The following is a 56,221-nucleotide window of genomic DNA, read 5'->3' as shown; positions in this document are numbered from 1 at the left end:
TGCCCGGGTCGTGATCGTCCCCGGTGAACACCAGATTGCCCAGTTCGGACGAAAGGCCCGGCTCGTCTTCGAAGAGTTCGGCATAGTGGTGCTGAACCTTGCGCAAGTGGTCGAGCAGCACGGCCTCGAAATCCGCCAGGCCGTCAAAGCCCATCAGCGCCGCAACCCGGGTCAGGCCTTCCCTGTCCTTGGGCAGGAGTTGGGTCTGTTCGTCGTTGAGCATCTGGATGCGGTGTTCGACGTCACGCAGGAACCGGTAGGCCGCGGCCATTTCGTCCCTTGTACGTGGCCGAATCCAGTCGGCATCGCAGAGCGCGTCGAGCATGTCGAGCGTGCGCCGGCCGCGCAGGACCGGATTGCGACCGCCCGCGATCAATTGCTGGGTCTGGACAAAGAACTCGACTTCCCGAATGCCGCCGCGGCCCAGTTTCACGTTGTGGCCGGCGACCGCGATGGTGCCGTGCCCCTTGTGCATGTGGATCTGCCGCTTGATCGACTGCACGTCGGAAATGGCCGCGAAATCCAGATATTTGCGCCAGATGAAGGGCACGATTTCGCGAAGGAAAGCTTCGCCTGCGGCAATATCACCGGCGCAAGGCCGCGCCTTGATCAGCGCCGCGCGTTCCCAATTCTGGCCGAGGGATTCGTAATAGACCAAAGCTGCGGGCACCGACATGGCAAGCGGCGTCGCGCCCGGGTCCGGCCGCAAACGCAGATCGGTGCGGAAGACATAGCCGTCCGCCGTCCGGTCCTGCATGATCTTGACCAGCCGCCGCGTCAGGCGGACGAATTCCACCGGCGCTTCCGCGCCGCCTGCCATCGGAGCGATCATCGGGTCGTAAAGGACGATCAGATCGATGTCGGACGAATAATTGAGTTCGTTGGCGCCGTGCTTGCCCATGGCCAGCACGATCAGGCCACTGTTTTCTTCCGGCTTTTCGGGATCAACAGGCGTGAACTTGTTCCGGCGGGCAAGGTCCGACAGGCAGAACCGGATCGCAGCCGTCAGGGCCGCATCGGCAAAGCCGGCCAGCGCATTGGTCACCCGGTTCAAGCCGATGGCACCGGAGATGTCCGCCAGACCCAGGGTCAGCGCCAGATCGTGTTTCAGAAGCCTGAGGGCCCGCATGATGCCGGCCTCGTCTTCGGCCCTCGCCTCGCGAGCTTCTTCCAGGATCCGCGCGAGCCTGGTCTCCGGGGCGTCCTGCAACAGGCTGAGAAGCCGCACCGGATCGGCCAGCATCAGCTCGCGCAGATAGGGCGAATTACCGATGATACCGGCCAGGAACCCTTCCAGGTCCGGCTTTTTCGCCAGCAACGTCTTCAGATCGCCGCCTGCCTCGGGATTGTCGAGAAGATCTTTTAGGAACAGGTTGGCTCGGTCCAGGTCCGGTGTGACAGGAACAACCGCGATCCGGTCGGCAAGACTGCCGGCACCGCCATCAGGACTGTTCTGGCTCTCCGGATGTGCCGCCTTCTTCATGCCCGCTCCTGTTATTGTCCGGTCCGACCGGTTTGAGATCGATGCGGGCACTAAGTCCCGGTGTCTCATTCTTGAAGCGCAAGTCTCCCCCATGCAAGCGGGCAACCGCCTTGACCAGGCTCAATCCAAGTCCTGTTCCAGGTTCCGTACGGCTTTCCTCGAGGCGCACGAAGCGTTCCTTGACCCGGTCCTGATCCTTTTCCGGAATGCCTTGTCCGTTGTCGGTGACCGTCAGAGAAACACGGCCGCCTTCTTCCCGGCCGGTCAGCCGGATCAACAGGCCACCTGCTTCAGGTCGGCCATATTTGAGCGCGTTTTCTATAAGATTGACCAGAACCTGGCTGATCAGGTCCCGATTGCAGTCGGCGCGCAGGCCTGCTGGCAAGTCGGTTTCCATCCGGCCGCCTTCATCCTCCACAAGCGGCTCGTAAAGCTCGGCCACTTCGGCGACCAGCTTGCTGAGATCCGTCGGTTCCATGACCGAGCCCGGCGCCATCGATTCGATCCGGGCGATGCGCAAAAGGGCGTTGAAGACGCGCAGCAGCTGGTCGGATTCCTCGAGCGTCGCCTCAAGTGCTGCCCGGTAGCCGTCCTCGCCCTTGGCCTCACGCAGGGCTATCTCGGTCCTTGTCTGAAGGCGAGTCAGCGGGGTTTTCAGATCATGGGCGATGTTGTCGGTGACATCCTTCATCGACTGCATCAGAAGTTCGATCCGGTCGAGCATGGCGTTCAGGTTGACCGCGAGCCGGTCGAATTCGTCGTCGGTGCCGACAACGGAAAGGCGTCCGGAAAGATCCCCTTGCATGATCGTACGGCTGGTGGCCGACATCTCGTCGATGCGCTTCATCACCCGCCGGCTGACGAAGAGCCAGGTGATCGCGGCCATGACCACCACGACGATCAACCACAGGCGCAGGGCGTTGCCGAGCAGGTTGGAAAAACGCAGCTGATCGCCGAGATCCCGGCCGACCAGCAGGCGAAAGCCGCCACGCAGCTCGAAGGTGCGCACCATGGCCTGGCGTTCGACATCTTCCGAGTCCTGACCGAGGCGCGTATAGCGGACCCGGCGCAGGCCACCATCGGCCTCTTCCAGAACCGTGGTCGGCAGGCGCGCGATGTTGCCGACCAGGGCGTTGCCGGCGAAGTCGGTCAAAAGATAGAGACTGGCATCGGGATGACGGGACCGCCGGTCGATGGTTTCGACCAGATCGCGGACCCCGCCGCGCACATAGACGTCGGCGAGACCCTTCAATTCGGAATCGACGGACTGGACCACCTGCTCGGACATCAGATGGTCGGTGTTTTCCGACACATAGACGAGCAGAAACCCGGACATCACCGTGAAGACGGCAATGTAGAGCAGCGACAGCTTGAAGGCTGTCGTTCGTGTGAACCTAGTGAGCCGTGTCACGGATAGTGTATCCGGCTCCCCGGATCGTATGCAGCAACGGGGTCTCGAAGCCCTTGTCGATCTTGCCGCGCAGCCTTGAGATGTGCACGTCGATCACGTTGGTCTGCGGGTCGAAATGATACTCCCAGACATTTTCCAGGAGCATGGTGCGGGTCACCACCTGACCGGCATTCTGCATCAGATATTCCAGCAGGCGGAATTCGCGCGGCTGCAAGGGAATGTCGATCTCGCCGCGGCGGCAGGAATGGGCCATGCGATCCAGGGTCAGATCGCCGACCGTGAAGGTGGTCTCGACCTGGTTGGCAGATTTCGGCCGCCGGGCAAGGGCCTCGATGCGGGCCTGCAGTTCGGTGAAGGCGTAAGGCTTGGGCAGATAGTCGTCGCCGCCGGCCTTCAGGCCCTTGACCCGGTCATCGACCTGACCGAGCGCGGACAGGATCAGCACCGGCGTGTGATTGCCTTCACGGCGCAGTTCCTGGATGACGGACAGACCGTCGCGCCTTGGCAGCATGCGGTCGACAATGAGGATGTCGTAGTTGCCGTCCAGCGCCATTTGCAGGCCGCTGTCGCCGTCGCCGGCCTGATCCGCGGTATGACCGAGTTCGCTCAGGCCCTTGACCAGGTATCTGGCCGCTTCCGGATCGTCTTCGATGACAAGAATCTTCAACATGTAACCCTTTTACCTTGAGTTGCGCTCGAGGGCCAATCGACATTCCTGCAAGACTGAGCCAAACGGGGCTCAAATTTCGATGCCTGGCGATCCAAAAAAATGGCTGGCGGCGGCGATGGATGTGGGACGCCGCCGCCAGTCTTTTAAGGGTTGGGGCATAACCCTTTGTCTGTCCTTCGTGGAAGGCGGACAGAACCTTGGCGATGACCGGCCCGTCGGGGTTTGGGGGCAGAGGGCAGGCCGGTCACGCCGCACAGGAGCCGGCTCGTTGGAACCGGTACCTGATCAGGCCAGGTTCATGGGCAGAGCGACGAACCGGGTGGTGTTGTTGGTCTCGACCCGGAAGAGCACTGCCTTGCGGCCGTCTTTCTCGGCTTTTTCGAGCGCCTTCAGGACATCAGCGGGGCTGTTCACTTCCATACCGGCGACTTCCAGGATGACGTCGCCCGTGTTGAGGCGCTTTTCGGCCGCCGGGCTGTCCGGATCGATCTCGGCGATGACAACGCCGTTGCCTTCCATGCCGGCTTCCGCCTTGGTGGTCAGCACAAGGCCGAGATCATCGAGACTGGTCGTTTCTTCCGCCTGCTCCGGCTGGAGGGACGCGACCTGCTCCTGCTCCTGCAGGCGTCCGAGCGTTACATCGATGTCCTGCTTCTTGCCGTCGCGCCAGACGGTGACATCGACCGTGGTATCGGGTTCGAAGGCGGCGATGATCTTGGAAAGTTCACGCGGGCCTTCCACTTCCGTGCCGTTCACGGCCAGGATGGTGTCGCCTGAGCGCAGGCCAGCCTTCTGAGCCGGGCTGTTTTCCTGCGCTTCCGCGACGATGGCGCCGCGGGCCTCCTCAAGGCCAAGGCTCTCCGCGATGTCACTGGTGACGTTCTGGATTTGAACGCCCAGCCACCCGCGGACGACCGTGCCGTCATCCTTCAGTTCCATGATGACGTCCTGGGCGGTCGAGGCCGGGATCGCGAAGGCAATGCCGACATTGCCGCCCGACGGCGAGAAGATCGCCGCGTTCACGCCAATGACCTCGCCGCGCATGTTGAAGGCCGGACCGCCGGAATTACCGCGGTTGACCGGAGCGTCGATCTGAATGAAGTCGTCGTACGGACCCGCGCCGATGTCACGGCCGCGCGCAGAGACGATGCCGGCGGTCACGGAACCGCCAAGACCGAACGGGTTGCCGATGGCGACGGTCCACTCGCCGACTTCCGGTGCTTCCTTGGCGAAGTCGACATACGTGAAGTCCTTGTCGCTTTCGACCTTGAGCAGCGCGAGGTCGGTGCGCTTGTCAGCGCCGATCAGCGTGGCCTGGTATTCGTCGCCCTTCTGGTCGATGACGGTGAATTCGGTGCCCTTGTCGATCACGTGGTGATTGGTGACCACATAACCGTCTTCGGAAATGAAGAAGCCGGAGCCTTGCGACATGCCATATTGGCGCGGCTGACGGCGCTGCTCCTGGCCGTTGTCACCGCGGCCGCCGAAATCCCGGAAGAATTTCTGGAAGGGATGGCCGTCGGGCAGACCCTTGAAGAACTCGTCAAAGCCGTCCTTGCCGCCGAAATTCATCATGCGGGGTTCGGCCGCCTGTTTCACCTGAACGCTGACAACAGCGGGGCTGACGGTGCGCACCACATCCGAAAAGTCGGTCGGCGCCGCGGTATCGACGCGAACGGCGTCGGCAAAAGCCAACTGGCTGGGCACAATTGTCTGGGCAGTCATAAGCCCGGCGGCGCCAAGCGCAACAACTCCTGCCAGCAATTTGGCGCGGCGGGACCGCAAAGGAGAGACAGAGCGACGGTTTTCCATTTTTTCTTCCTCTATCGACTTTCGAACTGAAGGCCATGGTCGGGAACGCACGAAGGGACTCGCGTTCCAGGTTCGAGGATGAATCTAGGTGAGCGTGCCTTACAGGCGCCTGTCGGACAGATTAAGGATTTGTAAGATTGGGATAACGGAGCATCGCCCCGACCAGTTGGAGCCTGCGCCTGTTCAAGGGAACAGGGTCTGTTCGTCTCCAGACTGCCACCTGGGCCATTTGGCCATCACCGCCTGAAACCGGTCCGAGGTTTCGAACGCGGCCAGCCACCCCTTCAACGCACTCCAGTCCTGGCGGTCGAACCAGTCCCGGTCGGCGTTGGCGAACTGGCGCACGAAAGGCAGGATTGCAAAATCGGCAAGGCAGGCGCGCGAACCGAACAGCCAGGGGTGTTCGGCCAGGCGGCCATTGATCAGCCACAGAAACTCCGAAGCCCTGCCCCGCTCCGTGTCCTTGTCGGCATCGGCATAACGCGTATCGTATTTGTAGCGATCGAGATGTCGCTTGAAGGGACCGTCGCAGGTCCCGATCAGGTCAAGCACCTCCGCAAGCGTCCCCGCCTCCGGGAGAAGCCAGGCGTCGGGGTCGGATTTCTTCAGCGCCCACAGCATGATGTCGAGGCTCTCGTCGAGGACACTGCCCCCGTCTTTCAGACAGGGAACCGTTGCAGACGGCGAAGTCTCCAGAAACTCCGGCGCCTTGTCGCGCAACACGATCTCGCGCAGTTCCACTCTTTGTCCGCTTGCGGTAATCGCGAGCCTTGCGCGGATGGCATAGGGGCAGCGTCGAAAGGAATAGAGAATGGGCCTGTCAATCATACCAATCCCATGACGGATCTTGGCCGAGAGGTCAACTCCGCGGAATTCCGCCGTTCTGTTCAAAAATCCTGTCGATTTTCACAGGTTATAAAGGAATGTTGGAGAAAATTTTCCCGATAGGGACTTTCGATGACCGACGCGCTTCTCAAGCTTGCCAAAGACAGTTCAAAGAAGAAAAAACACGAGCTCGCCGAGCACGTGACCGGACTTCTTGTGGCCCGCGCCGAGGACACCGGTTCGGAAGAAACCAATCTCCTGAACAGCATGCTTGAAGGCGTCTACGATTCGCTTGAACATGAAGCGAAGCGCAAAATGTCGGAGCAGCTTGCCGACGTCCAATCGATGTCCTCAAAGCTCGCCGCGGCCATGGCCAGCGACGACCTGCCTGTCGCGCAGGCCATCTTGGAGCGCTCAAAGGCCCTCACGGAGGCCGATCTCAAGAAGATCGCCGAGACCAAGGATCAGGGCTATCTGCTGGCGCTCGCGAAGCGCGATCACGTCAGCAAGGATCTCAGCAGCATCCTGATCAAGCGCGGCAGCAAAGAAGTCAAACATGCGGTTGCAGCGAACCTCGGTGCCGAGATCACCATGCCGGTGTTCGAGAGCCTGGTCAAAGACATGCCGAAGCAGATGGGCGACCGGATCCGGCACCTGCGCAAGTCCAACGAGGAACTGATCGAGGACCTGTTCCGGGACGACGGTGAAATCGCCGCAGGCTCCGAACTCGTGCCAAAGCCCTCCAAGATCAGCCCCAAGGCTTGGCTGATGGGGATCAAGCTGGGCAAGACAACCTTGAACAAGGCGATCTACCAGCTCTCGCACGAGCACAATCTGCTCGATGCCGTCGGATTGCTCTCGGCGTCCTCCGGACTGGAAATGAAATACGTCCACAACCTCATGGTTCGCTACGATTCTACGGGGATCGCAGCCGTTTGCCGCGCCTGCGGCATCGGCGCGATGGAATTCCAGGCCGTCTGCAAGGAACGCTGCAAGCACCTGAAGTTTCCGGAAAGCACCGGCAGCAAATGGCTGACCAACTATCACATGCTGGATGACACCGACGCCCGCCGTCTGCTGACGCTGATGAAGATCAAACTGAAAGCAGCCAAACACGAAGAAGCCGCCTGAACCGTCGGAATGGACACTCCCGAATGCACGAGGACGACGACCCGCCGGGAGATCCCGCCTGTCACGCGCACAAGATCATCGGCGGTCACCTCATCGACGAACAGACCTACCTTGATGTGCGCCAGTTCCGCAAATCCGAGCGCGAGCGGCTTTACCAGAAACGCAGGCAACAAGGCCAATCGGACAGACAGACGGCAACCTCCGCGTTGATCGCGCGGTTGCGCGAGGTTCTGACGGACCGGCAATTCGAGACTATCGCTGTCTATTGGCCCATTCGGGGTGAACCTGACCTCAGACCGCTTATGACGGAGCTGTACGGCGCCGGCAAGAAAGTGCTGTTGCCGGTTGTGCTCGAAAGGAAGGCTCCGCTGATCTTTCGACCCTGGTCGCCCGGTTGCGAGATGATCCGCGGCACATGGAATATCCTGGTTCCTGCAAACGGCCCGCCACAGCATCCCCAAATCGTGATCGCTCCCGTGGTTGGCATCGACAAAGACCTCTACCGTCTCGGCAATGGCGGGGGATATTACGACCGGACACTGGCGTCGATGAACGCCAAACCGCTTGTCGTCGGCGTCGGCTTTGCCTTCTCTCAGATCGAAACGATTTTCCCGATGGCCTGGGACCTTCCCATGGACATGGCAATCTTGGCCTAGGCCGCCGGAGAACGTCCTGTGCATATCCGATTTGTGTTCACCTGAACAAATTCAGGAACCAATCGAGAATTACTCAAGAATACGCAGCGCGAACTCAGAAACTACCCGAAGTGTCACGCCTGCCTTTCCACACCTGTTACTAATACGGATATTGCAAAAGATTAGTCTAATTTTTCAACTGCGCTTTAGACAGTTGTAAACTGTCTCCGGGGTAGGTCTATGCATACAAAAATGGACGGCCTCAAGATGATCAACGACCTTCTCAGTCTCGCGCAGGACAGCACCCCGGAAAAGCGTCATCAGCTGGTGGAACATGTCACCGAGCTTTTCGTCAGAGGAGCTGACAGCTACCAGACCGAAGAGATCACGCTGTTCAACACGGTGCTGGAAAGCATGCTCCCAACGATGGAGCCGGAGCAGAAGAAGGTGATTTCCGAACAGCTGGCGCCGATCGACGACACGTCCCACAAGATTGCCTACGAACTGGCCCGCGAAGAAATCGACATCGCCCGACCGATGCTGACGTCTTCCAATGCCCTCAAGACCGAGGACATTCTGCGGCTGGCAAAAACCATGGGTCAGGGTCACCTGCTGGCGATCTCCAAGCGCAAACACCTGGAAGCCAACGTCACCGACGTTCTGCTCGAACGCGGCGAAAGCCCGGTCAAACAGTCGGTGGCCGCCAATGACGGCGCACAGATTTCCGACTGGGGGTCGCGGCTGCTGATCAAGCTGGCCGAGCGCGATGAAAAGATCCGCGACGCCATGATGGAGCGGTCGGACGTCACGGAGACCGACTACGACAAGCTGATCAACCAGATGCCGGCGCAGCAACAGGCCAAGATCCGCCAGATGCGCAAGGACAACGAGGATCTGGTCAACGATCTGTTCCACAAGGCCAGCAAGGTCGTCGCCAGCTCCAAGCTGGAGCGCAAGGCGACACGGATCAATGCCAAGGCGACCTTGAAGGAAATCCGCGCCGGACAGCGGTCACTGGGCAAGGCCATCACCCAGCTGGCGCTGTCAAACAACCTGTTCGACATCTGCTTCCTGCTTGCCGAAATGGCAGGCCTTGAGCAGAAATACGTGACCAATGTCATGGTCCGTTATGACGCGACCGGCGTTGCCGTCCTGTGCCGTGCCATGGGCGTTGAAAACGCCGACTATTCGGCGCTTTGCAAGGCACGCGCCATGCACAACAAGCAGCCGGCTTCGACCGCGGGAAACTGGGCAACCGACTATCAGTCCCTGTCGGACCGGGATGCCCGCCGTCTGCTGTCCTTCATGAAAATCCGCCTACAGACCCTTGAAGGTCAGGCCGCCTGAGGCAGCTCCCCAAATTCTGACTTCGTCATCCCGGGCGCAGCGTAGCGAATACCCGGGATAGGTGAGCCGAGGTCCATCGATGAAAACGGTTTAGATGTCCGGGGGGTTACCACCCCTGTCCCGGCTATCGCGATCAATTCTGAACAGACTTTGACGGTCTGAGACACGCCGTGTCTTTAGTCAATAACCGGGTGATCCTCACGCGTGACCACCGCGGCGCCGGCTTCCAGCGTCCGATGCACCGGGCACTTGTCGGCGATTTTCCAGCATGCGCGCGCGCGTGTCGGCATCCAGATCGCCTTCCAGCATGATCAACCGCTCGAAGCGATCGATCCGGCTACCCTTTTCCCTGATCTCGTCGGAGCAGTCCTCGCAATCGGCGGCATGAACCTTGCCGTGCAGGACCCGCGTGCCGATCCGGTCGACCTTGAACCCCTTGCGGTCGGCATACATGCGCAGGGTCATGACGGTGCAAGCGCCGAGCGCCGCGGACAGAAAGCCGTAAGGCGACATGCCGCTGTCGAGGCCACCATAGTCCATGGGCTCATCGGCGATCAGCCTGTGCGAACCGCTTGCCACCATCGCCTGGAACTTGCCCTGCCCTGTCTCGACCACCTCGACCCCGTCCCTGGCCTCGTCGGCTGATTTGTCCGTCTCTGTGTCGAGATAACCGCTGGCCCAGCCTGCGATCACCCGCGCCGCATAGGCGGCCTCCTCGCTGCGCGACAGCAGATGATCGGCTTTGTCCAGGGAAACGAAACTCTTGGGGTGTTTTGCGGCGACGAAAATGTCCGTCGCATTGTCGATGCCGACCGTGTCATCGAGCGGCGCATGCATCACCAGAAGCGCCTTGCCGAGCCGGGAGACCCTGTCCCGGACGGACTGTTTTTCCAGGTCCTCCAGAAACTCCCTGCGGATGGTGAAGGTTCTGCCCGCCAGATCGACCTCGCCGACGCCGACCCTGCGAATGGTTTCCTCCGCGCCCTTGAAATTGTGGATCACGTGATCGGCGTCGGCTGGCGCGCCGATGGTCACCACGGCCCGTGCCTCAGGGATATCGGCGGCGACCGACAGGATGGCCGCTCCGCCCAAGGAATGGCCGATCAGAAGTTGGGGCGCTTCGTAAGTCTGCCGAAGAAAATCGGCAGCGCGTTTCAGATCCTCCACGTTGGAAGAAAAACCGGTGGAGGAGAAATCGCCGCCGCTGCCGCCAAGCCCGGTGAAGTCGAAGCGCAGCACCGCCATGCCTTCGGCGGCCAGCGCCCCGGCAATGTGCCGAGCCGCGGGAATGTCCTTGGAACAGGTGAAACAGTGGGCAAATAACGCGAAGGCCCGGATCCGTCCAGCCGGCAGATCCAGCCGCGCCGCCAGTCTGGCGCCGTTCGCGCCGTCGAATTCCAGTTTCAAGGGACGGTTGGTCATTGCATCGGCCTCCGGCTGTCACTCGCCCAGAGGTAAGCATGACGAAATGCCATGCAAGTCACGCCATGGTGTGAACGCTGTGAAACACCAAGCCGGGACCGGTGACGGGTTTCCAGCACGCGGCCGGTCGGCATAGAGGGCGTCCTCAGGATCTCAGGATCTTCTTGGTCGAATTCACAGCGTTGGCGATGCTGGTGTAGTGCACCTTCCGCTTCCTCGAATTACCTGCGGATCGAAGCAATTTCGTCCGGGTCTCCTGAATGGCCTGCGTGGCCAGACTGTTTGCCTTGCGCAGTGCCTCGCGTGTAACCGCCCGATAGGAATTCCTTCCAATCTTCGCCTTTTCTGCTTTCTGGTCCAAGTTCTGACGAACGATTCCATTCAACTGCCTGGCCAGACTACGCAGCGCGGAATTTGCACCCGAATAATCGCGCCGGTTCCCGGTTACACCGGCTGCCTGGGCGTAAACGCGGCGCAAACAATCGATCCGGTAGACAGGATCAAGCCGATTGCATTCCGCCGCACCACGTTGCAACTGCTTGACCACCGCGCCGGTGATACTGTCCTCGAATGCAAGCTGAAGGCGTGGCGCACTGGCTGCGGGTGGCGTTCCCAACCAGTCTTCCATCGGTAAGCCCAGAGTTTCCTGGGGCTCCGTTCCGTGAGGAGGAGGAATGTCACTGTTCCATGCCGCCAGGCAGGACCCGCAAAAGATGCTCGAGATGACCACCGCAATCAAAGATGAAAAAAGCTTACCGTCAACAGAAAAGAACATTGAATTTCGCCTCGCGACAATCAGGAATTTAGAATTAAAAGAAAATCGGCATCACCGGATAACGCAAATTCAGTTAACCATAGCTTGAGCGAGACTGTCTACCTATCAGTAGAAATCGGTTCAGATCTGCATGGGAACGAACAGAACCGCTTAGTCGGTATTCCCAAGAAGCGCCTTCAAACGACGTTCTTCTTCCTCTGACAGTTGGGACACGGCCTGCGCTTCGGCACTTCCCTCGCGTATCGGGCGTCGACGCAGCGCCGCTACAATGGCGATCAGCCCGGCCAGCAGCGCCACCGGCCCCGCTGCCCACAGCACCAGCGTGTGCCAGGCAAATCGGGGTTTCAGCAGAACGAACTCGCCATAGCGCGACACCAGATAATCGACCACTTGCTCATCGCTGTCACCGGCGACGAGCCGTTCACGCACCAGGATGCGCAGGTCCTTGGCGAGCGGCGCGTCGCTGTCGTCAATCGACTGGTTCTGACAGACCATGCAGCGCAATTCAGCCGAAAGCGCCCGGGCGCGACCTTCCAGGACCGGATCATCGAGAATCTCGTCGGGCGTGACCGCCAGCGCAGGGCTCACCACGAGGCTGAGGCACAGCAGCAGACTTGTCAGCAGGGGCCGTATCATATGCTCACTCCGCCGCGACCGGTGCCGATGGACGTTTGCGTGCCGGTTTCGGTGCCCCCACACGAAGCCGCCGGTCGGCCATCGAACAGGCGGCACCGAAGGCCATGATTACGCAGCCGATCCAGATCAAGGTGATGAACGGTTTGAAATAGACCCTGACATCCACCGCCCCGTCGCCGCGGCTTTCGCCGAGCGAGAGGTAAAGTTGGGAAAAGCCGACCGTGTGAATGGCCGCTTCCGTCGTCGGCATCTGGCGCGCGGTGTAAATCCGCTTGGAGGGATCCAGTTCCGTGACCATCGCACCACCCTGACGGATCGTGAAATGCCCGACTTCTTCGGTGTAATTCGGTCCCCTGCGTGGCGCCGCCCCATCGAAGGTAATCTCATAGCCGGAAAGATCGACGGTATCACCGGGGCGCATGGTGCGCACGTGTTCTTCCTGGAAGGCCGACGCGGTCACGATTCCGAGCACCGTGACACCGATACCGAAATGGGCGAAGGCAGTGCCCCATGCCGATCCCGGCAGGCCCACCAGGCGCGCAAAACCGCGTTTCGGACCGATCTCGAAGAACTTGACCCGGGTGACGATTTCAGACACCGACCCCGCCATCACCCAGACCGCCAGGCCGACGCCCAGTGGGGCCAGCACCATCTCCATGCCCCAGGCCCAGAAGGCGACCAGAGCCAGCACGAGGGCCAGACCGAAGGCAGCATAGAGCCGCTGACAGGCGGCAGCCAGGTCACCGCGTTTCCAGGACAGGACCGGCCCGAACGGCAGGGCCAAAAGCAGCGGCACCATCAGCGGGCCGAAAGTCAGGTTGAAGAACGGCGCTCCGACCGAAATCTTTTCGCCGGTGACCGCATCCAGGACAAGCGGATAGAGCGTGCCGACGAAAACCGCCGCGCAGGCGGCCGTCAGGAACAGGTTGTTCAGCACCAGGCCGCCTTCCCGGCTGATCGGTGCGAACAGGCCACCCTGTTTCAGGGTCGAGGCCCGCCAGGCATAGAGGGTCAGGGAGCCGCCGATGAAGAAACACAAAAGCCCCAGAATGAACACGCCACGCGCCGGATCGGTGGCAAAGGCATGCACCGAGGTCAGCACGCCGGAGCGGACCAGGAAGGTACCGAGCAGCGACAGCGAGAAGGTGAAGATCGCAAGCAGCACGGTCCAGACCTTCAGTGCTTCGCGCTTTTCCATGACGATCGCCGAATGCAGCAGCGCGGTGCCGGCCAGCCACGGCATGAAGCTGGCATTTTCGACCGGATCCCAGAACCACCAGCCGCCCCAGCCGAGCTCGTAATAGGCCCAATAGGACCCCATGGCGATGCCTAGTGTCAGGAAGCCCCAGGCCAGCAGCGTCCAGGGCCGAACCCAGCGGGCCCAGGCAGCGTCCGTCCGCCCGAGGATCAGAGCGGCGACGGCGAAGGAGAAGGTGATGGAAAAGCCGACATAGCCGACATAGAGCAGCGGCGGATGGATTGCGAGGCCGATGTCCTGCAGGATCGGGTTGAGATCGGCGCCCTCAAGCGGCGGATTGGCCACGCGCGTGAACGGATTGGAGGTTGCCAGCAGGAACAGGATGAAACCGGCTGAGACCCAGCCCTGAACCGAAAGCGTCACGGCGCGCAGATCCGCCGGCAGGTTCCTGCCGAACGCGCCGACCAGCGCACCGAAGAAAACCAGGATCAGCACCCAGAGCAACATAGAGCCTTCGTGATTGCCCCACACACCCGTGAATTTATAGAGCAGCGGCTTGGCCGAATGGGAGTTTTCCAGAACGTTCAGAACCGAGAAGTCGGAATTGAGATAGGCCCCCGTCAACGCCACAAAAGACAGCAGAACCAGCACGAACAGTGTCACGGAGACCGGCGGCGCCACCGCCATCAGGCGTTCGTCCTTGATCAGCGCACCCCAGATCGGCAGTACCGACTGGACCAGTGTCAGGGCAAAGGCCAGCACCAGCGCATAGTGTCCGAATTCAATGACCATATTCGTCCCTCAGTTCTCGTGTCAGCGGCCTCAATTGGCGGCGCTTTCGCCACCCTGCCAGTGTCCCTGATCCTTTAGCGCGTCCGCGACTTCCTTAGGAACGTAGTTCTCATCGTGCTTGGCCAGAACGCTGTCGGCCACAAACACGCCGCTCGGGTTTATGACACCCTCGGTGACGACACCCTGGCCTTCCCGGAACAGGTCGGGAAGGATGCCCTTGTAGGTCACGGCAACCGTGTTCTCCAGATCGGTCACGCGAAAGCTGACCTCTGCATTGTCGGAGCGGATGACCGAGCCTTCCTCGACCAGTCCGCCCAGCCGGATTCGCTGTCCGGGCGGAACGGATTGCGTGACGATGTCACTGGGGCTTTGGAAAAAGACAATCTGATCGTTCAGGGCAAACAGGATCAGGCCAAGAGCGACGGCCAAAACCGCGCCAGCCGATCCGATAAACATCAACCGTCTTTGTTTGCGTGTCATGTGCGTTCCGTCCGAAGTCTATCTTTTTGCACCTGGCGCCCCCTGCAGGTGCGGTGTGTGCCTAGGACCCGGATAGCCCGAGCTGTCTGGCCGCGTCCTTGATCCGGGACAAGTCGTTCTGATTTTCGGCAAAGGCGGCCTGCGCGGATGCCAGTGCCTTTTCCGCTTCCGCCTTGTCCCCCAGAACCATATAGGCGCGGATCAGGCGGTTCCATTCTTCGACGGAGCCGCCCTCGGTGGTCAGGCGCTCCGCGAGACCTGAGACCATGCCGCGGATCATGGCCTGCTGATCGTCACGGCTCATGTCCGCGGCAGCGGCTATGTCTTCCTGCGACGGCCCGCGCGGAGCCGTCATGTTCGGGGTCTCGCCTGTCAGACGCGCCAGTTCCTGCCGGGCGGCCCCAACCCAGGCGGCAGTCGGGTCCGCTCCATCCAGAAGCGCCTCCCAGGCCGCGATCGCATCGACCTTGCGGCCTTCCTGTCCGAGCGCAATAGCCAGAAAGAATCTCGGTTTCACGGCGGAGGGCTCAAGCGCCACGGCCTGCTCGAATGCCCGCTGCGCCTCGGCAGTCACCAGCCCCTGCTCGGCGATGGCGAGCGCCTCTCCCATATCGGTGAGCCATTCCTGCTTCGGTCCAAGGATGCGGATTGCATTAGCATAGGCCTTGGCCGAGGCGCGCGGCTGGCCAAGTGACAGATAGACCGGTGCGACCACCGCCCAGCCCTGACCATCTTCCGGATTGTCTGCCAGATGCCGTTCCACCCGCGCCACCAGGACGTCGACGGACTGACCTTCCGCCGGCGCGGTCAGACGCGCGTGCAGCGGTTGGTCGGGCAGATCCGGTGTCCCCAGCAGCAGATAGAGGCCAAAGGTAACCGCCGGGAGGGCCAGCACGGCAACGGCTTGCGCAAGCTTCAAGCCTGTCTTCGGACGGCTAGCGCCGGGCGCTGCCTTCACCCGTTCGTGGGCGGCCAAAAGCCGGCGCGCGATTTCCGTTCTGGCGGCCTCGGCCGTATCGGCATCGATCAGGCCCCGTTCCAGTTCGGTCTCGATTGCGTTCAACTGCTCGCGGTAAACCGCCTCGTCGGCCTGGGACGCGACGGTTTCGGGCAAGCGCCGCGTGCGCGACAATGGAACAAGCACCGACAGGGCGGCGACGGCCGTCAGGCCGGCAATCAGAATCCAGAATATCATGGCCGCACTATAGACCGTTCAATGCGGATAAAAGCAAGGTGGCAGTGCTGTGACCGGCGGTCGCGGCCACTAGAGCGTTTTTCGATCAGTTAGGGTCATTTGATGAAATTATCCGGTTCAGACGGCAAGGCGCGTTGCGAAGCGCGATGCGGTGCATCGGGCAAGTGGCGCAACGCCGCCGATGGGCCGGATAGTTTCACCCGCAAACGGACGGATGCATATGAAAAACAAATGAGAGTGGGCCGGACGGTTTGGCCCGCTTGCGTCGTTGGTTCACCCTTATGGTGGGAAACACCATCGCGGGTGACCCGCCTCGCCAGCGAGCCAAACCGTCTCAGTCAAATGACCCTAACTGATCGAAAAGCGCTCTAGATAATCAGGGAAAGTAGAGCCCTCGCAGGTCCCCGTCAGCGGCGTCCCAGGGCATTGGCCACAAGTTTGCGCTCCGGGTTCGGGCCAGCATCAGCCGCGCTCTTGTTGGCCTTGGACAGCGCCGATTGACGGCTGCGCCGCAATTGCGCCGCGTAGTCCTCGCCGAAATAGATTTCCGACAGCATGATCGCGACGTCGGCCGCCGCCATCTGGGCTTCCAGCTGCGGACCGCGCGTCTTGCCGATGTCGGTGATCAGCGATCTGGTCAAGATTTCAAGCGTCTGTTCCACCGCTTGCCGCGTGCGTTTGCCGATTTCGTTGACAGCGAAGGTCTCGGAGGCATTGCGCACCATGGTGACGACCTTGAGCGCCCGCACGGCGTCGTCAATGGCCGACTGGTCCTTTTGCAATTGACCGGAAGGATCGAATTTCGGCACCTGCAGGGCCCGGCGCACACTGCCATGCGCGCTGTTCAGTTCCCGCGTAACCACGGTGGAAATGCTGCGCTTGGTTTCCGCCAGCTGCTTGTGCCATTTGCCGGTGACCGAGAGATCCATGTCACGTTCGACGCCGCGCACCAGCGAATGATACTCGGACAGGGCCTGTGAAAAGGCGATCGGGTCCGGATTGTGGTTGCGATGTTCCAGCGCCAGGATCTGCAGGCGTTCCGCTTCGCTCATGACCACGTCGACAAAGGGAGCGAATTGCGAATTCGCAATGGCTTTCGGGTCACTGTTTCCTGTCAGGCGTCCCGCAAATGAGCACAGAGCGGAGGGCATTTCTGCCCGGTCCACAAGCGCCGCAGCAATGACCGGCAGGTGATCGGGAAAGCGCTCAGAGCACTTGTCGACAAGCCGGAGCACATCCGTGTCCTGCTTCAGCCTGTGTTCGTTGATCCGGTCGGGAATATTCTGGAGAAACGGCACCAGCCACCGCTCGGCCGCGAATATCTTCTGAATGTCCTTCAGCTCGGCGATGCCGCGGGCGCCACCAAGCTCGGCTGCCATGCGGCGGTGTTCCTTTTCGGAAATCTCCCCCCGATGCAGCTTTTCGCCGATGGCTTCGACCGCGCGCGAGCGCAGGGCCTGCACCAGCGCGTCAATCCGTTCGCCGCTGACGGTGGCGTTGCCGGCCTGTTCCAGCACCATGCGCACATCCGCGGCCATGACATCGCGGCCCAGCCACTTCCAGACGCGGTCGAGCATGCCGCGATAGATCCGGCCCTCCTGCCGATTCGGCAGCACCTCGTTGATGAGAAAGTCGTCCAGGGGCGAAAAGAACATGCGCTGGATCTGACCGCGCCGTTGTTCCCCACCGGGTATGTCCGGCGTGACCGGTTGCGGCTTGCGCAACAGGGCGACAGCCGCCGAGAGGATCAACTGGATATTCGGATCGGCGTCCTTTTGGACCTTCGCCCGTTCAAGATTACGGACCAGAGCCTCCACCGCTTTCGGACTCAGGCTGCTTAGATAAGTCTTCAGTTTGGTTTCAAGCTGGTCCGAATGGGTCATTCACAGCGTCAACATCGCGATTAAGGTCTCGGAAACAATACCGCGCGAACACTTAAACAAGTGTTGAGAAAAATTGTAGGTATTTGAAAGGCTTTCAGAATCACTCGGCGTGGGTCAGCCGATGACTTGCCAGTTGCCTAGTTCTGTTTCGCAGGCGGCTCCACGGGCCTGCAGCACCCGTCCGTTCAGGACCATCTCGTGGGTGAATTCCCGGCAGCTGGTCTCATTGACGAAATAGACCGGCCCCGGCCGGACCTGGCCGCTGCGCCCGGTGCGCTCGTTCTGCCAGGCAACAGATACGCCGACGCCGCGCGCGCGCAGCGCCCGGTTCTGGGCGTCTTCGGCCGCCTTCCGGTCGGACGGTTCAAGAGCATCGCCAAACTCGTTGTTCACGAGCACGGAAATCGCGGTGTTTGCCTCCGACCCGACCACATGCGCATTCGGATCGCCGAAAAAGGAGCCCCATCCGCCCTGGTTCTTGGACCCGGACGTCATTGAGCATCCGGCCAGAACCGTGGCAAGAGCAAGACATGTGGCACCGCGAAGACGCATGCTTTGAAGCTCCTAAGGGGTGTAAGGACCGGAGGAAACCGGTAAGTGAATCATTGATATTTTCAATTTGTGGCCGAACTTGGCCACAATAGCCTCATTGTTCCCGTGATTTGCGTCACAGTCTATCACAGTTGCGTTTCCCCGGGCTGACCGGTTCTTCGGCTGTCCCCGCTGCAACCACAACAACTCGCCCACACGGCCGAGTGTCAGACCCGGTTTAGGGCAGGCAGCAGAAGCCGTGCCTTCAAGCCGCCGAACCTGGACCCGTCCAGTTCGAAACTGCCCCCGTAAAGAGCGGCCAGATCGGCCACGATCGACAGGCCAAGACCTGTTCCCGGCACGGTTTCGTCCAGGCGCCGGCCGCGTTTGACGGCTTCGGCCCGCTCATCGGGCGTCAAGCCCGGACCGTCATCTTCCACCGTGATCGTAAACATGTCCCGGTTGGTTGCCGAATCGGTCAGGGGCGCGACCTGAACCACCACTTTGGAGGACGCCCACTTGCAGGCATTGTCGATGAGATTGCCGCTCATTTCCTCCAGATCCTGGCTTTCGCCGCGGAACCGGATCGCCCCGTGCTGGTCAAAGGAGACTTCCACGCCCTTGTCCCGATAGATCTTGCCCATGGCGCGAATCAGGCGGCCGAGTACCGGCTCGGTCTCGCAGGATACACCGATGACGCGGCGCTGCGCGGCCATGCGCGCCCGCTCCAGGTGATGCTGGATCTGTGTCGACATGATCGCCGTCTGTTCGGTGACCTTGTCCGCCAGGGGGCCTCCGGAAGCACGCGCTTCGTTCGCAATCACCGAAAGAGGTGTTTTCAGCCCGTGTGCGAGATTGCCGACATGGGTCCGGGCCCGTTCGACGATTTCCTTGTTGGAGACGATCAGCGCATTCAGCTCCACCGCCAGCGGCGCGATTTCCCTCGGCAGGGCTTCATCGATCCGCTCGGCATCGCCCTGACGGACGGCCGACAGGGACGCGCGCAGCCGCATCAGAGGTCTGAGGCCCACCCGGACCTGGAAGAAGATCGCCAGGATCAGACCAAGACCGACCAGGCACAGGGTAAGTGCGACCATGCGGGCAAATTCGGTGATATCCGCCCAGAATCCGGCGGTCGCGGCGCCCACGGCAATGACATAGGCGCTGTCTTCAATCGAGATCCGCTGCTGCAGCACCCGGATTTCGTCGCCGGTCGGTCCGACAATAAAGCCCGCGCTCTCATCCGACTGTCCGATCGGCGGCGTGTTGAGCGGGTCGCCGACAAGGGACGCGGACGCATACAGGATCGCCGGACTGTCGGCGCGGCGCACGGTCCAGTACCAGCCCGACAGGGGCAGCGAGAACCGCGGATCGCCGCGATAGGTCGGCGCCGTGACCTTTGTGGTCGCAACGCCTGTGGTCGCGGTGGCGTCGGTTTCCAGCATTTCGGCGATCAGCGCCTTGATATGCACCTCGAGCTGGGCATCGAACGCCCGCTCGCTGGAGCGCTGGTAGAGGGACACCAGGAAGATGCCGGCCAGGGCCAGCGCGATGGTCGACCAGACCGCGGCGACGATGACCAGACGGGCCGCAAGTGACCGTTGCCTGCCTTGAGCTTTGCCGCTGTTTGCTTCGGGCTCAGTCGTCACTCGCCGCTCCCAGGCGGTAGCCCAGACCTCGGATCGTCTCGATCAGGTCCGAGCCGATCTTCTTGCGCAAGCGTCCGACAAACACCTCGACCGTGTTGGAATCCCGATCGAAATCCTGGTCGTAGAGATGTTCCGTCAGTTCGGTTCGGGAAATCACCTTGCCCTGATGATGCAGGAGATAGGACAGGAGACGATATTCATGCGAGGTCAGTTTCACCGGGCTGCCGTCGACGGTGACCCGGCCGGCGCGCAGGTCGAGACGCACCGGACCGCAAGTCAGTTCGTTGGAGGCATGGCCGGCAGCGCGGCGCACCAGCGCCCGCACGCGGGCGAGCACCTCTTCCATGTGGAAGGGCTTGGCAACGTAATCGTCTGCCCCGGCATCGATGCCTGCCACCTTGTCCGACCAACGGTCGCGTGCTGTCAGGATCAGAACCGGCATGGTGCGCCCATCGCGGCGCCAGTTTTCCAGAACCGACAATCCGTCCAGGGTCGGCAGGCCCAGATCCAGAACCACGGCGTCATAGGGTTCGGTGTCGCCCAGAAAATGGCCGTCTTCGCCGTCCGTCGCGCTATCAACCACATATCCAGCCTCCTCGAGGGCGGTGACGAGCTGGCGGTTCAAATCGGTATCGTCTTCAACAACTAGGATGCGCATAAGGTCTGACTTTTCAAAAAAATCTCGGCGGGAATGTAAGGGGCGACCATCTTGGCTCGCCCCCAGGCTTCTGCAGGCTACCTGCCAGCGTTGACAGTGACGGTGGTCACCTTGCTGCCATTCTTGACCGACAGAACATAGACATAACCGCCGCCCTGTTGACAGAGCTGAGCCTTCAGGATCTCGCCCTTCACACGCCCCGCCACAGAGCCAAGGGAGGCCGCCTTGCCGCTGGCCACGACTTGCTGGGCCTGGCCTTGCGACAGGCAGGCGGCATGCGCCGGCCCGATGGCGGCGAGGGTCAGGATGAGAATGGCAACGATCTGTTTCACTTTGGTGATTCCGGTTCTGCTCACGAAGTCTTGGCCAAGGTGTAGTCAATTCTACCTGAACGCAAGCTGAACCGGTTGTTCGGTTTGGCAACAAAGGGGCCGAAGAGCCTGTTGCTACCCGAGCGCCAGATCCTCGGTTTTCAGATCGTCATAACGGCCCTTGAACTGATCGAAAACCTGCAGCGTCCGGCGGGCGATCCCGGTCCAGCCGAACACCCGGCGGGCGAAGCGCGCGCCTTCCACCGACAGGGTCTCGCGCATCCAGGCATATTGCATCGGCATGTTCAGCATGGCGGCGAATTCCTCCGGTCGCTTGGGGTCCGCGATCAGGGCATGCCGGCCGAACTCGATCTGCTCGAACAGGCCGCCGTGTATGGTCACCACAGTCGGGGTGCCGCAGGCCATCGCCTCGACCGCCGTCATGCCGAAGGGCTCATAGCGCGAGGGCAGCGCGAAAATGCCCGGGCCCCGGTAGAAATCGGCCAGATCCTCGTCGGCGACATAACCGCGCCAGCTGATCGCGTCGGAGACCCCCTTTTCGGCTGCCACCCGTTTCCACTGCTTCAGTAATTCCTTGTCGCTGTCGGAATTCGCCCCGGCAGCAAGCACAAGGCGGGCTTCCGGCTGCAGCTGCAACAGGCTCGGCAGGGCCTCGATGATCAGGTCATAACCTTTGTTTTCCGCAGCCCGGCCGACAACATAGATATCGGTCTCGCGGAAATCGTGTTTCTGGCGGGCCGCAGCGACCGTGTCGGGCGTTGCCGGCGTGAACCGGCCCTCATCGATCCCCGGCGGGATCATGGAAATGTGCTCGCGCGGCAGCTGATAATGCTCGACGATCAGATCGGTCTGCTGCTCGGTGGTGGCGATGATGTGATCGCAATTGCGATAGAGCACGAACTCCTTCTGGATGCGCTCGTCGAACCGGTAGCCCGCCATCTCCTCATCGCTCGCGCCGGCCATGTCATGCCGTTTCCACCAGCCGAGCGAATGGGGCGTGTGGATATGCGGGATCTGCAGTTCTTCCGCGATTTTCTGGCCCGCAACGCCGGCATCCCAGTAGTGGGAATTGATGACGTCATATTCCAGCTTGCGGTGCCGGATCATGGCGAGCGCGTTGGTGACGAAATCGCCGTACCAGTCGTGCATGTCCTCCTTGCGGATGAATTCCTCGCCACCAAAGGGGACGCGCACGACCTTAAGGTTTTCGTTGACGATGTCCTCGGCCGGCTGGCCTTCGAATTGCCGCGTCATCACGTCGACACGGTATCCGAGGCGGGCAAAGCGCTTTGCCAGTTCCAGCACGAAGACCACCTGGCCGCCCGTGTCCGGCTTGCCCAGCTCCGGCGAGCCGGCAACATAGCCGTGCAGCGAGATCATCAGCAGCGATCCTATGTTGTGCTTGGTCATGTAATCAAACCTCTTCCTGTGTGTTTTTCTCCGTCGTCCCAGGCTGTCTTCGGTTTCTTGTTTTGACGCCCGCCTTGTTCCGGCGGGCCCAGTGTCAGGCCGCGGCGTGGGGCAGCAGGCCAAATTCGATCAGGCCTTCCAGGACACCGGCCGCATGGGACGCCCGGGCGTGATAGGTCTTGGACCGCGGCATGGTGTTCAGCAGTTCCGCGCGCGCATTGCCGACGGCAATGGCGCGTCCGGCCGCCTCGAACAATGCCAGATCGTTGCCGGAATCTCCGGCGGCGACCGTTCGCTCCATGGGCAGGCCCAGATGGGCTGCCAGGTGCCGCATGGCGGCATCCTTGCCCGCCTGGGGTGCAAGGATGTCCAGATCGCTCGCCCCGGAATAGATCGACTTGAAGGCAAAGCCTTCCCGGCGGAGCCGCTCGAGAATCCGATCGGCATCGCCTTGCCCGGGAACGGCAAAGCTGGCCTTGCCTTCTGTCTGAAATATGTCGTCGTGGGCAGAATACCCCATGCTGGTGACCAGCCTGCGGACTTCCCTGTCCGGCCAATCGACGAATTGCCGCTGCCAGCTCCCCAGATAGGAACGCCCGAGACGGATTTCGGTTCCCAAACCGGTGACAATCGCCACCGGTTCGAAGCCTTCCGGGAAATAGTCTTCAAGTGTCTTGTCGACGCTTGCGGCCGGCCGGCTCGAATTAAGCGCGATGCGCACCTGGTCTTTTGCTTCCCGCAGCCGCTGCCAAAGATGGCCGAGGTCTTCGCGATTTCCGGTCAGGGTGTCGTCGATATCGCTGACAAGAAGCCAGGGTTCCGAGCTGTTTTCACGGCCGGTCACCGGCTTTCCACCTCCGTATCGGGAGCTCTTTGCGTGGCCGTATAGACCGGCTCTACCGCGTCCTCGGTTACCGGCCGGGTCAGGGTCTCGACATGAAGATCCTTCAGACAGACCGCCGCGCTTTCCGTATAGAAACCGATCCCGCCTTCGGAGAAACTGTCGTCCACAAGCGACAGGACAACCTTTCCGTCGATGGAAAACTCGAAATACATGCCGTGCACAACCACCTCAATCTGCCACGGACCGTGATCGCTGCCACGGAAATGGGCCTCCTGCAGCGGCTCGTAGCGGAAGGCATGTTCGAATTCCGGTGTCGGGTTCGCGCCCCAGGCGCGGATCTGCGCAATGCCGTTGACCAGGTCGAGAGACAGGTAATAACCGTCGCCCTCCTCGTTCATGCGCAGAACAAGGCCGGTCTTGCCCAGCCCTTCGAGCATCAGCATGGATCTCAGGCGAAAATCCTCATGCTGGCCCGGCAGGATGAAGGCCTCATAACCGCTCTTGCAGGAGAGATGCAGACCGTCCGGCCGGTCGACCGCGGAAGCATGCGGATTTTCATAAAGGAACCTGACTTGGTAGGTCGCGGTGACGATTTCGCGGCCGGTCACCAGCTTGTCGAAACCGGAATTGGATTTCAGCTTCAGCCGGCCGACCCTGTCCGTCACCAGTTCCTTGGGCGGCGGCAGCAGTTTCTTGACCACTTCGCGGCCATAGACATGTTCGGTCTTGGAAAAGAAATTGAACAGCAGCAGCCGGTCTTCGGCCCGGCAGATCCGTCCGGCATAATTGCCGGTCGGCAGGATGACATTGTCGAAGAAATTCTGGTACGGCCCCTCGATCCTGTCCGCGTACCAGTAATGGATCTTGGTGTCCTCGCGGATCGACCCCATCAGGTAATAGCGGCCATCGAGCTGAAAGAGGTTCGGCACCTCGACGTCGTCATAAAGACCGGGACGGTAGAGCGGCGCTTCGAAAACCCAATTGTCGGGCGTTTCCTCACGGGCAAGGCCAACACAACCGCGCCGGATCACCGGCCCGTCCTTGATTCGGGCTGAGCTGAGAAGCAACCTGTCCCCGGTCTCCTCGTCCTGAAAGAAGAACGGATCGCGGAAACTGACCCATTTCCGGCCCTCGTCAATCGAGCTCTCGTAGTGGGGTGCCGGGATCTGCAACGGATAATGGCCGTGGTTGCAGCGCTCCCAGTGGTAGAGATCCTTCGAGCGCGCCAGACCGACGCGCTGGACGCGGCCATATTCGGAGCGGGCCAAGCCGGTATAGAACATGCGCCACTCGCCGGGCCGGTCCGGGTCCGGGGTGACATGCATCGTCCAGAGCATGTCATCGTCCCATGCACCCGGCTCCCCCACAAACAAGGCGTTACGGACCCTGCGCCAGGTCATGCCGTCGGAACTGACGGCGTGGGCGATGAAATCGTGATTGGGCAGCACCAGATGAAACAAGTGATACAGGCCGTCGTGATAGACGACATCAACGTCGCCGATGTCTGACCGCAGGAACCCGTGAGATGCATACATGTCCTAACCCTGCCCCAGTTGTTTCAACCGGTTCAAGTGTTAGCTCGAAAAAAATTTGCAGTGCAGCATTTTCCGGCTCAGGACGACGACATACGTTGCCTGGTTAGGCCGCTCCGCTTCGCAATTGCCACGCGGGCGAAAGCCATTAAGATAATTCCATGCAAAGGCTCGGCTTCAGGTTTATTACAGGCGGTTTGCGCGCATGGCTCGGAAAAAAGGCCAGCCGGAGCAAGCTTGTGGTTGCTTTTCCAGCACTGTTGCTGACGGCCCAACCGATCCAGGCCTGCTCGCTGTCACTGGTGCTGGCGATGGATGGGTCCGCAAGTGTCGATGCCCGCGAACATGCACTCCAGCTCAACGGTCTTGCGGACGCCCTGCGCGACCCAGACGTGGTTCAGGCCATCGAGGCAGTCGGCGGCATCTGGGTGACCAGTTTTGAGTGGAGCGGCCGCTATCAGCAGCTGCAGCAACTCGGCTGGCGTCACCTAACCGACAGTGCCAGCGCGAGCGAGGCCGCGGAGACGCTCAGGCGGTCTCCCAGGGGCTATACGGAGTTTCCGACCGCCATTGGATATGCACTGGGTCACGCTGCTGTTCAGTTGCGAAAGGCGCCGGTACCGTGCGCCCGCAAAGTCGTCGATGTCGCTGGCGACGGTATCAACAATGACGGTTTCGGCCCGGCCAGCGCCTACAAAGCCTTCGATTTCGACGGGGTCACCGTCAACGGGCTGGTGATTTCAGGCCCCGACGACCCGCCTCTTCACTATTACCGCGCCAATGTCATCAGAGGTCCCGGCGCTTTTGTTGAGACCGCCAGAACCTATGACGATTATGCCGGGGCCATGAAACGCAAGCTGCTGCGCGAAATCTTCGGCAGCGGCTATGCGTCCCTGAGATAATATCAACCTCAAGCCCGGCGCCGCTCGGTCTGAGACGTCAACGCTTCCTCGAAGTGCTCTTTCGGCATTCTTTCCTTCAGGGCGCGCAGAAACAGCTGTTTTTGCGTTTCCGGGGCGAGGCCGCCGACAGGCGGATCCCTGTCGAGATTGGTCGGGAAGGAGTAGCCTTCCGCGCAGGCGGACACCGCGGCCTCTAGGGCCTTGCCGGTCATGGTGCCGGCGGCCGTTTTTTCCAACAGGACCGGATAGAGCACCCTGCACATGGCTTCGCGGTCGATGCTTTCCATGGCCCGGCCGAAGGCCGAGGACACCTGCAGCAGGTTCGCCATGCGCTGAATATCCGCACTTGTGTTGGCACCGGCGGCATGAAACAGCGCCGGATTGAAAAAGACCGCGTTTCCCTTGGCGAGCGGCAACTGCACGCAACGCTCCTCGAAGAGCTCCTTGAACGTGTCCAGACGGTAGGCGGCGTAGCCCGGCCGGTAAGCTTGCGAGAACGGCAACAGCTTGGTCGGACCGCTTTCCACCGGCATGTCCGTGTGCGCGACCGCGCCCTGAAGGGTCATGACTGGCGACAGATCATGGACATGGGCCGGGTAGCGTGCGCAGGTCTCTGCGGTCTGGAAGCCCAGATGATAGTCGCGATGCGCCTGCTGGGCCAGGCCGCCCGGACGCACCAGATTGACCTGCGCGGTCATCTGGTAGTTCGGCCCCAGCCAGGCTTCGCAGACAGCGTCGATGGCCGGATTGGCGAAATAGTCGGCAAAGACCTCCGGCGCCTCCAGGCAGAGCTTCTGCAGGGAATTCCAGACTCGGTCATTGGCGCCTGCTGTCGCAAAATGGTCCGCGCCGCCACTCGAACCCTCTTTTTCAGCCGCGATGATGCGTTCATAGACCTCGGTTGCCCGGTCGATCGGCGCCACGTCCTCATAGGCTCCCTCCAGAACCAGAACGCCGCACTGGTCCTTGAGCAGACCGGCCCATTCGCTCATCAGCGCGCGGCGGGTGGTGTCGCCCGCAAGGGCGGTTGCCAGATCCGCCATCCGGTAGATGGGCACATTTGAGACAACCCGATCCGCCTGGGGCGCAAGGCCGGGATCCAACGTCCGGCTGATCAGGTCCCTGAAAACATCGATGTCGCAGCTGTGCGCGTCGAAATAGGCATCTTGCCGGATGTGTTGGTCCATGAGTTCCTCCCGGTTTCTTCTGCGCAAAAGGTACCAAATCCGGGACTTGATCCCGCCGTCAAAAACCATCAAGAATCCATCAAATGACCCATCGTTTCCCCGTCAAGGAGATTGCTCTCCAGTCCGGCCTCAGCACGGCCACCGTCGACCGTGTCCTGAACCGGCGGGCTCATGTCAGTCCGCAAACGCACCGCCGCGTCCATGACGCGATCGAGGAGCTGGTGCGACAGGAGAACCAGCTCGCGGCCAGGGGCCGGCGGCTGTTCTTCGATATCGTGGTGGAAGCGCCAAACCGGTTCAGCCGGGAAATCCGCGCCGCGTCGGAAAGCCTTCTGGACGATTTCCGCCCCGCCGCCCTCAGGCCTCGCTTCGCTTTTTCAGAGTCCATGACGGAGGACCAATGTTGCCGGATTTTGGCGCAAATCGGCAGACGCGGCAGCCAGGGCGTTTGCCTGAAAGGGCGCGACACGGAAGCTGTGCGGCAGGCGGTGGCCAACCTGAAAGGCAAGAACATTCCGGTGGTGACGATTTTCACCGATCTTCCCGGTTCGGAACGGCTGGCCTATGCGGGCCTCGACAATGACAGTGCCGGCCGGACCGCCGCCTATTTCATGCATAAATTGCTGCCACGACAAGCGAGCGCGGTGTTGGCCACGCTCAGCCAGCACGCCTTTCAGGGGGAAGAACAGCGTCTTCAGGGGTTCCGCACGGAACTCCGGCGCGTCAGGCCGGGCCTGCAGATCGTTGACGCCAGCGGCGGCGGCGGCCTGACACCGCAGACCCAGCGCGAAGTGACGGACAGGGTCCGGTCAGGCCCGGCGATAGACGGGGTCTATTCCATGGGAGGCGGCAATCCGGCGGTGTTGCAGGCGTTGTCGGATGCGGGCCAATCGCCGAATGTGTTCATCGCCCACGATCTTGATGAAGACAATCTTGAGCTGCTGCGCGGTGGACGGCTGACTTTGGTGCTGCACCACGATCTGCGTGCGGATATGCGGAACGCTTTCCGCCACTTGCAGGCCTTTCACGGCATTGGTGTCGCCCCACAGGTCTCCCGGAGCGACATTCAGGTAGTCACGCCGATGAACCTGCCCAAACCGGTGTGAGTCTCAGTTCAAGGTCACCGAACGGCGGACAAATGCACGCAGGGTTTCAAGCATGCTGTCCATTTCCCCCGCGCTCTTGCCAACTGCGTTTAATCCGGAGCTTTCGACAAGGCTGACCACGAGTTCCGCGTCCAATGCTCCCAGGCCCGGTGACAGGCAGCTTTCCACGGCCTTGATCAAACGCAGGCGGGTTGCCTCGAAGGACTGCGCGATGTCGGGATTTCGGAACAGTTCGGCAACGATTTCCGCGCTCAAGGCGGCGTAAGCGGGCGTTGAGGTCAGTCCGAAATAGTCAGAGACAAACCTGTCAAGCAGATCCAGACCGGGTGCTTCCGCGTTTTCCAACGGCGTTAATATTGGTTCCAGCGACTCGGCCTCGACCTCCGCGATCGCAGCGATGATGTCTTCCTTGCCCTTGAAGTGATTATAGAGGTTGCCGAGACTGATGCCCGCGCGGCCGGCAATGTCGCGCATGCCGGTCTGATGAAATCCCTTTTCGATGAACAAGATTGCCGCCGTCTCGACTATGCGCGCGCGGCGTTCCGCGAGCCTTTCGTTTCGGGCGGGTTGTTTTGATTCATTTTCCGGCATGCGGGTCTTTCAAGCTTTCAGTCTGAGGCTTCGACCGGCTGTGCCGGTCGGGGCGGTGACGGGTATCGCGGATGCGCCAGCTTTCGTCATTTCAGGTTCGATCACATCTTGCAATTCCAAACCGTGCCACCAAATCAAGAACGAACGATCGTTCGTCAATTTTATGACCCATTATGACATTCCTCGCACCTAGCGGAGAACTCTCATGAAAATCAGTCTGCTGTTCGCCACGTTCTCCGGATATCTCGCCGCCTTTGGCATGATCGATCGGCCGCAGACACCGCAGGATCGTGACTATGTGGTCGAACGGGTCCGCATTCCCGGCGGCGACGACGGAGTGATCCTCGATGCGGAACTGACGTTCCCCAGAGGCCATGACAAGGTGCCGGCGATTGTGCTGATCACGGGTTCGGGACCTCAAAACAAGGACGAGGAACTGGCCGGTCACAAGCCCTTCCTGGTGCTGTCCGACTATCTGACGCGCCGGGGCTATGGTGTTCTCAGATATGACGACCGCGGCTACGGCGACAGCACCGGCGACTATGCGTCGGCCACGGCGTCGGACTTTGCCGCGGATGCGGCGGCAGCACTGGCCTATCTTCAATCTCATCCGCGTGTGAACGCGGAACGGACCGGTTATCTCGGCCATTCCGAAGGCGGTTATCTCGCACCACTGGCGCAACAGCACACCCCGGCGGGGTTTCAGGTGCACCTTGCCGGGCCGGCCTTGCCGCTTCTGCCGGACGTCATGACCACGCAGGTCGCCGACATTGCCCGGGCCGAAGGCGCCGATGACGAAACGATCCTCAAGGAGGTTCATCTGGTCACGGGATTGACCGAAATCCTCAAAGACGCGGGGTCACCCGAGGTTGTCCGCGACCGGCTGCCGAAACTCTTAAAAAAGGCCGGAGCCGATCCGTCGACAATCAAGGAGAACCTGAGCGTTTGGGCAACAAACTGGGCACTGGATTATTCCCGCTTCGACCCACGCCCCTTTCTGCAATCTCTGGACGTTCCGGTTCTCGCTCTTTACGGCGAATATGACCTGCAGGTCTCCGCGGTCCAGAACGCTCCCGCGATGGCAGAGCTTCTCTCGCATCCGCAATCCGAAACGATCACGCTGCCTGGCCTAAATCACCTGTTCCAGCCGACGGCGACAGGCCGTGTCGGCGAGTACATGCGCATCAAGACCACGATTGCGCCCGCCGCGCTGGAGGCGATCGGCAACTGGCTGGATCGGGTTACCGCGCCTGAATGACACTCCCCGCCGACAGCAGAAGATCGTACCGGACAAGCCATGGCTTCCTCGGCACGATCCGCTTTTCCTGCAACAGCCATGGAAACGGCGGCACCGTTACTCACAGCGATCGGTTTCATGGAAAGGGCTCAACCGCCCTGCCGCTGGGAACCGTCCTGTTCCATGGCTCGATAGAAGTCCTTGAGTGTCTTGCCGGGTTCAACGTCGAACCGGTCCCCCAGATCGCGCAGTTCGGATATCCGGTCGAGACGGAACATGCGGAAGTCCTGGCGCAATTCGCACCAGGCAACCAGCGTCCAGACCTTGCCCCAGAACCACAATCCGAGGGGACGGACCGTGCGATGGCTGGGCTCGCCCTTGCCGTCGCAATAAGCAATGGACAGCCGTTTTCTGGCGTCCGAGGCGGCTTCGAGGAAATCGATATGCGCGCGAACCTGCGGGGTCATTTCCGGCGCGAAGGCGTGGATCTCGACCTCGTTCTGCCGCACCCTCATCTTCTCGGGCATAACGGCGTCGATCTTGATCATAGCCTCTTCCGCGGCCCTGGCCATAGCGGCACCGCCCCAGGCCCGGATGAGGCGCGCTCCGGCCAGCAAGGCCACGATTTCGTCGCGCGTGAACATGAGTGGAGGCAGTTCGTAGCCATCGCGCATGATGTAGCCGACCCCGGCGGCGCCCTCGATCGGGACACCGGATGCCTGCAGGTCGGCGACATCGCGGTAGATGGTCCGTTCGGATACTTCCAGCCATTCGGACAATTGTCGTGCCCGGACGAGCCGGCCGCCGCGCAAATACTGCACGATCTGAAAGAGGCGGTCGGCGCGTCTCATGCTGTCTGCTCCTTACGAAGCAGGTATCCTAGCCCTGTCCCGTCAGGCTGCAAACATGCCGATGGAATTGCCGTCCGGATCAAGGCCGTAGGCAAAGCGGCCCGCCGGGATCGGCACAGGATCGGAAACGACTTCTCCACCTGCCTTGGCAAATCGCTCCATCGTTGCTTCCAGGCTGTCCGGGCAGGCCAGGTGGATGGTCGGTCCGGACCCTTTTGGCGCCGGTTTTCCGGGGTAAAGGTGGCCGGCAACGCCCCCCTGCTCCTTGGCAGGGAAGATCGCAATCTCATTTGGTCCCATGTCAGTGACACGTCTAAGCTCCGTTTTGAAAACGTCATTATAAAAGCTGACCGCCTTGTCCAGATCCGAGACCGGAATCTCCATCCAAACGTTGAAGTGATCGGGTGTAAAAGTCATGGAAAGTCTCCCTTGGCGCTGTGATGAGGATCACCATATCAAACCCCTGCTGACAGCCTTCTGTCAGGAGAGTGCGGGAAAACAGCCTTCCGCAAGGTCATGTAATTTTGGAGAAATTCGAGATGTTTTGCTTCTCGTGAGCGGGACTCATGACAGGATTGGCCCTTGCGTCGCTTCAGGCCGGCTCCATGCTGCGCTAGGCATTGGACAAGACCGGACGGCAAACGTTGTTTTATGCCCTTACGGGCACTCGCCGGTCTATCCGCGCGGATAATGCGGCCGACCTGTCCAGTGGGCTTGTTTGCGCAGTCAACCTCAATCAGGACAGGTTAAGCCGCGTTAATGCTACCGATTGACCTGTTCTTAATTTCCTGTGCGCTAACAAGATGCTGACCAACACGGCATCTACATGGCACTATCTGGAAGTACACTCCTAAACAGACCCTTGTTCGCAGGCGCCCTTGCCGGCCTGACGACCATTGCCGTGATGATGTTAATGGCCTGGGCCGGTGTGACGTTCGATGCCAGGCGGGATCTGGAAAAACAGACCGGTGCCCTGCTCGATGTCTGGCTCGCAAATATCGACCGCGGCAACCAGCTTTACGCGGACCTGGAGGCCTTGCCGCAGGACGATTGCGGCAGCGCGCACCTCAACAAGCTCAACACGCTGGTCTTTAAAGACAATCACATCACCAACATCTGGTTTTTCCCGGACGGTGGCTGGCGGGCCGCCTGTTCCTCGAGTTTCGGTCGGTTCGAGCCGGCCCATGATTTTGGCCCGCCGGAAAAGGCGAATCTGTTCAAGGACGGCCGCCAGACCTGGTACCGCGTGCCTTTTGACCGGGCTGAAGGCGTTGACAAGGTCACTGTGATCAAAAAGGGCCGCTACGGGGTGTCCTTCTTTCTGACCGGCAATCTTGCGACCGCCGCGGATGACCTCTTCTTTGTCTCCAACGTGAACGCGCCGTATGAGGAAATCTATCACGCCAACGGCAATTCCGAGCTTCTGGCACAGTTTAGCAGCAGTTTCGGACCGGTCTTCGGCCATGTCTACGCGCATGTCTGCGGACCAGGCGAGACCAGACTTTGTTATCTGACCATGATCCCGGCCAGCCGGGTGCTCGCGGAAAACGGCTTGCTGCTCGCTATTTTCGCGGCCTTCAGTCTGGTGACCGGCTTCCTTGTCTGCCAGCGGGTGCGCCGCGCCGTCCGCATGAACAACAGCCCGGCCGGCCGTGTCCGGCGCGCCATCCGGAACGGCGGCAAGGGCTTTGAACCCCATTTCCAGCCGATCGTGACTCTGGAAACGATGAAATGCGAAGGCTGCGAGGTGTTGGCCCGCTTCGAGGATGCCCAGGGCAAACTCTTCCCGGATGAATTCATCACCATCATCCAGGACCAGAACCTGACCTGGGAATTCACCGAAATCATCATCGCAAAAGCTCTGAAGCAACTGATCCCGCTGCTTGCCGGACGGCCGGGCTTCAAGGTCGGTGTCAATTTCTTCCAGGCGGATCTGGACGACGAGCAGATCCAGACCGTCATCCAGTCACCCGTTTTCCGCACCGCGACGGATGCGCAGATTTCGCTGAACTGCGAAATTCTTGAAACCGGAATTGGCACCGGCACCAGCATCGCCAAATCGCTGGAATATCTGCGCAGCATCGGCTGCCGGATCGCGATCGACGATTTCGGCACGGGCTATTCCAATCTTGCGCAGATCAAGGCGCTGAACCCGGATGTGGTCAAGATCGACAAGATGTTCATCGACGATCTCAGCACGACCCCGGACAGTGCCCGCGGCACATTCTTCAACGCGATCCTCGGCATTGCCGACGCGCATGCCATGAAAGTCTGCGCCGAAGGTGTCGAGACTTTCGAGCAACTGGCGTCCTTGAGAAACCGCGAGGTCGACTACGCGCAGGGCTATTATTTCGCCAAGCCAATGCCGATCAGGGACTTCTCGCTTTACCTGCTCGAGCAGACGCTCAAGGACAAGATGCCGACCAAGGGCCGGCTGCCGAAATTGTCTCCCGTGCCCAGCAACTGAGACGCTGCGCCAATTCCCTTCTCCCGGCAGGAGCGGAGCAAAATCTCTCCCCTGAATGCGCTTGCGATTGATCTGTCTCAAGGTGCAGCCCGCCGCTTGTCGGCACTTTGTGGGTCTCACAAGGAGGCAAGAATGAGCCACGTGCCACACGAACTTCACGAAGAATTCCCGGAAGCCGCAGACGCCCTGCACACTTTGAAGACCAACGACGCCCATTTCGCGCGCCTGGCCGACGAGTATCACACCATCAATCGCCAAGTGCACCGCGTCGAGACGGATGTGGAACCGGCATCCGACGAGGTTCTGGAAGACCTGAAAAAGAAACGGCTTCATCTGAAAGACCAGATTGCTGCCCTGCTGGCGGCTGCGGCTAACACCGCGTCCTGAGCCCCTCCTTTTCAGGCCGGTGTTAGAGCCCGCGCCGTCCCCGTCCGACGGCGCGGGCCACCACATGCCACTCCCCGAGACTTGCCCGTCCCTCCGGAGCGCCGTGGATCGCGTTTTTGAAGGCAGTACAGCCTGCCTGGTCACCGAAGAAACCTCAGCCTAACCACAATTCTTCCAAAAAAGAAGGCGCCGCAGCTTGCAAGAAGCCCGGCGCCAGTCTGGGGAGGAACGACCCTCATCGTTCGTTTGAAGATGTGGGATCGCCTGTCAAAGTTTACAAGGCAAGTGTGTGTGAGGCTTGCGTGACCGCGTCTCCAACGCGCTTGACGCCGGACAGTTCCGGCTGCTTAGTTCCGTGGCGTTATTCATTGGAACCGGTCATGTTCTTCTTCCGCTGTCTTCTGGTCCTGCTCTGGTTTGCTCCGTCTGCGGCGCTGGCTGCGGATCACTGCGTTGATGTTCAGTCGAAGAAGGGATGGCAACTGCTCTCCCTGCCCGGCGGCAAGATCCGCAGGGTCTCCTATTCCGGCGGCTGGAGCGTGATTTCGGGCATGTACAAGCCCGTTGGACCGCGAGGCTATTCGGGCAAGGATGCGCAGAAACTGGGCCCGCTCTACGGCTACAAGTTCGACCAGTCCTATGCCTTTGGCGAGATGCTGGTGCGCGACCGGGCCGGACGGATCGTGCCTTTTGCCGAATTCGCCGCCCTGGCTGTCAACGCGCCCGATCCATCCGGCGTCTATGCGTTCCGGATCAACGACAAGGATGTTGCCCTCTGGGACAATGCCGGCGCCATAAGGGTCTGTATTTCCATGCGCTGACCGGCTGACTTCACTGCCGTTCAAAATGCCCTCCCCCGATCAATTTACTCAACGGACAGACATGACATGACCCAGAAGACGGCACTCATCACGGGCGCGGCCCGCGGCATTGGCCTTGCCACCACCAAGCTTATGCTGGACCGGGGCTGGCAGGTAGCCATGCTCGATCGGGATGCCGAAGAGCTGGCCAGGGCATCGGACGGACTCGAGGGTGCCGCGCCCTTTGTCTTTGATGTCTCGATCCCTTCGGATGTCGACAAGGCCATACCCGCCATTCTCGAAAGATTCGGACGCCTGGACGCGGTGGTGAACAATGCCGGAGTGGCCGAATTCGGGCCGATCGAACAGACGGATTTCGCCATGTGGCGGCGGGTGATGGACACGAATCTCGATGGTGTCTTTCTGGTCTCGCAGGCCACCCTGCCCGCGCTGAAGGAGACGCGTGGCGCCATTGTCAACATCGCGTCCATCTCGGGATTGAGGGCCTCAACCCTGCGGGTGGCCTATGGCACCTCCAAGGCGGCGGTCATCCAGCTGACCAAGCAACAGGCGGCGGAACTTGGAGAATACGGTATCCGGTCCAATTGCGTCTGCCCCGGGCCTGTGCGGACCAAACTGGCCATGGCGGTGCACAGTCAGGAAATCATCGATGCCTATCACGACGCAATTCCGCTCAACCGCTATGGCAGCGAATTGGAAATCGCGGAAGTGATTGCTTTCCTCTGTTCCGAGCAAGCCAGTTACGTCACCGGACAGGTGATCGCGTCTGACGGTGGCTTCGAAAGCACGGGGGTCGGCCTGCCGGCACTCCGGAAGTGACCAAGACTGTAAGAGCGGCTCCCGCTCCTCCTTGGCTTAGTTCCGGAATGCGCCTTCCGGACGGTACTTGTCCATCACCGCATCGAGGCGGTCATTGGTGATCGCCGGATTGGCCTGTTGAAGACAGGGCAACAGGATCGCCTTGTTGGCGCGCTGCTGCGCTCCGGTCGGATATTTGCCGGGCTCCGGATTGACGGGTTTGAAACACTCGATGAACTGGACTTCCGTGATTTCCAGATCCGCGGCGATCTTGTCCGTCGGCCGGTTCGGGTCGTTGTCCGCGAGAGCGGGCTGGGCCACAATCAGCGCCGCGAGCAAAAAAAGGATCCGCATTCGAGTGTCTCCCCTGTCGATGGCCGCTCCGGCGGCCTTCAGTGTTGGATGGCTCTCTCAAGCATAATCCGGCCAGCGCCCCAAGGTGTGACAATCGTCACAAAAACTCCGAAATCACTTTTAAATTCAATGAATATTCGCGTTTCCAGAAACGAAGTCAGCTGAAAAAATGCGCGGCGACCTGGCGCCGATGCGGGTGGTTGCGGTGCTCGAACAGATAGATACCCTGCCAGGTGCCGAGGGCCATGCGGCCGGCCGAGACCGGAATGGACAGCGACACCGGCATCATCGCCGCCTTGATATGCGCCGGCATGTCGTCGGGACCTTCCAGTGTGTGCACGAGATAGGACATGGACGGGTCATCCGATGGTGGCACCAGACGGGAGAAAAAGGCATTCAGATCCCGCTGTACATCCGGGTCGGCATTTTCCTGGATGAGAAGCGAACAGGACGTGTGCCGCACAAACAGGGTCAGGAGGCCCTCGCCTGTGGTCTGGTTGCCGAGCCAGCGGGCCACATCGCCGGTGAATTCGTAAAGGCCTGCACCTCGGGTCGAAATCGAAAACGTCGTCTGCATATTTCTCTGGCCCGCCGTCCGGTTGATCCTCCACTCCGTTTAGCACCTCTTGCCAGAGAACGGGCAAGGATGTCCGCGAAGCTTTCGAAGATACGAAGGGAACACGGCTCGGAGTTGTGCGGGCGGCGTACCGTTGCCCGTACATTTTAAGGCTCTCCCCGGATCTCAGCGGTATTTGCCGTGAATGGCAGCGTATGTGCCGTCACGCCGCATCTCCGCCAGCGCCGCGTTGAAGGCAGCCATAAGCGCTTCCACCCCAGGATACGCCTTGGAAAAACAGAAATGAAAAGGCTGCCGATCGAGCGAAATGAATTCGAACGCGCCGGCAAAGCCATGCTTGCGGATCATGAATTCCGTCATCTCCCGCCCGCCATGCAGGTAGTCGAACCGGCGCGCCTGCAACATGTTCAAACCGTCGAGGGTGTTCGGGACTTCTATCGGGTCCGCGCCGATGTCCTGGAGTTCCTTGAGGCTTTCGTAGCCGGCCATCGAGGCAACCTTCTGACCGATCACATCTCGGATCTGGCGTATTTGCGGGCCGGCATGTCCCTTGCGTTTGAACAGGCCGTCCGTGAACGAGCTGATTGGATCTGAAAACAGCATATACCGGTCACGTTCAACGTTTTGCGCACAGGTCAGAACGCCGGCGGTTGTGCCGCTCTCGGTTTCCTTGAGCGCGCGTTTCCAGGGCAGAAAACGGATCGTCGGCACGTATCCCATACGCGTGAAGGCTTCCATTGCGACTTCGTAGTCGAAACCGCGCAAGCCGTTCACGGCCTCCTGCATTTCATAAGGCGGATAGTTTTCGGTGACGATATCAATCGGCGTCTGGGCAGACGCCGATCCCCAGCGCGCGATGACAAACACCGCACAAAGAAACAGCACGAAAGTCCTTGCTGACTGCATGACCCGCCTTTTGACCAAGAGCACCTCCTTTGCACCTAATGCGAAAGTGTAAACAGGACCCTCCTGTTTCCGTCGGAGACCGTCTGTTTTTCGCAAATACCCGGCGTTTTCCGCCAGTAGAGGTCGCACAGACGCCGCCCTGCAGCCCTCGCCTGCAGTGTGCCGGAAGCACCGTTCAACCGTTGCTATATGAGCCAAGGATTGCCATTTGAAAGAAACCTTCCGTCAAAGACCGGGTTCCCGATGGCCACCTCCCGCAAGAAAATCCTGATTGCCTCGCTCGGAACACGCGGCGATGTCCAGCCCTATGTTGCGCTCGCCCGGCAGCTTGTCAGCCTGGGCGCAGAGGTCGTCGTCGTCACTGGCGAGGGGTTTGACGACATGATCGAAGCGGCTGGAGCACGGGCGAGACCCGTGCCGTTGAACTATCAGACCCTGTTGCAGGACAAGGATGTCCAGGCTGCGTTGTTCACCCTGAAAGGCAAGATCAGGGCGGCCAGACAGAACCTCGATCTCCAGAAGGAGGTCGCCAAAACGCTCTGGCACACGGGCCTCAATGAGCGGCCTGACCTGATCCTGTTCAACCTGAAAGCCACGCTGATGACCCTGGTGGGGCGGCGGCTGAATGTTCCCGCTCTTCCAACCGCCCTGCAGCCGGTGACAGCGCCGACCGGCGATTTTCCCCTGCCCCTGTTCAGCCTTCCGGATCTTGGCCGGTATTTCAACCGCAAGAGCTATGCCGCCGGGCGTTTTCTGATGAAGGCAGGTCTCGCGCCGTTGATCAAACCGATCAAGGCCGAGGCTGAAGCGGAGTTCGCGATGCCGGGCAATCATATCGACGGTCATTGGCCCGGTGGCGGCAAAGCCCTTTCCCTGCAGGCCTTTTCACGCGCCCTGGTGCCGACGCCCGAAGACTGGCCCGAGGAAGCCTGGCCCAGTGGCTACTGGTTCACCGAGCCCGACGCCGACTATCGACCGCCCCAGACGCTTGCCGCTTTCATGGCAAGCGGTCCGCCGCCTGTCTATCTCGGCTTCGGGTCCATGCCCAGCAAGGATCCCGGTCGGCTGACGGATATCGTTCTGGCCGCGCTCAGCCAAACGGGACAACGTGCGATCCTTGCGACCGGCTGGGGCGGATTGTCGGAACAGACCCTGCCAAAGAACCTGACCGATAAGGTTTTCCTGCTGGAGAAGGCCCCGCACAGCTGGCTGTTTCCACGCTGTGCTGCCATTGTTCATCACGGCGGCGCCGGCACCACCCATGAGGCAGTGCGCTGGGGCAAACCCTCGCTTGTCTGTCCCGTCTTCGGCGACCAGCCCTTTTGGGGTAGCCGGGTCCACAAGGCTGGCAGCGGTCCCGCCCCGATCCCCCAAAAGAAACTGGAGCCAAATGATCTGGCAAAGGCGCTGAAGGCGCTTGAGGAGCCCGCCTACCGGGAAGGCGCTGAACGAGCAGCCTCGGTGATGGCCGAGGAACCCGGTGCCCGTGGAACGGCGGCACACCTGATGTCGTTGCTTGGGAAGGCCGAGGCGCCGGCTTCATCGGCTAGATAGGCCCTGTTCCTTGCTGAAGGATTCTCCCAGGAAGTTCATCATGCGGCGCACCCGCTCGACCTTCCGCAGATCGGGGTGCGTCAGGATCCAGAGCTGGTTGTCCGGCAGATCGGGATGGGCCAGGGCGTGCAACAGCCCGTCTCGGGCGACGTCCGCCGGCAAAAGCGCCAGCCCCTGCCCCTGACGCGCGCAGGCGGCCATGGCCATGAGATCGTCGCAGCGCACAACGACCCGGGCCCGGAACATCCGGTCGATCTGGGCAAAGCCCTCACGGCGCGCCTGAGCGCCGGCCGCACCGATCAGGTCATGCTCGCCGAGAGCCCCAAGACCGGACGGCGTCCCCCTTTCCGACAGATAGGCCGCGCTGGCGTAAAATCCCCAGGGAATATCCGCAACCCGGCGGCCGATCAGGTGTTCGGGCGGCGTGTGTGTCACCCTGAGCGCGATTTCCGCAGCCCTGTTGCTCATGTTGAGCTCCTCGTTGGAACTCAGCAACTCGACCGTGATCTCGGGATAGGCCTGCCGGAACGCCGCCAGGTAACCGGGCAGGAAATGCCAGGAGAAGCTGGCCGGCGCGGTCAGCCGGATCCGGCCCTTCAGCTGGATGTCCGTTCCTGATATCCGCCGGTCAATATCCTCCATGGCGACGGCGACCGACCGGGCGAGATCAAGGATCTCCGACCCCGCATCCGTCAGGCCGTATTTGCCCTGCACCTTGTCGAACAGACGCGTGCCCAGCTCGGTTTCGAAAGCCTTGATATGACGGAATGCCGTCGCGTGGCTGATCGACAGCCGTTCGGCGGCCGCGGAGAGCGAGCCGGTGTCGGCAACTGCCTGAAACGTGCGCAGGTAATTCCAGTCCATCGGTTTCACTTCTGCAAGTTCGGGAAGCAATTCTGCTTATTCAATTCATTTCTGCAAGACCATAGATCGTGTCTGCCGGCATCTTTCGCAACACCCTCAGGAGCACACCATGATCGGATACACCTCTCTTGGAACAAACAACCTCAAGCAATCCGCCGCGTTTTATGACGCGCTGCTGGCGGACCTGAACGCCCGGCGGATCATGGAATTCGACGATTTCATTGTCTGGGGCACCGGGACCGACTCGCCTTCCTTTTCGATTCACATTCCCTTCGACGGCCGTCCGGCAAGTATCGGCAATGGTGTGATGGTGGCGCTTTCGGCCAACAGCCGGGCGCAGGTCGACGCCGTCTACCGCAAGGCCATCTCATTGGGCGCGGCGGATGAGGGCAAACCGGGACAGCGTGCGGAAAACGGCTTCTACGCAGCCTATTTCCGCGACCCTGACGGCAACAAACTCAATTTGCATCACATGGGCTGACGCGGCCGGCCGGTAACCACATGGGCGGGCAGATTGCTGTTCGCCCTTTCCTTTTGGTGCGAGGCCTGACACAACTTAAGGATCCGCTGAAAGAGGAGTTACCGGACCCGTGTTTCCCGCCCGCTATACCGTCTTCGGTCTCTGTCTCGCCCTCACATTCCTGTTTTTCGTGTTGATGTTCGCCGTCAGCGTGCATTTCTTCTGGCCGTTTCTGGTCTTTGGAGTGCTTTCGCTGATTGGCTTTCGCGACACCCGTCAGACCCGCCACGCCGTCTTGCGCAACTACCCGGTCGCCGGGCATTTCCGCTTTCTGTTCGAGGCAATCCGTCCGGAGCTGCGCCAGTATTTCTTCGAGAGCAACCAGGATGGGCGGCCGTTTTCCCGCGAGCGCCGGTCGATGGTCTATGACCGGGCCAAAAACATCGAGGACGTCTTGCCCTTCGGCACGGAGCTCGATGTCTATGACACCTCGCACGGTTGGGTGAACCACTCGATCTGCCCGAAGCCGCACGGCCAGGACGACATGCGGGTGACCATTGGCGGACCGGACTGCAAACACCCCTATTCCGCGTCGCTCTACAACATTTCCGCGATGAGCTTCGGCTCCCTGTCGGGCAACGCCATCCTTGCGCTCAACAAGGGGGCCAAGGCCGGCAATTTCTATCATGACACCGGCGAGGGCAGCGTCTCGCGCTATCACCGCCAGGGTGGCGGCGACCTGGTGTGGGAACTGGGCAGTGGTTATTTCGGCTGCCGGGCGGAAGACGGCACGTTCGACGCTGAGAAATTCCGCGAACAGGCCGCCAACCCGCAGATCAAGATGATTGAAATCAAGATGAGCCAGGGGGCAAAGCCAGGCCATGGCGGCGTGCTGCCCGGTCCGAAGGTGACGGAAGAAATTGCCGAGGCTCGCGGCGTTCCGGTTGGCAAGGACTGTATCTCACCGGCCTCGCATTCGGCCTTTTCGACCCCGCTGGAGCTGCTCGATTTCATCGTAAAGCTTCGGGAACTTTCCGGAGGCAAACCGGTCGGTTTCAAGCTTTGTATCGGTCACAGATGGGAGTTCATGGCCATCGTCAAGGCGATGCTTCAAACCGGGATCAAGCCGGATTTCATTGTCGTCGATGGCGCTGAAGGCGGCACCGGTGCGGCGCCCGTCGAATTCGCCAACCGGCTGGGCACACCGCTGCGCCAGGGGCTGACATTCGTGCACAATTGCCTGGTCGGCACCGGCCTGCGCCAGGACATCAGGATCGGCGCCAGCGGCAAGCTGATCAGTGCCTTCGACATTGCCGGCGCCATGGCGCTTGGCGCCGACTGGGTCAATTCCGCGCGCGGTTTCATGTTTGCCGTCGGCTGCATCCAGTCGCAGAGCTGCCACACCAACAAATGCCCGACCGGTGTCGCCACCCAGGATCCGTCGCGCCAGAAGGCGCTGGTGGTGCCGGACAAGGCCACACGGGTCACCAATTTCCACAACAACACGATCAAGGCGCTCCGGGACTTTTCCGCCGCGGCAGGCCTCAATCACCCCAGTGAGTTCAAGCCCGAGCACTTCTACCTGCACGAGGGTCTCAGGGAAGTTATGCCCGCCAGTGCTGCCCTGACCTGGCTGAAGAAAGGTGCGCTGCTCGACCCGGTTCACGAGCTGCCGGGCTATTCCACCTATTGGGCGATGGCAACGGCCGAAAGCTTCGAGGCCTCCAAATCCGTCGAGGCGGCAAAGACTCTTATGCACCCCCATCGCAGGCATCATTGAGCGGCTCGTCCTCTCCGCTCGCCAAAACTTCAAGCGACTGTGGCGGGCACGGCATTTATCCAGAAAAATAACAGGAAAAGACTGTCATCCCCCGATCAGAAGAACTGGAAATCAAGTGCCCAACGATTGGGGTTCTCGTTGCTGCGGGCGAAAAACCCATTGCCGCTATCCCCCCACATCCAGCCTGACTTCGGTTCGCTGTCGATCTGTAGGACGTACTCAAATTCGCTACCTTGCGGATCATGGTTCCACCATGGCTCCGACTGAATGCAGGACGGCCAGCCGCCCAGTTTGGTTCCGTTCAACCGTTCGATGCCGTCTTGAGCGTAATAGTCGCCCAGTCCAAGAGCTTCGAAGTCGATCGGCAATGTGTCTTGGGTTGGATAATCCTCTCTTGTCTCTGGTGCCCAACGGGCTTCGAAGGGCTGCAGCGGGCTGTCGGGTTTTGAGGCTGCCGAAATGGTCTCCAGTCCATCAAGTGTTTGATAGGTCCTCAAGAACCATGCCCACCCGGGTTCAGGGTCCGCCGCATCCACGATCAGGGCATCGCTTTCAATATAGTCTTCCGCGATGAACACGGAAACCATTGCCAGGTCCTGGAGACCCGCCGGCATGAATGCTGCCTCAGTCAGATTCAGCTGGCACAGAGGCCATAGTGGCTTGTTTTTCCATGTGGGCCAGGCTTCACCTGCCCGCTGAACACGAACGTCGCCAAAAACCGTCGTGCATGGGTTGCCAGTTGGTTTGAAACCGCCCACTTTTAATCCGAGAGCAGGACGCCTGATCTGGTCTCTCCAGTTCATGTCGCCTCAATCTTCACAAAGCTTGCCGGTCTGCTGCAGACACCCGCGCTGACGTGTGTTTTCGCGGTGAACCCATGTATTTGAATCCTTGTAGCTCATCTTGGTGAAGATGCCCGCGCATGTGGCATTTGCGACCGAGCGGCCGGTAGCTGTGTTGTAGAAGCTCTCCTGCTTGAGTTTTTCGCAGCGGCTCTGGCCGCCGCCGGAAGCGTCGCTTGTACGGGATGTCGTCGTGGAGGTCGTTGACGTCGACTGGCAACCGGCAAGCCCCGCGATTAACAGAATGGCAAATGCTTTGAGGGAAACAATTCTCTTCAAAATTCAAACTCCGTTTTCAAAAATGGTTTGGACCGTGAGTTAGTACGGCATGATCTCCTGCGGTTCACATGTTTTTTTTCAGCCGGACGTGATACTGATCCGCAAGCAACGCTGGCCCGTTGAGCGCTAGACGACACAGCACCCCAGAGAAGCGCTGCATTGTTTTTTGGCAATTTTTTAGAATATCCGGAGACCATAGCACACAGGTCGTGCAACAGAGGCAGAGAGATGCCGCACCGGTCAGTCCAACACCTTTAGACCTTATCACTGAGCCCCAACGCAAATTGCCCAGCTTCATGCGAGCGGATCAGGGCGTGGCGGACCAGGTCGTCAAAATGACCGGCAAAGAGCTGAACGTGGCGCGTGTTTGAAAACGCCAGGTAGCGCTGACCCAGATAAAGCGCGGCCCATTTTTGCCCGAACACTGTGAAGGGCGCGGAAAACCGGTCGGTTGCACCGAAGAGATGCAAGCGGAGCGAGGGGTAAAGGTCTTCGAGAGTCCGGCCCATGACCTCCAGCTGCTCCCGGCGCGCTTCCAGCGTCAGTCCAGCCCAGAGGCCTTCGCCGCGGGCGAAGCCTTCCAGTGCCTCCTTGGAAAGCGCAATTTCCATGTCCGATTCGGCCCGGTGCAACAGCGCGCGCTGGTCGCGCGTGCCGGTGATCGCCTGATCCGCCGTACGCAGGGTTTCGCCGGCATATTCATAGGCGAGCACGGCCTCGGTTTTCAGGACATCGGGCAGGTTGGCCGGCACGTGGCGGATCTTGGCACCAACCGCATCCCGGAACCAGGCGAGCAGATGCTCGTCGACAGGATGGCGCTCGGTCTCTGCCACCTGAACCGCCTGATCGAGAATTTCCGCCGCCGCACCGCGGTGGGTCGACAGGCCGAGCAGCCAGTCGGACGAAACGCTGAGCGCCGTCGCGATGGCGGCGAGCGCCTGGCCATTGGGCAGGCGCGGCGCGTCCTCCGACAGAAGCTGCGACACGGTCGACCGGTCCAGACCGGCGCCGCGCGCCAGGTCGCTGCGGTTCATCTCGCGGCTACGCAAGGCATCCGACAGGCGTTCGCGGAACAGGTCTGCGCGGTCTCTCTTGTCCATGCGGGGAGTATTGTCATCCGATTTTCAGAAAATCAACAGGCGCGCAGAATGAGAAACGCTTGACCTTGCCCGTTATTCCGCCGCGCTGAGCGCCAGAAAGCCGCCCGACTGGCGTTCCCACAGGGCTGCATAGAGGCCGCCTTTGGCCAGCAACTCCTGGTGACTGCCCTCTTCGACGATCCGGCCCTTGTCCATGACGACCAGCCGGTCCATGGCGGCAATCGTCGACAGGCGGTGGGCAACGGCCAGTGTCGTGCGGCCTTCCATCATCCGGGCGAGGTTCTGCTGAATGGCCAGCTCCGCTTCACTGTCGAGCGCGGAAGTGGCCTCGTCCAGGATCAGGATCGGAGCATCCTTGAGCAGGACGCGGGCAATCGTGATGCGCTGGCGCTGACCGCCGGAGAGCTTGACGCCCCGGTCGCCGACATGGGCGTCGAGCCCCTTGCGGCCCTTGCTGTCGATCTGCTCCTCGATGAAGTCCAGCGCTTCGGCCGCGCGGGCAATCTCCCGGATCTCCTCGTCCGACGCTTCCGGGCGGCCATAACGGATGTTGTCGCGGATGGAACGGTTGAGCAGGGAAATGTCCTGAGTAACCACACCGATCCGGCTGCGCAGCGAGGCCTGGGTAACATCGCGGACATCCTGACCGTCGATGGTGATGGTGCCGCTCGAGACATCGCGCAGGCGCATCAGCAGCGAAATCACGGTCGACTTGCCCGCACCGGACAGGCCTACCAGCCCGACCCGTTCGCCGGCCGCGATCGTGAGGCCGAATTCTTCCAGAACGGGCTTCCTGTCCTTCTGATAGGCGAAGGAAACACCGTCGAAGCGGATCTCGCCCTTGCTTACCGCCAGTTCGCCCGCGCCGGGCCGGTCGGTAATGTCCGGCCGGCTGGTCATGATCGGCATGGCATCGCGGATGGTACCGAGCGTCGAGGTGATCGACTGGCCGACACCGATGAAACTCGACGAGGCATGGGACAGCGAGCGGGTCACCGTCAGGCCGGCGACAAAATCGCCGATGGAGACCCAGCCGGCGCTCATGCCCCAAAAGCCGATGGAGACCACCGCCAGGATCATCAGGACGTTGAGGAAATAGACGCTGCTGTCGGTGAGGATATAGGAGCGGTTTTCGCTGTGGCGGGTGTCGATGGTCTCGCCGATGACCTTGCGGATGGCGCCGGCTTCCGAATCCTCGGCGGCGAACAGCTTGACCATGGCGATGTTGGAATAGACGTCGGTCATCGCCCCGGTCGCGCGGGAATTGGCTGCTGCGACTTTCTGCGAGCGCTGCATGTAGGAGGGGATCGCCAGCCAGGCGACCAGGCAATTGGCCGCGATCCAGACGAAAACCGGGATTGCCAGCGGCCAGGCCAGCGCCAGCAGCAACAGGAACGAGCCCCCGAACTGGATTATCAAGAACGGGAGGGTCTCGATCGCAATCATCATTTGGCGATGCACGGACATCGTCATCTGGGCGATCCGGGACGCCACCTGGCCGGCAAAAGTGTCCTCGAAAAAGGCCAGGTCCTGGATCTCGACGGCCTTGTGCGCCTGCCAGCGCATGGCGGCGGGCAGCAGGATGCGAACGGTCTGGAAGGCGAAGGACTGACGCAGCAGAAAAGTCAGCGGGTCGATGATGACAAAGAGCAAGAAAAAACCCACGAGGACCCAGACATTGTCGCTCAGGAACGGTGCCGCCCCCTGCTCCGTGACGCCGTCGACCACATAGGCGATGGCCCAGATCCCGGCGAGGCCGAGGCTGGAGGAGATCATCGCCAGCAGCGAAACGATCACGAGCTGGGACCGGAACATCCTGGCAAAATGCCAGACCAGATGCAGCGGTCCCCTGTCCGGCAGCGGTGAGACCGGAAGGTCGAGCGGTCTGATATGGGTTTCGAAGGGGCGGAAATACCGTTCGATGAGCCCGGCCAGGACCGGCTTTGCGATGGGCACCCGAAAGCTCCTTGCTGGGCCCCGGGTCAGGCCCGTGGCTCGATCCTGTAGACGCAGCGCCGTCCGCCGGACAATTGATGCTCCGTGCGCTCAACGGCGACATCGGGGCCGAGCACTTCCTGAAACAGGGTCAGTTCCGACCGGCAAAATCCCTGGCAGGCGGTGGCCGCGGCGCAGATGGAACAATGGTTCTCGATCAGGAGGTACCCATTGCCGTCCTCAGCGACGTCAGCCATATAGCCTTCCCGGTTGCGCAGCTCCGCCAACACTTCCAGTTTGCCTTGCAGGTCTTCTGCCCCGCTCATGGCTTCCTGGTAGGTCTTGCGGCTGTGCGCTTCCCGATGGGCGATCAGTTTTTCCAGCCCTTCTGCGCCGAAGATGTCGCTCATGCCATTGAGCAGCCCCAGAACCAGGTTGGAGTGGTTGTCCGGAAACTGCTGATGTCCGGCCGCCGTCAACGCCCAGACCCGTTTCGGGCGGCCGACAGTCCCTTTCAGATCCTCGAAATCCACGAGACTGTCCTGATGCAATCCATCGAGATGCTGACGGACGGCAACGGTTGTCACGTTCAGTCCGGTTGCCAGCTCCGCCGCAGTTTGCGGGCCGGAAGATTTCAATGCGTTCAAAAGACGCGTTCTCGTTCGGTCTGCCATGGCTCTTATATAACGCATCCTCCGGATAAAAAAATAGTCTGCTTATCTTATTAAGGCCAAGCCCGGACATATCGGGACATACAAATGGGATGCCGCCCCTTCGCAAATTTGCTAGGCTGGAATGATGTGAAGGTGAGGAAATCTGCCACAAGTCGAGTAGAACGGAGTATTTCTTCCATCTCCTGCCGTGTCCGGATTGATTTCCCTGCTTGTGCACCTGTTAAATTGAGGTGATGCCGGTCAAGAATTCAACGCTTCGCACAAGGTGACAAAAGCTAAAATTGCCGCCTCTCCGTAGGCCAAAGCGCATTACAAGATGCCGAAAGATATACCTAAAACAATTATTTACGTTCTTTCCGGTAAGAAAGTATAACTGCGGAGGGCACGATGGAAAAAATCCGGGCATTCATTAGGTGGATGATGATTGATCCGCGCCGTCCGGATATCGCCCAGGCACAGTATAACGAACTGAAGACCCAAATCCCGTCGCTCTATGCCCTGCTGATGGTCAATGCCGTCGCGGTGTCCTACACGCATTTCGACGCGGCTCCGGTCTATCTGACCGTTGGCATACTGGCACCGATCCTGGTGATGACTTGCCTGCGTATGACGGCTTGGATACGTGCCCGCAAGAAAGATCTCGGACCGGAGGAAGCCATCGCCAAGATGCGCCAGACAGTGGTGCTCGGCAGCCTCGTTGCCGCGATCTACATCGCCTGGTCGCTCAGTCTGGACAGCTATGGTGGCCCGTCGGAACGCGGTCATGTGGCCCTGTTCATCGCGATCACGGTGATTGGCTGCATCTTCTGCCTCATGCATCTGCCGCAAGCGGCGCTGATGGTGATGGTGATCGTCACTGTCCCCTATCTGGTCCACTATCTGGGCCAGAACCAGGATGTCTATGTGGCGATCGCCCTGAACATTTTCCTGGTCTGCCTTGTCATCCTGCAAGTGCTGTTCAACGGCTATAACGGCTTCTGCAAGCTGATCCAGTCGCAGTCTGACCTGGCCGCGAAACAGACGGAAACCGAACGGCTGAGCGCAGACAACGCCCGGCTGGCCGAAACCGACGTGCTCACCGACCTGCCGAACAGACGCTATTTCTTCAATCGGCTTGATGAGCTGACCCGGGACTACGGCAATAGAGGCGATGTCTTCGCGGTCGGCGTTGTCGATCTCGACCGCTTCAAGCCGATCAACGACACCTATGGCCACCAGCTCGGCGATCAGCTGCTGATGGAGGTTGGTCACCGCATGAAGACGCTCGGCCTCGACACGGTCGAGATCTGCCGCCTCGGCGGCGACGAGTTCGGCTTTTTCTACTGCGGCGACCTGGACGACGCCGCGGCGGTCGGCCAGACCATCTGCGAACGCATCAGTGAAGCCTACAGGATCGGCGACCTGCAATTGTCCGTGGGCGCGTCCTGCGGCATTGCCTTCTTTCCGGAAGCCGGCCGGACGGGGCATACGCTGTTCGACCGGTCCGATTATGCGCTTTACCATTCAAAGACGACCTCGCGCGGCCGGACAACGGTCTATTCCACGGAACACGAAGCCAGAATCCGGTCTGAGCGGGCCATCGAAAGCGCCCTGCAAAACGCGGATTACAATCAGGAATTCGAGGTCCATTTCCAGCCGGTCGTGCTGCTTCCCGAGCGGGTCGTGGTCGGCTTCGAAGCGCTCGCCCGATGGGACAACCCGGTCCTTGGCAAAGTGCCGCCGGATACCTTCATCGCGATCGCGGAACGCACAGGCCTGATCCACCGACTGACCGTTGCGCTGTTCAAGAAGGCTGTTTCCCAGATTACGGCGCTGCCGCATGACCTTTACCTGTCCTTCAACCTCTCCGCCCACGACATCACCAACGCCGAAACGGTCGCGGCCCTGCTTGAGATCATTCGCGGCAACGGCATCGACCCGCGTCTCGTCACGTTTGAAATCACCGAGACATCGGTCATCGACAGTTACGAGGCCGCCGAGACCTGTCTGCGCACCCTTCGCGCCGCGGGCGTGAAACTGGCTCTGGACGATTTTGGCACCGGTTATTCGAGCCTCGGTTATCTGCACCGCCTGCCGATCGACTGCGTCAAGATCGACAAGAGCTTCGTCGCCGGGCTGCGCGAACCGGTTGCCAGCGGCGTGGTCACGTCGATCCTCAATCTGTGCCGCTCCATGCAGATCAACTGCGTCGTGGAAGGGGTCGAGGAAAGCGATCAGCTGGCGGTCCTGGAAACCATGCAGTGCCGGTATGTCCAGGGCTACTTCTTCAGCAGGCCCATGCCCTTCGACGAGGTCCGCAACACCCTGGCGTCCGGGGCAACGATTGCCGGGCTGCCGATCGGCAACGCCGGCAGCCTTGCCGACGCCCGGATTTCCGGTGCAAAACCGCTGTAAGCGGCCATGGCCTCCGCCGGACCTTGTAAAAGAGAACACATGACCGGCGGCACCAAACGGCAAAAGGACATGCGCAAGGCCCTGCGCGCCCTGCTCCCCAGGGTGCCGATGCACGACGCCGAATCCATTCTCGCGCTGGCCCTGTCGGGCCATCTGCGCCACTTGCCTCCCTCGATCGCGCTGTGGCAGGCGACCACCAGTCACATCCGTCACGAACTGACAGACTACGACACGCTTCTGGAAGACGGCTATGACAGGGACGCCGCCCGCTTTTTCGTTGTCGACGAGATGAACGAGGTGCTGCGCGGTTGGGGATGCAACAAGGAAGTCTCCGGTGAACCGGACGCCTGACCCGGCGTCCGGCCCAACACTGGCTTGCCCTCACCCGATCTCAGGGACGCCGGGCTATCAGGTCGATCTCCACCAGCGCATCCACCGCCAGCCCCGACACGCCGACACAGGTCCGGCCCGGCAGTCTGTCCGGCGGAAAGAATGACCGGTAGGTCTCGTTCATCGCCTGGTAATCGCGCTTGAACTCGGTCAGGTAGACGCGCATGAAGGTCACGTTCTCAAGATCGAGACCAAGGCCGTCCAGAACAATCTTCAGGTTTTCCATGACCCGTGCCGTCTGCGCCTCGATCCCTTCCGGCAAAGGGGCCTCCGGGTCGTCCGGCAAGGTCGGCATCTGGCCGGTGACGAACACCCAGCCATCGGCTTCGACCGCATGGGAAAACGGCGCGACCGGCTTGGGTGCCTGGTCGAACATGTGGTGGATCGGCAGCATCTCAAACTCCTCGGGACGGTGTTACGCCCGCCAGAGTAGCCGCTCAGATGCGTTCGTAAATCCACTGTTCCGGGATATGGGCGGTAACGGTTTCTCCAGGGGCAATCGACCCGGGCTTTTCGACATAGCCGACCAGACCGCGCAGCCGCTTGGCCTTTTGCGGGAACAGGAGATCAAGCCCGTCGCGGTCCGGATAGTGTTCGGCAATCGCGGCCCCGGCAAAGCGGCAGGGCGCGTTGTCGCCATCCACCCGGAGAACCACGCCGCCCTCAAAGACCAGACGTGTGCGCGGCGGTACCCAGGTCAGGTTCGGAATCCCGACAAGGGCGATGTTGCCGCCGATCCACTCCGGTTTCAGCTCCGCGATTTCCATGCGCGCGGCAATCAGCGAGAGTTCTTCCAGCGACAGAATGGAAATCTGGCGCTCGTTGCACATTTCCGTGCCACGTGGATACCACGGCTCGCGGCCACCGGACAGCCGCGTGAAACCGGCATGGCGGTCGCCAGCAATGCCCTCAAAGCCAAGAGCCAGCGTTTCGACTGCCTGGGTCTGAAAGTCCTCCGGTGCGGGGGTCTGGTAGACGCCCTCCACCTTGCCGGTCACCTTGAATTTCCGTGTGACCCGAAGGTCGTCCGGCAACTGGGCAAGCTGGTCCATCAAAAAGCGCTCCTGTCTGTTTTGGGCCGCAGTCTAGTTCCACGACAGGAACACCACCACCAAAACTGTTTGATGAATTAATCGATGCCGTGAATGGATCGCGGAGCCGCTTATCCCCAACTGACGTCGCAAATCGTCAAAACTGCGAACTTGCAGCACGGTCGCGCTTGCTTTTTGCTGGGGTAACAAACTTTCAACAAGAGCCTGCAAAGATATCAGGGTCGAGACCGGAAACCGCTGCAAGCGCCGACACATCATGAACGTCAATCTGAAATCCGCACGTCGATTGGTTTTCCTGGCGAGCACCCTTGCGAGCCTTAGCCAGTCGCCGTCGCTCGCGCATGCTCAGGATGTCGTGCTGCTGCAGGACAATTCCTATCCGCCTTACATGTCAGAATCCGGTGAAAAGCCGACCGGCATCTACGCCGCGATCCTGAAAGAAGCCGGCAACCGCCTCAGCACAGGACAACTTGTTGTTCAGGCCGTTCCCTGGACGCGGGCCACCGTGCTTGTTGAAAACGGACGGGCGCAAGGCCTGGTCGGCAGCTATTACAAGCCGGATGACCGCCCCTGGATCCGGCATTGGTCGGAACCGATTTTCATCGAAGAGGTCAGCGTCTTCTGCCGTGAAGGCGTCGCCAGCAAGGACTGGGCCTATCCGGACGACTATGAGGGACTGCTGTTCGGCAATGTCGCGGGCTACAAGGCACCGGGTCCGCGTTTCTTCGAGATGGTGGAAGCGGGCAAGATAAAGCTCGAAGAGGCCCAGACCACCGAACAGAACCTGAGCAAACTCGTTCTGGGCCGGATCGACTGCTATGTGGTCGAACGCCTCGCAACGGAAATTCTGATGCGTCAGAACGGCTACGACACCGTCGAAATCGTTACGACAGCGTCCCAGGAACCCGCCCATATCGGTTTTTCCGACAAGTGGACCGGCCCGGAGGCCGATGCCTTCATAGCCGAACTGGACGAGGTCCTGAAAACCATGAAAGCCGATGGCACAATCGACCGGATCGTTGCCTCCTACTCGGGCACCTGAGGCTGGTTAGAACGAATGCCAGTATCGGTCCGGAATCGCCCTTTGGCGCTCGGTCATCAGGGGATTGTCGATGTCGAAGGTCAACCGGTCCTTGGGATGGGCCTGTTCGATTACGGTGCGGATCATCGGGTGGGAGTTGAAGTTTTCCATGAACGCGCCGGACTCGTAAGCGCGCCGCAACCCAGTCTCCAGAAGATCCCCCAATTCCTCGTTGTCCTTTTGAACATAGAACATGTAGTCGAACCGGTAGCGCACCATCAGGTGCGGATCGACGACAAGATTTTGATGTTCGGGCTTTCGAATGCCGATTTCGACATAAGCCTCGTGAATGCCCCTGTTGAAGATGTTGATCCGCTCCTTGGCCAGCATCTTCCAGAGATTTTCATATCTCGACCGCTGCACGGAGAACCCTGCAGCCTCGAAAATGCGGGTATCCGGCCAGCCATTGCCCGAGCCCACGACCGCGAATTGCTTCAGCGTGTCGAGGTCGCCGATCTCCGCCAGGGCGGCGGCGAACCTGTCAGTGGTGATGAAGATCCGGTGGCCCAGCAAACCGCGGGACAGAGGGATGTCGATCTGCCGGAACCGGGCTTCGCGTTCGGCGGAAAAGCCGCTGAAGAAAACGTTGAAGCTGGACCGGCCGCTTTCCAGTTCCAGGAACGCCCGTTCCTGCGGCATGGTCAGCACCTCGATCTCCAGCTCCGCGTCGCGCCCGCAATGGGCCAGCGCCAGTTTGAGCACGGAAATCTCGTAGGCGAAAACCTGTTCGCCCGCCCCCAGCAGTCCGAGGTGGACCTTGATCTTGTCGCTTGCGGACACCTGAAAAGGGATCAGGCTAACAATCCAAATCAGAGCAAAGACGAACCAGCGTCTCATGGACGTCCGTTCCTCCTAAGAAATCCCCGTTAGCATATAATACCAATACGCGATTGGTCTTAAGAGAAAACTGAAGGGCTTCGAAACGGCCACCTCTCCTATTGCAAGGGGACGGAGCAGACCATCTGGGTGTGCTGGGAGTTGATCCAGCAATTGGCCGGCAGAGGTCCTGTCGGGATCGGGTAATAGTAATAGACCGGCGGCTTGTTGGCATTGGCCATCGCAGCACCTGCGGCAACACCGGCCGCATAAGCCGCACCCGGATGGTAATAGGGGCCATAGGGCGGATAAGGGTGGTAAGGTGGATAATACGGGTGGTACGGATGATGCCAGGCCCGGCAGCGCGGATCCTGCGGCGCGTGGTAACAATACGGTCCATAGGGTTCGAAGCCGACGCCGCCCTCGGCCGTTTGCGCCGTGCCATGGTGCCCGCCGCGCGGCGGACGGGAACTGCGGTCGATGAACAGCGCCACGCCCTTGGCACTTTCCGGCAGCTCGCCGCGCAGCACCTTGACGCCATAGACCACGGAAGAGCCCTCGGTCTTCGCGGAAGTCAGCTCCAAAAGCGCCGGCGCCTTGCCGGTTTCGCTCAGGACACTTACCACCGCGTTCGGTGGATCGCCTTCAAAGCCATCCGGTTTTTGCCAATACGCGGCGAAATCCTCGTTGGACACCTGACCGCCCAGCCGATAGGGCCGGTCGCTGAAGAACAACACGCCGGTATTGGCGTCTGTCAAGGTCAGATTGCTGCCGTCAAAGGTCATCTCGCCGGCCTGCTGAACAAAGTCATAGGTCGGCGGCGGCGCCGGATCGCCTCCGGCGGGTTGTGTTTCCTGCGCAAGGGCAGGCCATGTTGCCAGGGCACCGATCAATCCGGCGAACATTGGTCCCCGGCCCATCTTGAACACTCTCATTGTTCCAACTCCTCCCGAGCTCATCCCAACTTCTGCATGTTGCACGTTCGGCCTGACACACATGTGATCTGCAACACATTCTGCCGGGCCAATTGCAGCTGCATGAAGGCGCGAACATGAATTCGAGGTAAGGGTCAGGCGGCGAAGGAGAACGTGTTCATACCCCTGTCAGTGGCTGGAAGGCACCGACCGCCGCTCAAAAGCGCCTGACCATAGCTTGTCCTCCCGCAACCCTTCGAGGCAGCGAATGACCTTGCGCGCGTGATAGAGCATTGCGACCCAGTCCGTCGCCAGCCGGGTCCCTGCACCGGAAAGCTCCGGCACGGCCTCCTGCCAGTCCTCCGCCAGTCCCGGCACGGCTTCCTGCGGCCGCCCTTTCAGGACGGCGCTCAGTGCATCTTGGACCCTGTCGTCAAGACGTCCCGCCAAGGTCTCAAGTTCCGCCGCCCCGGTCGGACTTTGCTCAGTTTCTCGCCGGACCGCCGTTCGTGCCTGACGGTAAAGGACGACATAATTCGCCAGCACGATAACCAGGACGTCCAGCTTTTTGCCACTGCCGGAAAAAGACGACCAGGGCGCCTGCTCGGCGCGATAGGCGTCGGCTGTTGCGATCAACTGCGTCGCGGCGGCGCGCAGGCGGGCCAGATCGCGTCTGTCTTCCTGTTCGGAGTGTGTCTCGCATTTCAGAAAATTCGCGCAGGCCACAAGATAGCCGTCCATCAGCACGCGGATGCTGTTTCCCGAGCGTTTGGGAAACAACAGCCAGGCTGCGCCAAGTCCGATCGCCGCACCCAGAAGCGTGTCGTAAAGGCGAGCCCAGAGTTCGGCCAGCGGCAAGCCTTCTAGGGTCTGCAAACCCATCACGACGAGAAAGCTGATAATGCCCGAGGCAATGGTGTAGTTCCGGTCCATGAAAACGATCACAGCCGGGATCGCGGCAATGACAAGGCCAAGCCGCAACTCCGGCGCTCCGGCCAGCACCGGATCGACTGCCATGGCGATGACTACCCCGACGGCGGTGCCGACCGTGCGCTGCACAGTCTTTTGCAGCGTCGTGCCAAGACTGTTGGTCAGGACAATGATCACCGTCAGCGTAACCCAATAGGCATGGCTGAGATCAAGGGCGACACCGAGCGCGGTGCCAGCCGCGGCGGCCACTCCGGCCTGGAGAGCCAGGCGCCAGGCAAGACGCCGCCACCAGGCTGTGCGCCCGCCTTCCGCAGACAGGGTCGCGGCCAGAGGCTCCAGGTCCGCTTCCTCGGCAAGAAGCCACAAGCGGCGGAGCGCCTGGGCGATCCTCAGGATCTGAAACTGTTCCCCGCTGGCCAGCGCCGGATCCGGTTTTGCCCAGTCGGTCGCCAGTTCCCGGGTCCCCGAGGCACTGCCGGATTGCAGCTTGTCCGACACGGCCCGGACCGAGCCCAGATAGGCCGCATCCCTCGAAAGCCCCGCCCTCGCCTCATTGGAGAGCTGGTTGGTGGCGTCGCGCACGACGTCGAGCGCGAGTTCGATCATGGTCGCAGCTTCCGGCGACAGGCCCTTGAGCGCGGGTTTTGGACCAAGCAGCTGCGCACAGGTTCGCAGCTCCGCGCGCAAGTCCGACAGGTCCTTGAGGGCGTCCGAGGCGCTCTGTCTGGTGGAGAGCGCGCCCTGACTGGCGTCTTTCAGAAATGCCGCCATCACCTTGCGATTGGCGGCCTCAACGCGCCTGTAGGTGGCTTCCGTGGACGGGCGCCACAGACAGATGCGGATGGTAAAGGCGGTCAGCGCGCCGACGATTGCCATGGCCGGCAGCCAGACGCCGGGAGAGACAGGCAGGCTGCCCATGAACACGAAAAGCCAGCAGATCGAAATCATGCGGCCGGCGCGCTGCCAGACGCCGCCAAGGCCGTCGAGCGAAAAGCCGAGCGCGATCACACCGACCCAGAGCACCTGCAGGACGATGGAGATCGATGCCCCCGCCAAGGTTCCTACCAGCGCGCCAACACTGAACAGGCTGATAAGGATCGCGCCCATTGCGGCAATCGACGTGATTTCCTGCCTGCGGGTCGCCACCGGTGTGAAGATCAGGCAATGCGCGCCGCTGGCCGCCGCCATCACTGCAAGCTTGAAACCGGAGACCCCGGGCACATAGCCGCCGATCACATTGCCGAGCGTTGCCGCCGCCAGCACCGTCAGCATCAGATGAACGCCGCGCACCAGGCGCAGCGCCCCGGGATCGTAGGCGAGAAGGTCAGCCAGCGCTTTTCGGGCGTGTTGAAGCATCGGTTGAACGTGAATCGTTGCCGCTAAAGGTCTGAAATTTCAAATTCAAGTCTGATCAGAACAGAGCACGAAATAGCCTTGCTTGCCAGTTAGCTGATGCATCGCTTGAAGGTTTATTCCCTCCAGGGGAATTGAGGCGGGACAGAAAAATGGCGCATACAGAGCTCCCGGAACCAACAGGCAGGACTTCATGAAAACCGTCTATCTCGTGGCGGCCGTTGCTGGCACACTCCTCCCCTGGGCTTTTTTCGCAGGCTTTCTCGGCGCCCATGGCGCCGACATTCCCCTGTTCGTGTCGCTTCTGTTCGCCAGCAAACCCAGCGCGGGCATCACCACCGATCTCCTGATCTCCTGCGCCGTTTTCTGGATCTGGTCCTGGCGCGATGCCCGTGAAAACGGCGTTGCCGGCTGGTGGCTGACCATCCCGGCAATCTGGTTCGTCGGCCTGTCGCTCGGGCTACCGCTTTATCTTTGGCTGAGAGAGAAGGCGCGAGAGGGCGGGATGTGATCCGACGCTCTGCTTCCTTGTCCTATTCTTACTCCCCCCTCGCCAACGTCATCCCGGCGGGAACTTAGCGGAGAGCCGGGACCGGTGCTCAAGAAAATTACTTCCAGAGCGTCATCCTGAGGAAGCGCGATAGCGCTGTCTCGAAGGATCGGCGGCGTTCACAGGAGCTAGTGTGGTGAATTTGAAATTCGCCTCATTGTTGCAGCGACCATCGAAGCGAATTTCAAATTCGAAAACCACACTAGAAACATATGCTTGCTAGTCACCCTTTTGAATCTGAAGCTCGTTCCGAGTGTGCCGGGAAATAAGACGAACTTCAGATTCGGGTGACTAGCGGCCGATCCTTATCTGTTTGAATTTTTGTAGATTGGTTTTGGGAGGGCCGGTTGCTGCCCTCCCAAGTGGGCCGGAGACCGTACGATCCGCGGTACGTGGCAGTCCGTTCGAAGCAAGGCTC

At 60.7% G+C, this 56,221-nt stretch carries 54 protein-coding genes and 1 pseudogene (1 of these 55 cut by a window edge); 18 read left to right on the top strand and 37 right to left on the bottom strand.

The genetic code is table 11. The features are described from left to right. From M0H32_RS05710 to M0H32_RS05690, 5 genes are all read right to left on the bottom strand, one after another. Positions 1-1,483: the 5' portion of a bifunctional [glutamine synthetase] adenylyltransferase/[glutamine synthetase]-adenylyl-L-tyrosine phosphorylase gene (locus tag M0H32_RS05710; RefSeq protein ID WP_248151958.1), read on the bottom strand. It extends 1,508 nt beyond the left edge of the window; 1,483 of the gene's 2,991 nt are visible here — the first part of the coding sequence; its start codon is at positions 1,481-1,483; its stop codon lies off the left edge, out of view. Continuing rightward, positions 1,443-2,894: a sensor histidine kinase gene (locus M0H32_RS05705; RefSeq protein ID WP_248151956.1), complete on the bottom strand. Its 1,452-nt coding sequence runs from the start codon at positions 2,892-2,894 to the stop codon at positions 1,443-1,445. The genes M0H32_RS05710 and M0H32_RS05705 overlap by 41 nt, the downstream gene beginning before the upstream one ends. Next, the gene (locus tag M0H32_RS05700) at positions 2,878-3,564 is read right to left on the bottom strand and encodes a response regulator transcription factor (protein WP_282449224.1); all 687 of its coding nucleotides are present in this window, start codon (positions 3,562-3,564) and stop codon (positions 2,878-2,880) included. The genes M0H32_RS05705 and M0H32_RS05700 overlap by 17 nt, the downstream gene beginning before the upstream one ends. A 285-nt stretch (positions 3,565-3,849) precedes the next feature. Next, on the bottom strand, positions 3,850-5,376 hold the full coding sequence (locus tag M0H32_RS05695; protein ID WP_248151955.1) for a Do family serine endopeptidase: 1,527 nt from the start codon (positions 5,374-5,376) through the stop codon (positions 3,850-3,852). 183 nt (positions 5,377-5,559) lie between these two features. Further along, the gene (locus tag M0H32_RS05690; protein WP_248151949.1) at positions 5,560-6,204 is read right to left on the bottom strand and encodes a glutathione S-transferase; all 645 of its coding nucleotides are present in this window, start codon (positions 6,202-6,204) and stop codon (positions 5,560-5,562) included. A 129-nt stretch (positions 6,205-6,333) separates the two neighbouring features. On the opposite strand from M0H32_RS05690, the gene M0H32_RS05685 reads away from it, so the two are divergent. The 3 genes from M0H32_RS05685 to M0H32_RS05675 all read left to right on the top strand — a co-directional run bounded on the left by M0H32_RS05685 (position 6,334) and on the right by M0H32_RS05675 (position 9,314). Continuing rightward, positions 6,334-7,332, top strand: a complete 999-nt coding sequence (locus M0H32_RS05685; protein ID WP_248151946.1) for a DUF2336 domain-containing protein — start codon at positions 6,334-6,336, stop codon at positions 7,330-7,332. A gap of 23 nt (positions 7,333-7,355) precedes the next feature. Next, entirely contained in the window at positions 7,356-7,988 is a 633-nt protein-coding gene (locus M0H32_RS05680; RefSeq protein WP_248151944.1) for a 5-formyltetrahydrofolate cyclo-ligase, read from the top strand. A 219-nt stretch (positions 7,989-8,207) separates the two neighbouring features. Further along, positions 8,208-9,314, top strand: coding sequence for a DUF2336 domain-containing protein (locus tag M0H32_RS05675; protein ID WP_248151942.1), 1,107 nt, complete (start codon positions 8,208-8,210; stop codon positions 9,312-9,314). Between the two features lie 176 nt (positions 9,315-9,490). Here the strand turns inward: M0H32_RS05675 and M0H32_RS05670 are convergent. The 14 genes and pseudogenes from M0H32_RS05670 to M0H32_RS05605 all read right to left on the bottom strand — a co-directional run bounded on the left by M0H32_RS05670 (position 9,491) and on the right by M0H32_RS05605 (position 24,654). Next, positions 9,491-10,736: pseudogene (locus tag M0H32_RS05670) on the bottom strand (bifunctional alpha/beta hydrolase/OsmC family protein). A gap of 145 nt (positions 10,737-10,881) precedes the next feature. After that, positions 10,882-11,511, bottom strand: a complete 630-nt coding sequence (locus tag M0H32_RS05665) for a hypothetical protein (protein WP_248151940.1) — start codon at positions 11,509-11,511, stop codon at positions 10,882-10,884. Positions 11,512-11,661: 150 nt separating this feature from the next. After that, the gene (locus tag M0H32_RS05660) at positions 11,662-12,147 is read right to left on the bottom strand and encodes a cytochrome c-type biogenesis protein (protein ID WP_248151938.1); all 486 of its coding nucleotides are present in this window, start codon (positions 12,145-12,147) and stop codon (positions 11,662-11,664) included. Positions 12,148-12,151: 4 nt separating this feature from the next. Continuing rightward, positions 12,152-14,137: a heme lyase CcmF/NrfE family subunit gene (locus M0H32_RS05655; RefSeq protein WP_248151936.1), complete on the bottom strand. Its 1,986-nt coding sequence runs from the start codon at positions 14,135-14,137 to the stop codon at positions 12,152-12,154. A 30-nt stretch (positions 14,138-14,167) separates the two neighbouring features. Next, positions 14,168-14,617 (bottom strand): cytochrome c maturation protein CcmE, encoded by a 450-nt coding sequence (ccmE, locus tag M0H32_RS05650; RefSeq protein ID WP_248151923.1) that lies wholly within the window; start codon positions 14,615-14,617, stop codon positions 14,168-14,170. A gap of 61 nt (positions 14,618-14,678) precedes the next feature. Further along, on the bottom strand, positions 14,679-15,812 hold the full coding sequence (gene ccmI, locus M0H32_RS05645; protein WP_248151919.1) for a c-type cytochrome biogenesis protein CcmI: 1,134 nt from the start codon (positions 15,810-15,812) through the stop codon (positions 14,679-14,681). Positions 15,813-16,219: 407 nt separating this feature from the next. After that, a complete protein-coding gene (locus M0H32_RS05640; RefSeq protein ID WP_248151916.1) occupies positions 16,220-17,695 on the bottom strand; it encodes a hypothetical protein in 1,476 nt (491 codons plus the stop codon). A 114-nt stretch (positions 17,696-17,809) separates the two neighbouring features. Next, complete coding sequence (locus tag M0H32_RS05635; protein ID WP_248151914.1) at positions 17,810-18,247, bottom strand: RT0821/Lpp0805 family surface protein; 438 nt, start codon at positions 18,245-18,247, stop codon at positions 17,810-17,812. A 206-nt stretch (positions 18,248-18,453) separates the two neighbouring features. Next, positions 18,454-19,875 carry an ATP-binding protein gene (locus M0H32_RS05630; RefSeq protein ID WP_248151912.1) on the bottom strand — a complete coding sequence of 474 codons (1,422 nt, stop codon included), beginning with the start codon at positions 19,873-19,875 and terminating at the stop codon, positions 18,454-18,456. Beyond that, the gene (locus tag M0H32_RS05625; protein ID WP_248151910.1) at positions 19,865-20,533 is read right to left on the bottom strand and encodes a response regulator; all 669 of its coding nucleotides are present in this window, start codon (positions 20,531-20,533) and stop codon (positions 19,865-19,867) included. The genes M0H32_RS05630 and M0H32_RS05625 overlap by 11 nt, the downstream gene beginning before the upstream one ends. A 77-nt stretch (positions 20,534-20,610) precedes the next feature. Then, a complete protein-coding gene (locus M0H32_RS05620) occupies positions 20,611-20,865 on the bottom strand; it encodes a PepSY domain-containing protein (protein ID WP_248151902.1) in 255 nt (84 codons plus the stop codon). 114 nt (positions 20,866-20,979) lie between these two features. Further along, positions 20,980-22,275, bottom strand: a complete 1,296-nt coding sequence (locus M0H32_RS05615; RefSeq protein WP_248151900.1) for a glycosyltransferase — start codon at positions 22,273-22,275, stop codon at positions 20,980-20,982. A gap of 94 nt (positions 22,276-22,369) precedes the next feature. Continuing rightward, positions 22,370-23,119, bottom strand: a complete 750-nt coding sequence (locus M0H32_RS05610) for an HAD-IIB family hydrolase (protein ID WP_248151898.1) — start codon at positions 23,117-23,119, stop codon at positions 22,370-22,372. Beyond that, positions 23,116-24,654 carry a glycoside hydrolase family protein gene (locus tag M0H32_RS05605; protein WP_248151896.1) on the bottom strand — a complete coding sequence of 513 codons (1,539 nt, stop codon included), beginning with the start codon at positions 24,652-24,654 and terminating at the stop codon, positions 23,116-23,118. The genes M0H32_RS05610 and M0H32_RS05605 overlap by 4 nt, the downstream gene beginning before the upstream one ends. A 236-nt stretch (positions 24,655-24,890) precedes the next feature. On the opposite strand from M0H32_RS05605, the gene M0H32_RS05600 reads away from it, so the two are divergent. Continuing rightward, positions 24,891-25,553, top strand: a complete 663-nt coding sequence (locus M0H32_RS05600) for a DUF1194 domain-containing protein (protein ID WP_248151895.1) — start codon at positions 24,891-24,893, stop codon at positions 25,551-25,553. An 8-nt stretch (positions 25,554-25,561) separates the two neighbouring features. Here the strand turns inward: M0H32_RS05600 and M0H32_RS05595 are convergent, their stop codons facing one another. Further along, positions 25,562-26,740: a phytanoyl-CoA dioxygenase family protein gene (locus M0H32_RS05595; protein ID WP_248151892.1), complete on the bottom strand. Its 1,179-nt coding sequence runs from the start codon at positions 26,738-26,740 to the stop codon at positions 25,562-25,564. 83 nt (positions 26,741-26,823) lie between these two features. Between M0H32_RS05595 and M0H32_RS05590 the strand changes: the two genes are divergently transcribed. Beyond that, on the top strand, positions 26,824-27,846 hold the full coding sequence (locus M0H32_RS05590) for a LacI family DNA-binding transcriptional regulator (RefSeq protein ID WP_248151891.1): 1,023 nt from the start codon (positions 26,824-26,826) through the stop codon (positions 27,844-27,846). Between the two features lie 3 nt (positions 27,847-27,849). Here M0H32_RS05590 and M0H32_RS05585 read toward each other — a convergent pair whose 3' ends face one another. Continuing rightward, positions 27,850-28,353, bottom strand: coding sequence for a TetR/AcrR family transcriptional regulator (locus M0H32_RS05585; protein WP_248151887.1), 504 nt, complete (start codon positions 28,351-28,353; stop codon positions 27,850-27,852). On the opposite strand from M0H32_RS05585, the gene M0H32_RS05580 reads away from it, so the two are divergent. Then, complete coding sequence (locus M0H32_RS05580) at positions 28,346-28,630, top strand: hypothetical protein (RefSeq protein ID WP_248151884.1); 285 nt, start codon at positions 28,346-28,348, stop codon at positions 28,628-28,630. The two genes, M0H32_RS05585 and M0H32_RS05580, sit on opposite strands and share 8 nt — an antisense overlap. A gap of 12 nt (positions 28,631-28,642) precedes the next feature. Beyond that, positions 28,643-29,695: an alpha/beta hydrolase family protein gene (locus M0H32_RS05575; RefSeq protein WP_248151881.1), complete on the top strand. Its 1,053-nt coding sequence runs from the start codon at positions 28,643-28,645 to the stop codon at positions 29,693-29,695. Positions 29,696-29,823: 128 nt separating this feature from the next. Here M0H32_RS05575 and M0H32_RS05570 read toward each other — a convergent pair whose 3' ends face one another. Beyond that, positions 29,824-30,525, bottom strand: coding sequence for a helix-turn-helix transcriptional regulator (locus M0H32_RS05570; protein ID WP_248151879.1), 702 nt, complete (start codon positions 30,523-30,525; stop codon positions 29,824-29,826). Between the two features lie 42 nt (positions 30,526-30,567). Next, the gene (locus tag M0H32_RS05565) at positions 30,568-30,942 is read right to left on the bottom strand and encodes a VOC family protein (RefSeq protein WP_248151876.1); all 375 of its coding nucleotides are present in this window, start codon (positions 30,940-30,942) and stop codon (positions 30,568-30,570) included. 445 nt (positions 30,943-31,387) lie between these two features. On the opposite strand from M0H32_RS05565, the gene M0H32_RS05560 reads away from it, so the two are divergent. From M0H32_RS05560 to M0H32_RS05545, 4 genes are all read left to right on the top strand, one after another. Then, complete coding sequence (locus M0H32_RS05560; protein WP_248151874.1) at positions 31,388-32,992, top strand: EAL domain-containing protein; 1,605 nt, start codon at positions 31,388-31,390, stop codon at positions 32,990-32,992. Positions 32,993-33,124: 132 nt separating this feature from the next. Further along, positions 33,125-33,379, top strand: a complete 255-nt coding sequence (locus M0H32_RS05555; protein ID WP_248151871.1) for an HP1242/YdcH family protein — start codon at positions 33,125-33,127, stop codon at positions 33,377-33,379. Positions 33,380-33,759: 380 nt separating this feature from the next. Continuing rightward, complete coding sequence (locus tag M0H32_RS05550) at positions 33,760-34,200, top strand: hypothetical protein (protein WP_248151870.1); 441 nt, start codon at positions 33,760-33,762, stop codon at positions 34,198-34,200. 66 nt (positions 34,201-34,266) lie between these two features. Further along, the gene (locus tag M0H32_RS05545) at positions 34,267-35,019 is read left to right on the top strand and encodes an SDR family NAD(P)-dependent oxidoreductase (protein WP_248151865.1); all 753 of its coding nucleotides are present in this window, start codon (positions 34,267-34,269) and stop codon (positions 35,017-35,019) included. Positions 35,020-35,055: 36 nt separating this feature from the next. Here the strand turns inward: M0H32_RS05545 and M0H32_RS05540 are convergent, their stop codons facing one another. The 3 genes from M0H32_RS05540 to M0H32_RS05530 form a co-directional block, all read right to left on the bottom strand. Then, on the bottom strand, positions 35,056-35,352 hold the full coding sequence (locus tag M0H32_RS05540) for a hypothetical protein (RefSeq protein WP_248151862.1): 297 nt from the start codon (positions 35,350-35,352) through the stop codon (positions 35,056-35,058). Between the two features lie 157 nt (positions 35,353-35,509). Further along, positions 35,510-35,929, bottom strand: coding sequence for a secondary thiamine-phosphate synthase enzyme YjbQ (locus M0H32_RS05535; protein ID WP_248151854.1), 420 nt, complete (start codon positions 35,927-35,929; stop codon positions 35,510-35,512). Positions 35,930-36,094: 165 nt separating this feature from the next. Next, complete coding sequence (locus M0H32_RS05530; RefSeq protein ID WP_248151852.1) at positions 36,095-36,835, bottom strand: substrate-binding periplasmic protein; 741 nt, start codon at positions 36,833-36,835, stop codon at positions 36,095-36,097. 243 nt (positions 36,836-37,078) lie between these two features. On the opposite strand from M0H32_RS05530, the gene M0H32_RS05525 reads away from it, so the two are divergent. After that, entirely contained in the window at positions 37,079-38,389 is a 1,311-nt protein-coding gene (locus M0H32_RS05525; protein ID WP_248151849.1) for a glycosyltransferase, read from the top strand. Here the strand turns inward: M0H32_RS05525 and M0H32_RS05520 are convergent. Next, on the bottom strand, positions 38,375-39,253 hold the full coding sequence (locus M0H32_RS05520; RefSeq protein ID WP_248151846.1) for a LysR family transcriptional regulator: 879 nt from the start codon (positions 39,251-39,253) through the stop codon (positions 38,375-38,377). The genes M0H32_RS05525 and M0H32_RS05520 overlap by 15 nt on opposite strands. A 109-nt stretch (positions 39,254-39,362) precedes the next feature. On the opposite strand from M0H32_RS05520, the gene M0H32_RS05515 reads away from it, so the two are divergent. Both M0H32_RS05515 and M0H32_RS05510 read left to right on the top strand, forming a co-directional pair. Beyond that, positions 39,363-39,734, top strand: a complete 372-nt coding sequence (locus M0H32_RS05515) for a VOC family protein (protein WP_248151842.1) — start codon at positions 39,363-39,365, stop codon at positions 39,732-39,734. 109 nt (positions 39,735-39,843) lie between these two features. Beyond that, positions 39,844-41,493 carry an FMN-binding glutamate synthase family protein gene (locus tag M0H32_RS05510; RefSeq protein WP_425607295.1) on the top strand — a complete coding sequence of 550 codons (1,650 nt, stop codon included), beginning with the start codon at positions 39,844-39,846 and terminating at the stop codon, positions 41,491-41,493. 95 nt (positions 41,494-41,588) lie between these two features. On the opposite strand, the gene M0H32_RS05505 is transcribed toward M0H32_RS05510, so the two are convergent. From M0H32_RS05505 to M0H32_RS05485, 5 genes are all read right to left on the bottom strand, one after another. Next, on the bottom strand, positions 41,589-42,296 hold the full coding sequence (locus M0H32_RS05505) for a DUF1963 domain-containing protein (protein WP_248151839.1): 708 nt from the start codon (positions 42,294-42,296) through the stop codon (positions 41,589-41,591). Between the two features lie 6 nt (positions 42,297-42,302). After that, on the bottom strand, positions 42,303-42,614 hold the full coding sequence (locus M0H32_RS05500; protein WP_248151837.1) for a hypothetical protein: 312 nt from the start codon (positions 42,612-42,614) through the stop codon (positions 42,303-42,305). Between the two features lie 254 nt (positions 42,615-42,868). Then, entirely contained in the window at positions 42,869-43,714 is an 846-nt protein-coding gene (locus tag M0H32_RS05495) for a helix-turn-helix domain-containing protein (protein WP_248151833.1), read from the bottom strand. A 72-nt stretch (positions 43,715-43,786) separates the two neighbouring features. Beyond that, positions 43,787-45,670: an ABC transporter ATP-binding protein gene (locus tag M0H32_RS05490; protein WP_248151831.1), complete on the bottom strand. Its 1,884-nt coding sequence runs from the start codon at positions 45,668-45,670 to the stop codon at positions 43,787-43,789. A 26-nt stretch (positions 45,671-45,696) separates the two neighbouring features. After that, positions 45,697-46,323, bottom strand: coding sequence for a helix-turn-helix transcriptional regulator (locus tag M0H32_RS05485; protein WP_248151829.1), 627 nt, complete (start codon positions 46,321-46,323; stop codon positions 45,697-45,699). Between the two features lie 387 nt (positions 46,324-46,710). Between M0H32_RS05485 and M0H32_RS05480 the strand changes: the two genes are divergently transcribed. Next, entirely contained in the window at positions 46,711-48,717 is a 2,007-nt protein-coding gene (locus tag M0H32_RS05480; protein ID WP_248151826.1) for a putative bifunctional diguanylate cyclase/phosphodiesterase, read from the top strand. A 39-nt stretch (positions 48,718-48,756) separates the two neighbouring features. Then, positions 48,757-49,068, top strand: coding sequence for a DUF2293 domain-containing protein (locus M0H32_RS05475; RefSeq protein ID WP_248151824.1), 312 nt, complete (start codon positions 48,757-48,759; stop codon positions 49,066-49,068). A 40-nt stretch (positions 49,069-49,108) separates the two neighbouring features. On the opposite strand, the gene M0H32_RS05470 is transcribed toward M0H32_RS05475, so the two are convergent. Together M0H32_RS05470 and M0H32_RS05465 are read right to left on the bottom strand one after the other, a co-directional pair. Continuing rightward, positions 49,109-49,501, bottom strand: a complete 393-nt coding sequence (locus M0H32_RS05470; protein ID WP_248151821.1) for a RidA family protein — start codon at positions 49,499-49,501, stop codon at positions 49,109-49,111. A gap of 43 nt (positions 49,502-49,544) precedes the next feature. Further along, positions 49,545-50,159 (bottom strand): MOSC domain-containing protein, encoded by a 615-nt coding sequence (locus tag M0H32_RS05465; protein WP_248151818.1) that lies wholly within the window; start codon positions 50,157-50,159, stop codon positions 49,545-49,547. A gap of 256 nt (positions 50,160-50,415) precedes the next feature. On the opposite strand from M0H32_RS05465, the gene M0H32_RS05460 reads away from it, so the two are divergent. Beyond that, the gene (locus tag M0H32_RS05460) at positions 50,416-51,201 is read left to right on the top strand and encodes a substrate-binding periplasmic protein (protein ID WP_248151815.1); all 786 of its coding nucleotides are present in this window, start codon (positions 50,416-50,418) and stop codon (positions 51,199-51,201) included. A gap of 6 nt (positions 51,202-51,207) precedes the next feature. Here M0H32_RS05460 and M0H32_RS05455 read toward each other — a convergent pair whose 3' ends face one another. From M0H32_RS05455 to M0H32_RS05445, 3 genes are all read right to left on the bottom strand, one after another. After that, a complete protein-coding gene (locus M0H32_RS05455) occupies positions 51,208-52,077 on the bottom strand; it encodes a transporter substrate-binding domain-containing protein (RefSeq protein WP_248151812.1) in 870 nt (289 codons plus the stop codon). A gap of 98 nt (positions 52,078-52,175) precedes the next feature. Next, positions 52,176-52,991 (bottom strand): hypothetical protein, encoded by an 816-nt coding sequence (locus M0H32_RS05450; RefSeq protein WP_248151809.1) that lies wholly within the window; start codon positions 52,989-52,991, stop codon positions 52,176-52,178. Positions 52,992-53,159: 168 nt separating this feature from the next. Then, entirely contained in the window at positions 53,160-55,256 is a 2,097-nt protein-coding gene (locus tag M0H32_RS05445) for an FUSC family protein (RefSeq protein WP_248151807.1), read from the bottom strand. 190 nt (positions 55,257-55,446) lie between these two features. On the opposite strand from M0H32_RS05445, the gene M0H32_RS05440 reads away from it, so the two are divergent. Further along, complete coding sequence (locus tag M0H32_RS05440; protein ID WP_248151804.1) at positions 55,447-55,764, top strand: DUF2834 domain-containing protein; 318 nt, start codon at positions 55,447-55,449, stop codon at positions 55,762-55,764. The last annotated feature ends 457 nt before the right edge of the window (positions 55,765-56,221 follow it).

Origin of the sequence: Roseibium sediminicola (assembly GCF_023156505.1) — a bacterium.
Lineage (GTDB): Bacteria > Pseudomonadota > Alphaproteobacteria > Rhizobiales > Stappiaceae > Roseibium > Roseibium sediminicola.
Note: the sequence above shows the minus strand (reverse complement) of the source record. Positions and strands in the feature narration are given on the sequence as shown.

Excerpts from the sequence above, each read along its gene's own strand:
- M0H32_RS05505 (WP_248151839.1), bottom strand. The coding sequence starts at position 42,296 with ATGAACTGGAGAGACCAGATCAGGCGTCCTGCTCTCGGATTAAAAGTG.
- M0H32_RS05680 (WP_248151944.1), top strand. The coding sequence starts at position 7,356 with ATGCACGAGGACGACGACCCGCCGGGAGATCCCGCCTGTCACGCGCAC.
- M0H32_RS05580 (WP_248151884.1), top strand. The coding sequence starts at position 28,346 with ATGAACAAGATTGCCGCCGTCTCGACTATGCGCGCGCGGCGTTCCGCG.
- M0H32_RS05695 (WP_248151955.1), bottom strand. The coding sequence starts at position 5,376 with ATGGAAAACCGTCGCTCTGTCTCTCCTTTGCGGTCCCGCCGCGCCAAA.
- M0H32_RS05445 (WP_248151807.1), bottom strand. The coding sequence starts at position 55,256 with ATGCTTCAACACGCCCGAAAAGCGCTGGCTGACCTTCTCGCCTACGAT.
- M0H32_RS05465 (WP_248151818.1), bottom strand. The coding sequence starts at position 50,159 with ATGGACCAGCTTGCCCAGTTGCCGGACGACCTTCGGGTCACACGGAAA.
- M0H32_RS05660 (WP_248151938.1), bottom strand. The coding sequence starts at position 12,147 with ATGATACGGCCCCTGCTGACAAGTCTGCTGCTGTGCCTCAGCCTCGTG.
- ccmE (WP_248151923.1), bottom strand. The coding sequence starts at position 14,617 with ATGACACGCAAACAAAGACGGTTGATGTTTATCGGATCGGCTGGCGCG.
- M0H32_RS05530 (WP_248151852.1), bottom strand. The coding sequence starts at position 36,835 with ATGCAGTCAGCAAGGACTTTCGTGCTGTTTCTTTGTGCGGTGTTTGTC.
- M0H32_RS05655 (WP_248151936.1), bottom strand. The coding sequence starts at position 14,137 with ATGGTCATTGAATTCGGACACTATGCGCTGGTGCTGGCCTTTGCCCTG.
- M0H32_RS05555 (WP_248151871.1), top strand. The coding sequence starts at position 33,125 with ATGAGCCACGTGCCACACGAACTTCACGAAGAATTCCCGGAAGCCGCA.
- M0H32_RS05570 (WP_248151879.1), bottom strand. The coding sequence starts at position 30,525 with ATGAGACGCGCCGACCGCCTCTTTCAGATCGTGCAGTATTTGCGCGGC.
- M0H32_RS05520 (WP_248151846.1), bottom strand. The coding sequence starts at position 39,253 with ATGGACTGGAATTACCTGCGCACGTTTCAGGCAGTTGCCGACACCGGC.
- M0H32_RS05470 (WP_248151821.1), bottom strand. The coding sequence starts at position 49,501 with ATGCTGCCGATCCACCACATGTTCGACCAGGCACCCAAGCCGGTCGCG.
- M0H32_RS05450 (WP_248151809.1), bottom strand. The coding sequence starts at position 52,991 with ATGAGAGTGTTCAAGATGGGCCGGGGACCAATGTTCGCCGGATTGATC.
- ccmI (WP_248151919.1), bottom strand. The coding sequence starts at position 15,812 with ATGATATTCTGGATTCTGATTGCCGGCCTGACGGCCGTCGCCGCCCTG.
- M0H32_RS05635 (WP_248151914.1), bottom strand. The coding sequence starts at position 18,247 with ATGCGTCTTCGCGGTGCCACATGTCTTGCTCTTGCCACGGTTCTGGCC.
- M0H32_RS05515 (WP_248151842.1), top strand. The coding sequence starts at position 39,363 with ATGATCGGATACACCTCTCTTGGAACAAACAACCTCAAGCAATCCGCC.
- M0H32_RS05565 (WP_248151876.1), bottom strand. The coding sequence starts at position 30,942 with ATGACTTTTACACCCGATCACTTCAACGTTTGGATGGAGATTCCGGTC.
- M0H32_RS05455 (WP_248151812.1), bottom strand. The coding sequence starts at position 52,077 with ATGAGACGCTGGTTCGTCTTTGCTCTGATTTGGATTGTTAGCCTGATC.
- M0H32_RS05605 (WP_248151896.1), bottom strand. The coding sequence starts at position 24,654 with ATGTATGCATCTCACGGGTTCCTGCGGTCAGACATCGGCGACGTTGAT.
- M0H32_RS05625 (WP_248151910.1), bottom strand. The coding sequence starts at position 20,533 with ATGCGCATCCTAGTTGTTGAAGACGATACCGATTTGAACCGCCAGCTC.
- M0H32_RS05535 (WP_248151854.1), bottom strand. The coding sequence starts at position 35,929 with ATGCAGACGACGTTTTCGATTTCGACCCGAGGTGCAGGCCTTTACGAA.
- M0H32_RS05460 (WP_248151815.1), top strand. The coding sequence starts at position 50,416 with ATGAACGTCAATCTGAAATCCGCACGTCGATTGGTTTTCCTGGCGAGC.
- M0H32_RS05690 (WP_248151949.1), bottom strand. The coding sequence starts at position 6,204 with ATGATTGACAGGCCCATTCTCTATTCCTTTCGACGCTGCCCCTATGCC.
- M0H32_RS05685 (WP_248151946.1), top strand. The coding sequence starts at position 6,334 with ATGACCGACGCGCTTCTCAAGCTTGCCAAAGACAGTTCAAAGAAGAAA.
- M0H32_RS05575 (WP_248151881.1), top strand. The coding sequence starts at position 28,643 with ATGAAAATCAGTCTGCTGTTCGCCACGTTCTCCGGATATCTCGCCGCC.
- M0H32_RS05595 (WP_248151892.1), bottom strand. The coding sequence starts at position 26,740 with ATGGACCAACACATCCGGCAAGATGCCTATTTCGACGCGCACAGCTGC.
- M0H32_RS05545 (WP_248151865.1), top strand. The coding sequence starts at position 34,267 with ATGACCCAGAAGACGGCACTCATCACGGGCGCGGCCCGCGGCATTGGC.
- M0H32_RS05480 (WP_248151826.1), top strand. The coding sequence starts at position 46,711 with ATGGAAAAAATCCGGGCATTCATTAGGTGGATGATGATTGATCCGCGC.
- M0H32_RS05590 (WP_248151891.1), top strand. The coding sequence starts at position 26,824 with ATGACCCATCGTTTCCCCGTCAAGGAGATTGCTCTCCAGTCCGGCCTC.
- M0H32_RS05540 (WP_248151862.1), bottom strand. The coding sequence starts at position 35,352 with ATGCGGATCCTTTTTTTGCTCGCGGCGCTGATTGTGGCCCAGCCCGCT.
- M0H32_RS05495 (WP_248151833.1), bottom strand. The coding sequence starts at position 43,714 with ATGGACAAGAGAGACCGCGCAGACCTGTTCCGCGAACGCCTGTCGGAT.
- M0H32_RS05640 (WP_248151916.1), bottom strand. The coding sequence starts at position 17,695 with ATGACCCATTCGGACCAGCTTGAAACCAAACTGAAGACTTATCTAAGC.
- M0H32_RS05700 (WP_282449224.1), bottom strand. The coding sequence starts at position 3,564 with ATGTTGAAGATTCTTGTCATCGAAGACGATCCGGAAGCGGCCAGATAC.
- M0H32_RS05665 (WP_248151940.1), bottom strand. The coding sequence starts at position 11,511 with ATGTTCTTTTCTGTTGACGGTAAGCTTTTTTCATCTTTGATTGCGGTG.
- M0H32_RS05440 (WP_248151804.1), top strand. The coding sequence starts at position 55,447 with ATGAAAACCGTCTATCTCGTGGCGGCCGTTGCTGGCACACTCCTCCCC.
- M0H32_RS05550 (WP_248151870.1), top strand. The coding sequence starts at position 33,760 with ATGTTCTTCTTCCGCTGTCTTCTGGTCCTGCTCTGGTTTGCTCCGTCT.
- M0H32_RS05675 (WP_248151942.1), top strand. The coding sequence starts at position 8,208 with ATGCATACAAAAATGGACGGCCTCAAGATGATCAACGACCTTCTCAGT.
- M0H32_RS05525 (WP_248151849.1), top strand. The coding sequence starts at position 37,079 with ATGGCCACCTCCCGCAAGAAAATCCTGATTGCCTCGCTCGGAACACGC.
- M0H32_RS05485 (WP_248151829.1), bottom strand. The coding sequence starts at position 46,323 with ATGGCAGACCGAACGAGAACGCGTCTTTTGAACGCATTGAAATCTTCC.
- M0H32_RS05615 (WP_248151900.1), bottom strand. The coding sequence starts at position 22,275 with ATGACCAAGCACAACATAGGATCGCTGCTGATGATCTCGCTGCACGGC.
- M0H32_RS05475 (WP_248151824.1), top strand. The coding sequence starts at position 48,757 with ATGACCGGCGGCACCAAACGGCAAAAGGACATGCGCAAGGCCCTGCGC.